This window comes from Lutibacter sp. (assembly GCF_021647475.1).
Taxonomy (GTDB): Bacteria; Bacteroidota; Bacteroidia; order Flavobacteriales; family Flavobacteriaceae; genus Lutibacter.
The window spans coordinates 1-42,514 of record NZ_JAKIUR010000025.1 but is presented as its reverse complement, the minus strand read 5'-3'; the positions used below and the strand labels follow the sequence as shown (position 1 = coordinate 42,514).

Below are 42,514 nucleotides of genomic sequence, written 5' to 3'. Positions count from 1 at the left end.
CTAATAAATCTAGAGGAACGATAAGTTCACTCCATTCTTTTTTTATCAAAGAAATAAAGATTCTTTGTAATTAACAATTATGTAAATTAAATGTAATATTTTAACTTTGCTAATCTAAAGGAGGAGTGAAGCAAAACGAAATGAGGAAGCAATCTCATTTTTATGAAAAGATTACTTCAAATTATGGCACTACATTTATAATTTTCGCAATGACATTTTGATTTTCAGTTATCTAAAGTAAATCCTTAGGTCGAACTCAGGTTACAACATAAAAACAACAATCTAGTTTAGGGATTAATTCCATCAAAATTTAATAATATTTACCTGTATTTTCAATACATATATGATACACCCCTTTATCTAATAGCCGTATATTAAAATATTTTAAAATTGCTTTTTTGTTATTTTTAATTCTAGTTCTTGCACTTAAAAATTTGGTAGAAGAGCACGATAAAAATGCATCTATGATTCTATTTGAGGCTACTGAATTAATAGGCTCTAGTAGAAAATTATAACTTAAATTTTAAATTTTTTATCGTAAGGAATACTTTTTAGCAAATGTTTAATTACCGCAACTCTTGCAAACGTTTTTTGATTTGCTTTAATTATTTTCCAAATTAAATTTCCTTCGCTAGTCTTAGCAAACATAGCATTTTTATAGAAAGTATAATCGTCCCATAATTCTTGAGCATTTTCGTCTACTGCAGTCATTTTCCATTGCTTTAATGGATCATTTTTAATATCATCAAACCGTTTAGCTTGTTCCTTTTTTGAAATAGACATATATATTTTTACCAACCTAATTCCAGATTCAGTAATCATTCGCTCAAAATCATTAACCTGATTCATAAAAGTTTTGTATTCTTCCTCTGAACAAAATCCATTTACTGGTTCAACCACTGCTCTATTATACCAACTTCTATCAAAAAAAACAATTTCTCCTCCTTTAGGAAATTGTTTTATATAGCGCTGAAAATACCATTGAGTTTGCTCCAATTCAGTTGGTTTTGGTAGTGCTACAATTCTGTAATTCCGTGGATTTATACGCTCTGTAATTCTTCTAATTGCTCCTCCTTTTCCAGCAGCATCTCTTCCTTCAAAAATCACAATGATACGTTCATTATTTTCGATTGCCCAAGCTTGCATTCGAATTAGTTCAATCTGTAATTTTTTTAACTCTTTTTCATAATTTACATACCTAACCGCCTTTTCTAAATTATACGGTTCTTTAGATAATAATGCAGTTAAACCCTTATTAGAATTTAAAATTTCAACTGCTTCTGGTGTAAGTTTAAAATCATGCATAGTTAATCTAGTTGAATTACGGAACGATGATACCGCATTATTATATTTGGATCAGGATACAACGTAGTTCGTGCTTTATCCTTATTTTTATAATCAAATTGTGATAATACATATCGAATACACTCTAATCTGGCAATTTTTTTATCATTTGCTTTTACTATAATCCAAGGGCTATAACTAGTATGTGTTTTACTAAACATTTGCTCTTTATATTGGGTGTATTTATCCCATAAAATTTGTCCTTTTTGATCTACAGGACTAAATTTCCACCTTTTTAAAGGTGTTTTAATTCTAGAGGTAAACCTTGATAATTGAATATCTTTGGATATTGAAAACCAAAATTTAATAATTATCACTCCGTCTTCATATAACATATGCTCAAATTCAGGAACTTGGGCCATAAATTTATGATATTGACTTTTATTACAAAAATCCATAACAGGTTCAACAACGGCTCTGTTATACCAACTTCTATCAAAAAAAACAATTTCACCAGGATTTGGCAGTTTTCTAATATAACGCCTAAAATACCATTGACCTCTTTCTACTTCTGTTGGTTTATTTAATGCAACTACACGCATAGAACGTGGATTTAAATGTTCAGTAAAACGTCTAATATTACCTCCCTTACCTGCAGCATCTCTTCCTTCAAAAATTATTGCTACTCTTTTTTTATTCTTTACAACCCATTGTTGAAGTTTAATAAGTTCTATCTGTAAATTACGTAACTCTTCTTCATAAAATAATACTTTTGATACTTTTTCAAATGGTATTTCTTTCTGTTTAATTATTTCTAATAACTCAATATTAGAAGTAGCTTTTTCAAAATCTTCTATCGTTAACTTTGGTTGTACTTCCATGGATTATTACTTTTTATCAATAGTTACACAATTTGCAGGATTGCTGGATAATTGCAATTTAGCATTTGGGGGCGAAATATAAGGGATTCCTAATCCTAATCCTCGCAAAATAAATAATAATCCTATTATAATAACAAAAATTGGTATAATTTTTTGAATTTTATTTCTAATAGAAATACTTATAAAGTTTCCTAAAAGAATGGCTCCGCTCATCATTGGTACTGTTCCCAATCCAAAAACTGCCATATATAATGCTCCTTGATAAGGATTTCCTGTAGAAATTGCTCCAATTAACGCCATATACACTAATCCACACGGTAAAAATCCATTTAAAAACCCAATAGTAAAAATGGCTTTTTTAGATTTTTTTTTCAAATATAATCCTAAATACTGTTTAAATTTACCTATAAGCTTATATAAAGGTTTTGAAAAATTGAACTTATTAAAAATACTTACAGGAATTAAAATAATTACTATCATTAAAACTCCCATTAATATGGATAAACGTTGCTGAAATCCTGCTAAATATAATCCTTTTCCTAAAAAGCCAAATAATATCCCAATTATCGCATAACTTAATAAACGACCAAAATGATATAAAAAAGTTTGAATAATTGTTTTAGGAACAGAAGATTTATCAATTGGCAATATAAATGCTATTGGACCACACATACCAATACAATGAAAACTGCCTGCTAAGCCTAAAATTAACGCAGTCCAAAGCATATTAATATCTTAAATTTTGTTTAAATAAATACTTTTTATCACCAACTTGCCAATCAATTTTAACATTCCAAATTCCATCAACCAACTTATCTTTAACAATCAAAAATTCGTTATTAATCAAGTAAATTGGAATCTGAAAATCAAGTTTATAATTTGAAGGTCTTTGAAATTTTATAGATCCTTTTATTTTTTTTGTATCAAACTCGCTTGGAAATTTTATAATTAACCCTTCATCTACATGGGAAATAAAAACATCTATCTTTAAATTAGCTGCACTATTTAATTTATCAATTTCTTTTTGATAATTTAGTTCATCTTTATAATATTGTTCTGACACTAAATGATGTCCATATTTAGGAACAAAAGTAGCTTTATACACAAATGATAGAATAAATATCATAAATGATGCCAATGCTAAAACAATACCCATTGGCCATGTAAATTTAATTTTCATCATTATTTTATAATTAATGGTCCTGTAAAGTTAGTAGTTGTAGTTTCAATTAATTTTCCATTAGAAAAAATCCCTAATTTCAATTTTTCTTTTGAGGATTTTAAATCTGATTTGTTAATCTCAATAAACAATGTGCCATCTTTTAAACCTTGTTTTTTAATAGATAATTTACCTCCAACCATAATAACATTTCCTTTTATGGATAATAATTTAATATTAATATTATTAATATCTTTTGTGGTTTTATTAATTAATGTAACCGTATAGATATTTTTTATAGTAGTTTCAGTTGATTGAAACGTTTGACCTGGAAGTCGTAAAACTGTTGCTTCAACATCAGTACGCAAAAATAACATGATAACTAAAATACCAAATAAAATTGTTAATACTGCAGAATATGCTATTAAACGTGCATTGAATTTAAATTTTTCTTTTTTCTCAATTTCATCCTCAGAAGCATATCTAATTAATCCTCTATCAAATCCTACTTTATCCATCATATTATCACAAGCATCAATACATGCGGTACAATTTACACATTCTAATTGAGTCCCATTTCTAATATCAATTCCTGTTGGGCAAACTTGTACACATTGTTTACAATCAATACAATCACCATTCCCTATTTCTTCTCTATTTTCGTTTTTACGAAACGTTTTTCTACCATTATCTCCTTCTCCTCTAACAAAATCATACGCTACATTAATTGATTTATTATCTAATAATACGCCTTGTAATCTTCCATAAGGACAAACAATAATACAAACCTGTTCTCTAAACCAAGCAAAAATAAAGTAAAAAACGGCTGTAAATACTAATAAATTTATTAAAATCCCTATGTGGTTTGATGGACCTTCTAATACGTATTTAATAACAACATCTGAGCCAATTAAATAAGAAAGAAAAATATTAGCTATTAAAAAAGATAAGATAAAATACACACTCCATTTTAAAACTCTTTTAGTAATTTTTTCAGTATCCCAAGCTTGTTTAGAAAGTTTTATTTGTTTAGATCGATCACCATCAATTAAGTATTCAATTTTTCTAAAAACCATCTCTAAAAAAATAGTTTGTGGACACATCCATCCACAGAATATTCTTCCAAAAATTACGGTAAAAAGAATTATAAAAACAATGCTTACTAGCATAGAAATTACTAATAAATAAAAATCTTGAGGCCAAAATGGAAATCCAAAAATATTGAATTTTCGATCTATTACATCAAAAAGTAAAAACTGATTTCCTTTAACTTTAATAAACGGAGCTGCAATAAAAAAGGTTAATAAAGCCCAACTAACTAATGTTCTGTAATTATAATAACGCCCTTTTGGTTTTTTCGGATGAATAAAATTTCGTTCACCATCTTCTGTAATTGTTCCAATAGAATCTCTAAATTTTTCTTTATTCGAGTTATTCTCGCTTTGCATGCTATTAAATAATTTTTAGTTAGTTTTTTTAAAAGATTGTAAAAATAATATTATATGTTTTACTGAACGATACATTTGTAACAAAAATGATTATTAAAAAATATATGATAGGCTTTAAAATCAAGAAAATACCGCAAATTTTAAGAATAAATTGCGGTATTTTTTAAAACTATAATTTACCACTTATTATTCTGGCCAAATAATATCGCCTTGTGGTGCCTTTGGATTTGCAGGTTTAGTACCTTGCATTGATATTATATAACTAGCTAATTGTTGGCGTTCTAATTTACTAATAGTAGATTCCCAAGCAATCATACCTTTACCTGGTCTTCCTCCTTTAGAAATAGTGTGAAAAATTGTTTTAACATCTCCACCAAAAATCCAATGATTATCCGTTAAATTTGGTCCAATTCCACCGCCTAAATCAGTAGCATGACAAGCAAAACAAGTTTTTGAAGTAAATAATGCTTTCCCTTTTGCTAAATTATCTGCATCTGTAAAAGCTTTAATGTTAGCGGTACTAAATAATTCAGGATGTTCAGCTTTATACGTTGCAACTTCTTTTTTAGCATCTGCCAATTCATCTTTTAATTCATCATATTGATTGTATTTATTAAATCCAATTACCATAACTGAATAAAATATGGCAATTACAATCGTTATATAAAAACCTGCTTTCCACCAAGGTGGTAATACATTATCCAATTCTCTAATTCCATCATAGTCATGATCAAGCATTACATCTTCTTCCTTTCCAAGTTCGTTAGCTTTAGTCATAGACTTAACAAACTTTTGCCATCCTGATATATTTTCTGATTTTTTATTCATGATTATCTTCTTTATTTATTGTGTCATCATCTTCTAATGGTAAATTACTTACTTCATCTATTCTTTTTTTAGAGATATTCATAACAATAATAAGCATTGTTACAAACACTATAAAAAAAAGTAATAATGAAATTATTGGATAAATTTCAATTCCATTCATCCCATCAAAATTATGTCTAATAAATTTTAACATTTTTAATTATTTTAATGCAGTTTTATTACTATTTACTTTTATATCTGTTCCTAAACGCTGTAAATAAGCAATTAACGCTACAATTTCTTTATTTTGAATATTACTATTCCCATAATTTTTAACAAACTCAGGATCTTGTCTTAAACTTGTTTCAATTTTTTTAGCTTGAGTAATAATACTTTGTTTTGCATTTGCAATTTCTTTATCCGTATAAGGAACTCCTAAAGTAGCTAAGCCATTCATTTTCGCTTCAATATCAGAAGCGTTTAAATCATCTTTAATAATCCAAGTATAACGTGGCATAATTGAACCAGGGGATGTTGATCTTGGATCCATCAAATGATTAAAATGCCAGTTGTCATTATATTTACCTCCAATTCTATGTAAATCTGGTCCTGTTCTTTTTGATCCCCATAAAAATGGATGATCATAAATAAATTCACCTGCTTTTGAATATTCACCATAACGAGCAACTTCTGAACGGAACGGACGAATCATTTGAGAATGACAGTTATTACAGCCTTCTCTCATATAAATATCTCTACCTTCTAATTCTAAAGGTGTGTAAGGTTTAACACTTGCAATAGTTGGTACATTTGATTTTACTAATATTAATGGTACAATTTCAACCAACCCACCAATTAATATAGCAACAGTAGTTAAAATAGAAAATAAAACAGTTCGTCTTTCTAACCAAGCATGCCAATGTTCACCTGCAATCCTTTTTCCACTAATTTTTTTCAATGGAGCAGCTTCAGCTAACTCATCTTCAACAGTAGAACCAGCTTTTGCAGTTTTAATAATATTATAGGCTAGTATTAAATATCCTGTTAAATATAAAGTACCTCCAATGGCACGCATCGCATACATTGGTATTATTTGGGTAACCGTTTCTAAAAAGTTGCCATAAACTAAAGTACCATCAGGATTAAATTCTTTCCACATAAATGCTTGCGTAAAACCTGCAACATATAAAGGAATAGCATAAAATAAAATACCTAAAGTTCCCATCCAAAAATGAATATTTGCTAATTTTTTAGAATATAATTCTGTTTTCCAAAGCTTAGTAGCTAACCAATAAATTATACCTGCAATCATAAATCCATTCCAAGCTAAAGTTCCAATATGAACATGTCCAATAATCCAATCGGTATAATGACCTATAGCATTTACATTTTTAAAAGCTAGCATTGGTCCTTCAAAAGTTGCCATACCATAACCTGTAATTGCAACTACAAAGAATTTTAAAATAGGATCTTCACGAACTTTATCCCAAGCACCTCTTAAGGTTAATAATCCATTAATCATACCTCCCCAAGATGGGAATATTAACATTACTGAAAATACAGTACCTAAATTTTGAGCCCAATCAGGTAAAGCTGTATATAATAGATGGTGAGGCCCTGCCCAGATATATATAAATATTAAAGACCAAAAATGTACTATTGAAAGTCTGTAGGAGTAAATTGGTCTATTAGCAACCTTTGGAACAAAGTAATACATCAATCCTAAAATTGGTGTTGTTAAGAAAAATGCCACCGCATTATGCCCGTACCACCATTGAATCATGGCATCTTGAACTCCCGCGTAAACGGAGTAACTTTTAAAAGCTGTAACTGGTAATTCTAAATTATTAAATATGTATAGAACGGCGATAGTAATTAATGTAGCTATATAAAACCAAATAGCTACATATATATGTCTTTGTCTTCTTTTTAAGATGGTACCAATAAGATTAATACCAAATATTACCCAAATAAAAACTACGGCTAAATCTATTGGCCATTCTAATTCTGCATATTCTTTAGTTGACGTGAAGCCCAATGGTAATGTAATAGCTGCAGCAACAATTATTAATTGCCAACCCCAAAAATGGATTCTACTTAAATTATCATTAAACATTCTAGTTTTAAGCAATCGTTGAGTGGAATAATAGATTCCTGTAAAAATTCCATTTCCTACAAAAGCAAAAATAACGGCGTTGGTGTGTAATGGGCGTAAACGACCAAAACTTAGCCACGAAATTGCATTATCAGAGCCAGCAAATTCTAGCAACCCAGGGAATACAAATAGCAATGCTACAATAAGCCCCACTAACATACCTACAATTCCCCAAAGAATTGTGGCAGATAAAAACATTTTAACGATCTTATTATCGTAATAAAACTGTTCTTTTTCCATACTTAATTAATTGTTTATTTATTATTATTTTGGTTAATTATGTTCTTTATTTTTATCACTAACTAATTCATCATCAAACAACATACGTACTGATGGTGTATAGGTATCTTCGTATTGACCTGATTTTATGGCTTTAATGAAAATTATAAGAAAAAATATTGCAACAATAACGCTAACGCCTATTGTAATGTAAACAACTTCCATTTTAGGTAATAGATTTAATTTTTTTAGTTAATAATTTCGCCAAATATATAGTTTTCAATCTTTTAAAAATATGATAATTATCACTTTTTATATTTTCAATTTTAGATAAAACTACATTTTTTATTTGTTAATACAAATATTTAATTTTTTTTTGATATCCAATTAGTTAATATGGTAACAAATATTACAATTGAAATAGAGCTTGCAGGCATTAATATTGCTGCTACAACAGGTGTTAATTGACCTGTTAATGCAAAATACATACCTATTGTATTGTATAAAAATGAAAATATAAAACTTATTTTAATTATAGTAACTGTTTTTGATGCTAATGTTAAAAACTTTGGAATTTTGTTAAAAAGATTTGCCTCTAATATGCCATCACACGCTGGTGAAAACACATTAATATTTTCAGAAATTGCAATTCCGACATTACTTTGAGCTAATGCTCCTGCATCATTTAATCCATCACCTAACATTAATACATGTGCTCCTTTTTGCTGTAATTTTTTAATAAAATTTAATTTATCTTCTGGTTTCTGATTAAATTTAAATAGAGTTTCTTTTGGCAACATTTTACTTAAAAATTCTTTTTCTCCTTCGTTATCACCTGATAGAATAATTAATTTATATTTTTTTGAAAGTTCATTAAAAACCTTTTGAGTATCTTTTCTATAATTATTTGAAAAGGAAAACTTTCCCTTTAATTCTTTATTAATACTTATATAAATAACTGTTTCATTTATATTTTTCTGAGAAACACCAACAAAACTAGCAGCACCTAATTTAACTTTATTATTTTTATATTTTGCCTTAATTCCTTTTCCTAATATCTCTTCAAAATAGTCTAGTTTTTTAGTTAAACATGGTTCTTCAATAAATTTATATAAAGCTCTACTTAATGGATGATTGGAAGCTCTAATTACTGTTTTTATAAGTTGCAATTCATCAGAAGAAAGCGGTATTCCTTCATATTTTATTTTTGAAGTATTATTAGAAGTTATTGTTCCTGTTTTATCAAAAATTAGGGTATCAACCTTAGCCATATTCTCTATGGTTTCTGTATTTTTTAAATAAAATTTTTGATATCCAAATATGCGTAACATATTTCCAAAAGCAAATGGTGCTGATAATGCCAAAGCACAGGGACAAGCAATAATTAATACGGCTGTTACTATATTAAATGCAATGTTAGGATTTTTAAAATACCAGTAAATACCTGCAATAAAAGCAATAATCAAAATTACAATTGTAAAGTATTTACTTATAGTGTCTGTAATATTTTTTATATTTTTTTCTTTAGTTTTATTAAAAACAGCATTGCTCCAAAGTTGTGTTAAATAACTTTGTTCAATAGTATTAATAACATCTATTTCAATAGCTCCAGCAGTTTGTTTTCCTCCTGCAAATAATTTATCTCCCGATTTTTTAACAACAGGTACAGATTCTCCTGTAACAAAACTATAATCAATAAGAGCTTCTCCATTTATTAAAATACCATCTACAGGAATTAACTCTTCATTTCTAATAAGCAATCTATCTCCTTCACAAACATTTTTTACAGGTATTGCTTCTTCCTTGTTATTACTAATTTTAGTAACAGCAATTGGAAAATAAGATTTATAATCTCGCTCAAAAGATAAAAAATTATAGGTTTTTTGTTGAAAGAACTTTCCTAGCAATAAAAAGAATATTAAACCTGTTAAACTATCAAAAAAACCAGCACCAATATTTAAAAAAACTTCAGTAGAACTTCTAATAAAGAGAACTGAAACACCAAGTGCAACAGGAACATCTATATTTAACATTTTGTGCCGTAACCCTTTATAAGCAGAAATAAAATAATCTTTGGCTGAATAAAAAACAACAGGAATTGACATAAAAAACATAAGCCATCTAAAAACAATTTTGTATTTATTTATCCAAAAACCATCTAATTGAAAATATTCTGGAAAAGATAGCATCATAATATTACCAAAAGCAAAAGCAGCAATAACTAACTGGTAAATTAAGGTTTTACTAACTTTATTCTTTTTAGCATCAGCATCATTTAAACTTATATAAGGTTCATAAGCAATAGAAGTCATTAATTCTACGATTTCCTTTAAATTGGTTGCTTTAATTTTGTAGGTAATACGCACCGTTTTTTTAGGAAAATTTACTAAAGAGGTAATCACTCCATGATTTAATTTACTCAAATTTTCTAAAACCCAGATACACGAACTGCAATGAATACTAGGTACATAAAATTCTACAACTGCAATTTCTCCATCATTAAACTCTAAAAGATTGCTTACAATTTCTTCGTTTTCTAAATATGCATATTTTCCTTTTATTTCTGATGGAATTGTTCCAGGGTTAGCTTCTAAATCATAATAACAGCCTAATTCATTAGCATTCAATATCTCATAAACTGTTTTGCAACCATTACAACAAAAACATTTATCGTTAAATTTAACAGGATTTTTACCACAATCTAACCCACAATGATAGCAATTATTAGAGCTCATTCACTTTATAAATTTAGTCACAAAATTATGGTTTTATTATAATACATGTATGACAAATATCATTAAATTTTGTACCTTTGCCAAAATTATTTATTACAGTAAAGATTTGAGCTAAATATGGGAAATTGTACCCAATGTATTGTAAAAAGATTAAACGCATTAAGAAACTTAACTCACGAAGAGTTAGAAAAATTTTCTGAACATAAAACATCGCTAATTATAAAAAAAGGCGAAAACTTAATGACAGAAGGAAATTCTATAAATGGTTTATATTGTATTAATCAAGGTAAATGTAAGTTAACAAAACTTAACACCAACGGTAAAGAACAAATTATTAAATTCATAAAAGGTGGTGATATTTTAGGTCACAGGTCTATTTTAAGTGATGAACCTGTCGGTTTGAATGTTACAGCTTTAGAAGATATGAGAGTTTGTTTTATACCCAAAGGAGATATTTTAGATATTATAAAAGAAAATTCACAATTTTCATTAAGCATAATGAAAAATATTTCTCACCAATTAAACGAAGCGAATAACTTAATTTCAGAAATGGCTCAAAAACCTGTTAAAGATAGGTTAGCAACTACAATTATGCATTTAAGTGATACTTTTGGTTACGACAGTGAAGGTTTTATAGATGTTATTTTAACAAGAGAAGAAATTGCAAATACAATAGGTACTGCAACCGAATCTGCCATTCGTTTATTATCTAATTTAAAAAAGGATAAGATCATTGATTTAAAAGGGAAAAAAATTAAAATTTTAGATATGAATTCACTTAAAAACATTTCAGAAGGTTATTAAAAACGAATTTTATTTTAATATAAAAAAGCCTTTTAGAATTCTAAAAGGCTTTTTTATACAATTAATTAGGTATATTTTATTTCATCATGCTAGCAGCAATACGTTTATAAATACCTTTCTCTAACTTTTCTCTTATTGCTGAAAAAGCAGTGATTGTTTCTTTAACATCTTCTAAATTATGAGTAGCTGTTGGAATTAATCGTAACAAAATCATTCCTTTTGGCACAACTGGATATACCACAATTGAACAGAAAACACCATAATTTTCACGTAGATCATTTACCATAGCCATTGCCTCTGGAATATCACCTTCTAAAAAAACAGGAGTTACACAAGTATTTGTATTGCCAATATTAAAGCCATTCTCTTTTAAACCATTTTGTAATGCATTTACGTTTTCCCAAAGTTTTTCTTTTAATTCGGGCATGGTTCTTAACATGTCTAAACGTTTTAAAGCTCCTTTAACCATAGGCATTGGCAATGATTTAGCAAATATTTGCGAACGCATATTATATTGTAAGTATTGAATAATATTTTTATCTGCAGCAAAAAATGCTCCAATACCTGCCATAGATTTTGCAAAAGTTGCAAAATATACATCAATATCATCTTGTACACCTTGCTCAAATCCAGTTCCTTTACCATCTTTCCCTAAAGTGCCAAAACCATGAGCATCATCTACCAATAATCTAAAGTTATATTTTTTCTTTAAATCAACAATCTCTTTTAAAACACCTTGTTCCCCACGCATTCCAAAAACACCTTCTGAAATCACTAAAATTCCACCATTATTTTCTTCTGCTAATTTGGTTGCTCGTCTTAAGTTAGTTTCTAAACTTTCAATGTTGTTGTGTTGAAAAGTAAATCGTTTACCTGAATGTAATCTAACACCGTCAATAATACAAGCATGAGCATCCATATCATAAACAATTACATCATGTTTAGTTACCAAAGCATCAATGGCTGAAACCATACCTTGATAACCGAAATTAACTAAATAAGCAGATTCTTTTTCAACAAATGCTGCTAATTCCTCTTCTAATTGTTCGTGAAATTTTGTATGACCAGACATCATTCTTGATCCCATTGGATATGCCATTCCGTATTCAGCTGCAGCTTCTGCATCAGCTTTTCTAACTTCTGGATGATTTGATAAACCTAAGTAATCATTTATGCTCCAGGTGATTACTCTTTTCCCGTTAAATATCATTCTATTTGATATTTCACCTTCTAATTTTGGAAAAACATAATATCCTTCAGCCTGTGCAGCCCATTTTCCTAATGGACCTTTGTCCTTTATAATTCTTTCAAATAAGTCTTTCATTCAGTATCTATTTACATAAAATGTAAATTTAAGGTTACATTTTTAATGTTTACAAAGTAAAGTATTTTTTTTGTGCTAATCAAATGTAAAGGTCATAAAAAAAGAGGTTAAATAAATTTATTTAACCTCTTTTCAATATAATTAAAACTATTTTTTTATAAATATTCTACTTCTTCAAGTGCTTGTTTTTGAGTATCAAAAAATCCTTGTTCTTTCATCCAATCATCACTATAAATTTTTTCCATATAACGAGAACCGTGATCTGGTAAAATTAATACAACGTTAGAATTTTTATCAAACATTCCTTTTTCAGCATATTGTATAGCAGCTTGTACCACTGCTCCACTTGTATAACCTGTAAATAATCCTTCTGTAACGGCTAATTCCCTAGCTCTATGAGCAGCAGCTTCATCGGTAACTTTTTCAAAAACATCAATGACTTCAAAATGAGTTGCTGTTGGAATTAAATTTTTACCTAATCCTTCAATTCTGTATGGATAAATTTCATCTTTATCAAATTCTCCTGTTTCATGAAATTTTTTCAAAATTGAACCATAAGCATCAACACCTAACGATTTTATATTAGGATTTTGTTCTTTTAAATATTTTGAAACTCCCGAAATAGTTCCTCCAGTACCACTGGCAGCAATTAAATGGGTAATTTTACCTTCAGTTTGTTTCCAAATTTCTGGACCTAAAGAAAGATAATAAGCTTCAGAATTTAAATCATTAAAATATTGGTTGATATAAACAGAATTTGCTGTTTCTCTATGTAATCTTTTTGCTACTTCATAATAAGATCTTGGATCATCTGCTTTTACATGTGCGGGACAAACATAAACTTTTGCTCCCATTGCTTTAAGCATGTTAATTTTTCCTACAGAAGCTTTGGAACTAACTGCTAACATGCATTTATAACCTTTTATAATACTAACTAAGGCTAAACTAAAACCAGTATTACCAGAAGTTGTTTCAATAATTGTACTATCCTTATTGAGCAATCCTTTACGTTCCGCAGCTTCAATTATATGTAATGCAATTCTATCTTTCATAGAATGCCCAGGATTGAATGCTTCGTATTTAGCGTAAAAATTTCCAGGAAGATCTTTTGTTATTTTATTTAATCTAATTAAGGGAGTATTACCTATAAGGTCTAAAATAGTATTACTAATACCTGTATTTTTTGTCATTTTTTAGAGTTTTTTTCTAATATAAATTTATATTTTGATACATAAATTAATATTAAACAACATGCAAATTTAATAATTTTTTTTAAATGAAGTGTAACCTTCTAATCCTAAAATAAATCCATAGTCTCTTGCCGTTTCTTTTAAAGCATTAAATCTTCCTGAAGCACCACCATGACCAGCTTCCATATTGGTATGCATTATTAAAATATTTTTATCTGTTTTTAATTCTCTGAGTTTTGCCACCCATTTTGCTGGTTCAAAATATTGCACTTGAGAATCATGCAATCCTGTTGTTACCAACATATTTGGGTAATTTTGAGCCGTAACATTATCAATTGGTGAATATGATTTTATATAATTGTAATATTTTTTATCATTTGGATTTCCCCATTCATCATATTCGCCTGTTGTTAAAGGTATAGAATCATCTAACATGGTAGTTAAAACATCTACAAAAGGAACGTTTGCAACAATTCCATTAAATAAATTGGGTTCCATATTAATTATCGCTCCCATTAATAATCCTCCTGCTGAACCTCCACTTGCATATAAATGTTTTTCTGAAGTATATTTTTTTGAAATTAAATGTTCTCCACAAGCAATAAAATCGGTAAACGTGTTTTTTTTATGTAATAATTTACCTGTTTCATACCAATTTCTTCCTAAATACTCACTTCCTCTAACGTGTGCAATAGCAAACACAAATCCACGATTTAACAAACTTAAACGTGTTGAGCTAAATCCTGCATCAATGGTATATCCATAAGAGCCATAACCGTAAAGTAATAACGGAGTGTTTTCTGATAAGTTTGTATTTTTATGATACACCAACGAAATAGGAATTTTAACTCCGTCTTTCGCAGTAGCCCAAATCCGTTCACTTTTATAATTATTTTTATCAAAGTCTCCACCTAAAACCTGTTGTTCTTTTTTAATAATTTTAGTTTTATCATCTACATTAAAATCGATAACAGAATTTGGTGTAGTCATAGAATTATAACCGTAACGGATTACATTTGTATCGTATTCTGGATTAAAATAAACACCTGCGGAATAGGTTTCCTCTTCAAAAGGCAAATAAAAATCTTCAGATTTATCCCATTTAATTATACGAATTTTATTCAAACCATTGCTACGTTCCTCAACTACTAAAAAATCTTTAAAAATAGAAATGTCTTCTAATAAAACATCTTTTCTATGTTTCATAACTTCTTCCCAATGCTCTTTATTTGTGGTCTTTTCAGAAGTTCTCATTAATTTAAAATTAATAGCATCATCTTTATTAGTTAAAATATAAAAGTGCTCATTAAAGTGTGCAATACTATATTCTAAGTCACGTTTTCTAGCTTGGAAAACTTTAAATTCTCCATTTGGATTATCAGCTTCTAATATTCTATACTCACTAGAAACCGTACTGTATGAACCTATTACTAGATATTTTTCGGATTTTGTTTTATAAACATAAGTATTAAAAGCTTCCTCTTCTTCAAAATAAATTTCAATATCTTCAGAAGGTTTTGTGCCTAAAATATGTTTAAATATTTTTTCGCCACGTAACGTTGTAGAATTTTTTTGGGTGTAAAAAATAGTTTTATTGTCATTTGCCCAAGTAGCCGAACCCGTAGTATTTATAATTTCTTCTTCTAAAATTTCACCTGTTTCTAAATTTTTAAAATGCAAGGTATATTGCCTTCTACTAACCGTATCTACCCCAAACGCAGCCATTTTATTATTAGGACTCACAGAAATTCCTGATAAATTATAATACGCATGTTTTTCAGCCATTTTATTAACATCAAACATTATTTCTTCAACTGCATTTAAGGAATCTTTTTTACGAGTAAAAATTGGATATTGTTGTCCGGTTTTAAATTTAGTAATATATAAATATTGATTTTTTTTATAAGGAACTGATTCATCATCTTCCTTAATTCTAGATTTCATTTCCTTAAATAAATCTTCTTGTAATGGTTTAAAATCTGCTGTTATCTTATCATAATATTCATTTTCGGCATTTAAATATGCTAAAACTTCAGGATTTTCGCTATCATTTAACCAATAATAATTATCTATTCGTTCATCATTATATTTCACTAATTTTTTAGCTATTTTTTTTGCTTTGGGTGATTGTATATTCATAGGATTGATTGGTAAAAATAAATTTAACTTGGCAAAAGTAGTATATTTGTCCGCTACTAAAATTAAAATTACATTAAAATGTTTGGTGATTTAGGTAATATGATGCTAAAGTTGAAAGAAGCTCAACAAAATATTGAAGCTACAAAACAACGATTACACACAATAATTATTGATGAACAAGCGAATAATGGAGCTGTAAAAGTATCTGTGACTGCTAATAATGAAATTAAAAATATTACTATTTCTGAAAATTTAACTAATAAAGAAGAAATTGAAGATTATTTAGTGATTGCTTTAAATAAAGCACTTTCTAAAGCCAATGAAATTAAAGAAACAGAACTTTCTACTGCTGCCAAAAATGGAATGCCAAATATTCCAGGAATGAATAATTTAATTTAATCTTCAAACATTTCATCTTTAAAACCTATTAAGTACACTTTTTCTTGTGCTCGTGTAACCGCTGTGTATAACCAACGAAGATATTCAATATTTTGACCTTCAGGTAAATACGGTTGCTCAATAAAAACAGTTTTCCATTGTCCACCTTGTGATTTATGACAGGTTACTGCGTATGAAAATTTTACTTGTAAGGCGTTAAAATACTTGCTCTTTTTTACACCTAACAATTGCTTGTACTTTGATTTTTCAGCAGTAAAATCTTTTGCTACTTCTTGATACAATCGATTTGAATCTTCATAAGATAATGATGGCGTTTCAGAACTTAACGTATCTAATAGTAAAACAGTTTCAAACGGACGTTGATTGGGATAATCAATCATTCTTATTTTAACTTCAGCAAACCTAAATCCATATAATTCTTTAATTGAAAATATTTCTAAAATTTCACAAATATCACCGTTGGCTATAAATCCGGCATTACTACTTTCCTTTAACCAGAAATAATTATTTTTTACTATCATTATAAAATCCCCAGTAGAAATCTCATTTTCCTGACCTCTAATTTTACTTCTAATTTGCTGATTGTATTGATTTGCCCGTTTATTAGAACGAACAATAAAAGCAGTATCTTCTACTCCAATATTATCATAAGCAGTATTAATAGCATCTTCAATATCATAACCATCTACCAACCTAATTAAATCTGGAAAATTAAGTTGAAACTTAAATTGATTTCCCTGGTTCGCAATTTGCAAACGTAAATCAGTAGCATTTATTAAAATACCAGAATCTTTATGCTGACGCATAACTTCACTTAATTCAAATTCTGTAACTTCTTTATGGTAATTAATACTTAGTTTGTGGGCATCTAAGGCAGGACTTAAAACTAACTTAACAGGTGGTAATTGTGCAGTATCTCCAATTAAAATTAGTTTACAATACACTCCAGAGTACACATAGGAGATTAAATCATCTAATAAAGAACCGTTTTCAAATAATTTTGATCCAGTAGTAGCATCAGAAATCATTGAGGCTTCATCCACAATAAAAATAGTATTAGTATGTTTATTTTGTTGCAATACAAAATTAACACCGCCTGATTTATTTTTCCTAGGATGATATATTTTTTTATGAATGGTAAATGCCGCACGATTTGAATATCCTGAAATAACTTTAGCTGCTCTACCCGTTGGAGCCAATAAAACTGCTTTTTTACCAGCACGCCACAAGTTATTAACCACCGTACTAATAGTAGTAGTTTTACCTGTACCGGCATATCCTTTTAATAAAAAAAGGGATTGTTGATTTTTATCAAATATAAAATCTGATAACTTTTCAAGCAATATTTCTTGCGAATTTGTTGGCTCAAAAGGGAATTTCGTAAGTAAATCCTTAAAAAAATCTGGTGCGGTTTTTGTCATAAGTCAAATAAAATTCAAATATACAAATTGATTTATGCAGAAAAATTTTTCTCATTAAAAAAAATTTGTAGATTTGCTACAAACAAAAAAAACTCAAATGATAACATTTTTTATTATACTAGCAGCAATTATAGTTACTGTTTTATTAGCTTATGCTATTGTAAATTACATTCCTAAAAAATTACATTGGATTATTTCCATAATTCTTATTGCATTAGCAATATTTTTGGTTTATAAAATTAATTTTGAAGTAACTAAGCCAATTAAATTTAACAAAGAGAAAAAAGTTAAATATGCTAAAGTAATTAAAGTACTTAAAATATTACGTGATGCTGAAGTAGCTCATAAAAGAGTAACTGGTAATTACACAAATAATGGAGCAAATTTAATTGCTTTTATTGATACTGCACAATTTGCTGTAACTCAAACTAAAAACGTTCCAAAAACTATTCATCTTGGTGGTGGAATTACAAAAGAAGTTGAAGAAAGAGTTGTAGATACTGTTGGTTATGAACCTGTTAAAGATTTATTTAAAGGTAAAGATTATAAAAACATGTTGCAAATACCTGGCACCAATCAACAATTTAAAATTGAAACAAGTATTATTGAAAAATTTGGTACTATAAAAACTCCAGTATTTGAAATTAAAGTAGATAAAGCATTAATTTTAAAAGGAATGGATTATAATTTAATCAATCAAGAAAAGGATGCTATTGGCGGAGATGACATTAAAGGTGCATTTGTAAAAGTAGGTTCACTTGATGATGTTAGCGAGGATGGTAACTGGCCTCCATTTTATGATAAAGGAGATAAACAAAATACAGACGAATAACGTAGATTATCTAAATTTATTAGATAACCATTTATCCATCCAACTTAGTTTGGATGGATTTTCTTTTTGTGTTTACAATAAAATTCAAAAAAAAATTGGTGTATTTGAAGTATATGAATTTAAAGAAAAAAAAATATCGCCACAAAAACATCTAGAATTAGTAAAAGAAATTTATGCCAATCATAAAATTTTATCTTTAAAATATAATTCAGTTAGTGTTGCTCATTTTAACAATTTAGTTACCCAAGTTCCTAAGGCTTTCTTTGATAAAAATAAATTACCCAGTTATTTGCAATATTCCGTTAAGTTATTGGAAGACGATTTTATAACTTATGATACCGTTTTAAACACAGAAATTATAAATGTTTATGTTCCTTTTGTAAATATCAACAATTTTATGATTGATGTTTACGGTACATTTTTCTATAAACATTCTTCTACTATTTTAATTGAAAATCTACTACAACAATTTAAAAATACAGCCGAAGAAATCTGTTTTGTAAATGTTACTAAAAATCAGTTTGAAATTATAATAATACATCATAATAAATTGATTTTATATAACTGCTTTGATTTTACAACAAAAGAAGATTTTATTTATTACATTTTATTTACAGCCGAACAATTAAAACTTAATCCAGAAAAAATTAAAATTCAATTAATGGGAGATATTAAAAAAGAATCAGAACTGTTTACTATGCTATATCAATATATTAGAAACGTTTCTTTTTACAAACCAACAACTTTTCCTGAAATATTAAAAGATATTTCAAAACATTCTTATTTTGCTTTATTAAATCAGTATAAAAAATGAGAATTATTTCTGGAAAATATAAAAGTAAACATATACAAGCTCCTAAAAAATTACCTGTTAGGCCAACTACAGGTATGGCAAAAGAAGCCTTGTTTAATATACTTAACAATCTATTTTACTTTAATGAAATAAGTGTTTTAGATTTATTTGCAGGAACTGGAAATATTAGTTTTGAATTTGTATCTAGAGGAACAAAAAATATAACTTCTGTAGATTCTTTTTTTGGCTGTATAAAATTTATTAATAAAATAGCTCAAGATTTAAATGAGGATATTCACACCGTTAAAAGTGATGTTTTTAAATTTTTAGGAACTTCAAAAACATCATACGATATTATTTTTGCCGATCCGCCATATCATTTTGAAACTACTTCTTTTGAGAAAATTGCAGATTTAGTTTTTCAAAATAATATAATTAATAAAGATGGACTTTTAATAATTGAACACTCTAAACGCACCAATCTATCTAATCATCCAAAATTTAGTTATAGCAAAAAATATGGAGGAAACATGTTCAGCTTTTTTGAAAACTAAAATAACGATTCTATAATTTGCTTTTCTGAAATTCCTTCTGCTTCTGCTTTGTAATTTTTTATAATTCTATGTTTTAAAATGGCATAGGCAACTGTTTGGACATCTTCAATATCTGGAGAATATTTACCGTGAACAGCAGCATTAGCTTTAGCTCCTAAAATTAAATTTTGTGAAGCTCTAGGTCCTGCTCCCCAATCAATATAATCATTTACTATATCAGGTGCATTTTCAGATTTAGGTCTAGTTTTTGAAACTAATTTAACCGCATATTCAATAACATTATCTGCCACAGGAATTCTACGGATTAAATGTTGAAAAGCAACAATATCATCACCGCTCATTTGAGAATTTAAAGTAACATTGCTATCACTTGTCGTCGCTTTTACAATCGTAATTTCCTCATTATAAGAAGGGTAATTCAAATTTACAGAAAACATAAACCTATCTAATTGTGCTTCTGGTAAAGGATAAGTTCCTTCTTGTTCTATTGGATTTTGAGTGGCTAACACAAAGAATGGTTGTTCTAAAATATGATGATGTCCAGCAACTGTTACTGTTTTTTCTTGCATGGCTTCTAACAATGCAGCTTGGGTTTTTGGCGGAGTTCTATTTATTTCATCAGCTAAAATAATATTACTAAATATAGGACCTTTAATAAATTTAAACTGATTACTTTCATCTAAAATTTCACTTCCTAATATATCTGATGGCATTAAATCTGGCGTAAATTGAATGCGTTTAAAATCTAAGCCTAAACAATTTGAAATTGTTTGTACCATTAAGGTTTTAGCAAGGCCTGGCACACCAATTAATAAAGAATGACCTCCACTTAAAACAGATAATATAATTAAATCTACAGCTTTATTTTGACCAATTATAATTTTGCCAATTTCTTGCTTTAGTAACTTATATTTTTTTACAAGTTTAGATAACTCTTCTACATCTGACATTCTTATTCCTTTTTCCAATTATGTTTAAATTTACACTTTTTAAAATCTTTATTGATTTTTATATAAGTGTCTACAATTTTTTCTTTGGCCCATTTATCAATAGCTTCTTCTTTCTTTTTTTCAAGAGTTAATTGTTGTATTTTTTCGTAATCTTTATTAAAATTAGCTATATGAGCATCATCTTTACTTTTTACCAGTAATATTTTAAACATTTTTGCTCCTCCTCTAACTTCATCATAAAAAGGTGGGGTTATTTCACCTGCTTTCAAATTGCTAATTCTTCCGTACAATGTTGGATCCATACGTGTTAAACTAAAATGGGTATCATTAGTTTGAGGATTTAAAATTAAGCCTTTATTATTTTTAGTTTCTTTATCATCAGAGTATTTTAAAACTGCTTCATCAAAAGTTATTTTTTTATCTAAAATTTGCTGACGAATGTTAGTCAATGTATCTTTTGCTGCTTGTAATTCTTCAGAACTTATTTTTGGTTGAATTAAAATATGACGCACATCTCGCTCTTGTCCTTTAATTTTTTCTACTTTTAAAATATGCCAACCAAAACTTGATTTAAAAGGTTCTGAAACTTCACCTTCATCTAAACTAAAAGCTACATCTTTAAATTCTTTAATAAAATTGCTTTGACGCGTTATGGTATATAATCCGCCAGATCCAGGTCCATTACCTGAAACTGCTGGGTCATCTGAATTTATAATTGCTTTTAAACGAAAACTAAATCCGTTTTCAATATCATCTCTAATTTTATTTAATTTATCAACAACACGTTTGGTTTCTGCCTTTGAAGGTTCAATGGTTCTTACAATTTGTGCCAATTCTATTTCAGCACCAAATTCTGGTAAATTATTACTTTCTTTTAAATTATTATAATAGGTTCTAACTTCTTCTGGAGTAACATCCATTTTATCAGTAATACTTGCTCTTTCTTCACGAATTAGCATTTGCTCTTTTTGAATTTTATATAATTCGCCTCTTAAATCGGCTTCATTATTAAAACCATACAAATCTAAAACTTTATCCATAGAGCCTAACTGCTGGGTGAAATAGGCAATAGTTCGTTCAACTTCTGAATTTACTTCAGTATCTGCAACTTCCATACTATCAACCACAGCGTGATGGGCTAATAGTTTTTGCATCATAATTTCTTCTAAAATTTCGCAATCTGAAATGTCAATTTTTCCTTCGGTACGTTGTTTTAATTCTTTTTTAAACTTATCAATATCTGAATCTAATACAATGTTTTTTCCAACTACTACTGCTACTCCATCTACTTTAACTCTTTTGGTTTTATCCGCTAGTTTTTCTTGAGCATTTATTCCTAAATAGCATAGTAATAGTCCAATAAATATTAGTTTTTTCTTCATTTTAATATATTTCAAATTGTTGTTTTTTTCTTGCATCGTTAACTAAGGTTTCTTCAATATTTTTTATAAGTTTCAACTTTCTACGTTGTAAAATAATTTGTTTAATAGTTGGATTAATATAGCTTTTTGGAGCAACACTACCCACTTTTAAAACATTTGATATTTTCAGCAAATATAAACTTAATGAATCTTCTTTTTGAATAAAATAATCTTTTTTTAGTAATTGCTTTTTATCTATATTTTTAAAGATTGGAACTTTAGAAACTAAATCGGTATATTTTACCCAAATAGTATCATTTAAATTCATTGATTTTAATGATAATTCCTTTGATTTTAAGCTATCTAAATCTTCTTTTTTGTTTGATTTAAATAGTTTTATTAATTCTTTTTTATTTAATACATTTTTACCGAAATTTATATATTTCAATTGAATTAAATCTTCATTTAACCTGAAATTTAGATGATTTTTTTTGTAAAAAGAATCGATATTATTTTCAGTTATTACCGTATCTAAATATTGTTCTACGGCTTTTTCTTTATAGGAATTTATAAATAAATCTTCTTTATATTTTTTAACCAAATCTTCAAATTTATTGGTTTCATCAGCTAAGTTTAGTTTTGCTTTATTTAAAAGAAGTTCATGCTTAATCCACGAATTAATATAATTTTTAACTCGTATAATACTATCTTGTTTTAAATTACTATTGGTCAATATATTTTTTATATCTTTTTTATATAAATAACTGTCATTTACTCTAGCAATTGGCTTTTTACTATCATTTTTAACAGTAAAATAATTACATGATAATATAGTAAAAGCAATAAATAATAATAAAAGTTGTTTCATTATATTATTTAAATATTTGATTTTAAAATTCGTTTTTCTTCCTTCTTATTTATTTCAATTTTATATTTTGAATGTAGTTTTTTTATCAATTGTTTTTCTAAATAATTTTGATAATCTGAAATTATAATTCCTTTATGAGTTTCTAAATTTGTATTTTGATATTTTTTAGTTTTCCAATGGTTATAAAATTTAACTAATCCAATACTATCTTTTGATTTATTCCAAACTTTATTTTCAAGTAAATCAAACAACAACATTCCATCTTTAAATTCACTAAACATTTTTATAAAATCTGAATTTGTGTTTTCAATATAATTTTTATAATAATTGAGTAATTTACTTTGTTTAAACTTATTAAATACTACGGAAATATTTTTACGGTTTTGCCTATTTAAAAACATCCCGAAATCTTTTTGTGAATATTTTTTTTGTCCGATACTTAATAGCTCTTTATCAAAATTTTCAGGATGAGTTTTATAGTTATCTACGCTAAATTGGTTTAATGCAACTGAATCTACAACAACTTTAAACAGCTTATTTAGTTTATTATACAACGTTTTATTTACCACGCTAAATCTTGAATTTCTTTTAACTTGATCTGTTAGTTTTGGTTTTAAATTTTTAAAACTTTCAATAGGATATTTTTTAATTAATTTTATGATGTGCCATCCGTATTTTGTTTTAAATGGCTTAGAAATATCGTTTGCTTTATTTAATGAAAAAGCTACATTAGAAAAACTTTCAATCATTTTACCAGCACCAAATTTTCTTAATCTTCCACCATTTACCGCACTAGCTTTATCATCAGAAACCTTTTTAGCCAAATTGTAAAAACTGACTTTATTGTTTAATAAAATGTCATAAATAGAATCTATTTTCTGTTTAGCATTTAGTGTGTTATTTTTTATCATAATATGAGCAACTTCTACTTCGCCTCTATTATTTCTAATACCATTAACCTTTATAATATGATAGCCAAATTTTGTTCTAAACGGCATAGAAACTTTATTCAGCGGAGTTTTATATGCTTGATTTTCAAACGGATAAACCATTTGAAAAACAGTAAAATATCCTATTTTTCCACCATTTTGCTTTACTGTAGGATCTTGTGAAACTTTTTTTGCAACATCTTCAAACTTTTGACCGCCTAAAATTAATTTTTTTGCTGCCAACAATTTATTATAAGCTATTAAAGTATCTTTTGGTTTTGCACCTTGCTTTAAAAATATTAAAATATGACTTACATTTACTTCTTTAGTTAATCTATTATATGCTTCTTTAACTAATTGTTGGGTTAAACTGTCATTTTTTAAATACGGAATAATTAACTGATTTTTATATTGTTGCACCTCATTTTTAAACTTCTGAATAGTATCTAAACCTAAAGATTTTGCCTCAATAATTTTCAACTTATAATCTATAAACAACTTTAAATAATCTTTAATATTTTCATTGTTAGATTTAGTAACCTGAAGGTTTTTTTTATACGTATTAATAAATTCTTGTGTATAATACGGTTTAGCATTAATTGTAAATAATACATGATTACTTTCTTGAGAAAAGCCTTTTAAAGCGAACAGAAATACAATACAAATTTTAAGAAATTTCATAAATTATTTTTTTATAAAATAAAACGGTGCAATTTATTTTTAATTGTTTAATTAAGCTGTTAAAAGTCTCATAAAGAAATTATCCCTTCAACAACTTCTACATCTTTATATTTTTTTATTACATCGTCTGCATTATTCATTTTAACCAAAATTGAAATGCTAATAAATTTACCTGTTTTAGATGATTTTTTGGTAATTACAGCTCCCAAATAATCAAAAATAGTTTCCACTTTATTTATTTTTTCTTCATCTGACGGAACAATAAATTTATATAAATATTTAGTAGGAAATTTTGTAGTTTCCTCTAAATCGTTTTTTAACTTTTTATAAAACGCTTCTTTTTTATCCATTTCACTCATAAATAGTACTGTTATTTAACCCGTTGTGCATTTTAACTTTTTAAACCTACTGTTACGTCAGTTCAAGCCTGCCTGACGGCAAGGCAGGTAATTTTTAATAAAAAATTGTATCGAGAACGATTATCTCTAACTAAAAAACCTATTCTCGATACTAATTTTAAGCCTAAAAAGGCTAAAATTCACTCGAATTGACGAAATTTTATCTAATGCACAACGGGTTTATTTAATATAATTTCAAATTGTTAATAGTAAGATGACAAAATTACATGAATATTTTTAGTATAATTTAATGAATACCTTATTTTTGCATATGCAAATAAAAGTGGTAATTACTGGAGGACCTGGAACAGGAAAATCAACAGTTATAAATGAATTAATAAAACGTAATTATGATTGTATGCCTGAAATTTCGAGGGAAGTTACCTTAAATGCTCGAAAAAAAGGAATTGAACAGCTCTTTCTAACAAATCCTCTACTATTTAGTGAATTGTTGCTAGAAGGTAGAATTAACCAATATATTGAAGCTGAGAAAAAAAATAATTCTATTGTGTTTTTTGATAGAGGAATACCTGATGTTCACGGATATATGAATTACATTAGCATAGATTACCCAACATCTTATATTCATAAAAGTAATTTATACCGCTATAATTATGTTTTTTTAATGGCTCCGTGGAAAGATATTTATATTTCAGATAATGAACGTTACGAAAATTTTGAGCAATCTTTGGCCATTCATAATCACTTAGAACGAACTTATAAAGATTTGAATTACAATATAATAGAAGTTCCTTTTGGTACAGTAACCTCACGAGCTAATTTTATTTTAGAAACTATAAAATAATGAATACACCTGTTGAGATACTTCAAAAATATTGGAAACATTCCAGTTTTAGAAAACCTCAAGAGGAAATAATTACTGCAACCATACAAAAACAAAATACCATTGTTTTATTACCAACTGGTGGTGGAAAATCACTTTGTTATCAAATTCCTGCTTTATTACAAAAAGGAATTTGTATCGTAATTTCACCCCTAATTGCATTAATGAATGATCAAGTTAATCAACTGAATGAAAAGAATATAAAGGCAATTTCATTAACTTCACAACTTAATTTTGAAGCAACTATTACTGCTTTTGATAATTTACAATTTGGAAATTTTAAATTTTTATACTTATCTCCTGAAAAGTTACAAAACCCATTAATTCAAGAAAAAATTAAACAATTAAATGTTTCGTTAATTGCAATTGATGAGGCACACTGCATTTCTGAATGGGGACACGATTTTAGGCCATCATATTTAAAGTTACAACTATTAAAAGATATTTGCCCTAATGCCAACATAATGGCTTTAACAGCAACTGCAACCCCAAAGGTTTTATTAGATATTAAAGATAAATTAAACCTTCAAGACGCTATCATCTTTAAAAAATCATTCAAACGAAATAATTTAAAATTTAGCGTTATTACTTCAGAAGATATTTACGGACAACTAATACAATCTCTTCAAAAAAATAATGGATCAAGCATTATTTATGCTGGAACACGAAAACAAACTAAAGAAATTAGCAATTTTTTAACTAAAAAAGGATTTAAAAGCAATTACTATCACGGAGGCCTAACTACAACAGCTAAAAGTTTAGCATATAATAATTGGATTTCAAATAAAGTTCCAATTATGGTAGCTACAACCGCTTTTGGAATGGGAATTAATAAATCAGATGTTAGGGCTGTTATCCATATAGCAACACCAAATAGTGTCGAAAATTATTTACAAGAAGCTGGAAGAGCTGGAAGAGATAATAAACCTGCCATTGCAATTATTATAAGTAATAAAAGTAGTATTAACGAAACCATACATCAGTTTAATATTAATACTCCAAAAGCTACTTTTGTTAAAGAAGTTTATCAAAATTTAAATCAATATTTTAAAATTTCCATGGGAGAAATTCCTAAAGAGATTTTTGATTTTTCTATTCAAGAGTTTTGTTTTTATTATAAATTACCTTTATTAAAAACATTTAATGCTTTAAACATTTTAACACGCGAAGAAATTATTTTTATTGATGAAAATTTTAGTAAAAAAACTACCGTAAAATTTTTAATTAGAAGCCAACAAGTTTTTGATTACATTGAAAACAAACCGAACAAAAAGAAATTAATAAACTTATTATTAAGAAGTTATGGTGGAATTTACGATTATAACACCATAATAAATGAATATAGTTTATCAAAAAAAATGAATTGTTCCGTTCATAATTTAATAGAGCAGCTAAAAGAATTACACACCAATAAAATTATTAATTATAAAGCTAATAATAATCAATCAAAGTTAACATTTTTATTACCTAGAGATGACAATTATATTATCAACCAAATTTCAAAACACATCAATCAGCAATTCCAAATAAAACAAAATAAGTTAAAGGCAATAATACAGTATATAACAGATAATAAAACCTGTAGAAACATTCAATTAGCTAACTATTTTGAGGAAAAATTAACTATTCCATGCGGAATTTGTGATGTTTGTGAGCAACATAATAATCCTTCCGTTTCTATTAAATTACTATCTGAACAAATTTTAAATTTAGTACAAAACCAGACATTATCATCAGCAATAATTTGCCAACAAATAGCCATTCCAAAAGAAATTATTTTAAACTGTTTAAAAAATTTACTAAACGAAGATAAAATATACATAAATTCGCAAAACAAATTTAAAGCAACTAAATAATGAGAAAATTACGTATCGTTTTTATGGGAACACCAGATTTTGCTGTTGGAAGTTTAGATGCACTATTAAAAGCTGAATTTAATATTGTGGGCGTTATTACAGCACCTGATAAACCTGCCGGACGAGGAAAAAAATTACATCAATCTGCTGTAAAAAAATATGCATTAGCACATCAATTAAATTTATTACAACCTACAAATCTTAAAAATGAAGCCTTTTTAAATGAACTAGAACAATTGGATGCAAACCTGCAAATTGTGGTAGCTTTTAGAATGTTACCAAAGGTAATATGGCAAATGCCAAAGTTTGGTACGTTTAACTTACATGCTTCATTATTACCTAATTACAGAGGAGCAGCACCAATAAATTGGGCAATTATTAATGGAGAAAGTAAAACGGGTGTAACTACTTTCTTTATAGATGAAAAAATTGATACAGGCTCTATTATTTTACAAGAAGAAGTTAGTATCAATAAAAAAATAACTGTTGGTGAATTACATGATCAACTTATGATTTTAGGAAGTGAATTAGTTGTAGAAACAACAAAATTAATTACTGAAGATAATATCAAAACGATCCCTCAAATAGAAAGTGATATTAAATTTGCACCTAAAATTTATACGGAGACTTGTGAAATTAATTGGAATAAATCTTTAAATGAAATATACAATCTAATAAGAGGTTTAAACCCTTATCCTACAGCTTGGTGTTTACTTTTAAATAATGAAAGTGAAATAAAAGTAAAAATATATGATGTTGAAAAAGAATTAATTTCACACAACTATACTATAGGAAAGATAATTGCCACTAAAAAAGAGATTAAAATTGCAACATCAAATGGATTTCTCAAAATTAACAGTTTACAATTGGCAGGTAAACGAAAAATGGATACAAAAAGTTTGTTAAACGGATATAGTTTTTCATCAAATTCTAAAATGGTGTAAACCCGTTATTTCATAGGGTTAACCCTGTTTTTTTGATTATATTTTCAAGTTTATTAACATTTACTATCATTTATTAACAAATTAGGCACTTTTTACACCAAAAACTTGCATAAACCCTTATTCCGTCTAACTTTGTTAAGCTTTTAAAAGCAAAATATGTTTAACCTAAATTAATTTAACATTTAAATTATGAATAAATCAGATTTAATTGATGCTATGGCAGCAGATGCTGGCATCACAAAAGCAGCTGCAAAATCAGCATTAGAATCATTAACTGACAACGTAACAAAAGCTTTAAAAAAAGGTGAAAAAGTTGCTTTAGTTGGATGGGGAACTTGGTCTGTTTCTAAAAGAGCAGCAAGAACTGGTAGAAATCCTCAAACAGGAGCTACAATACAAATTAAAGCTAAAAACGTAGTTAAATTTAAAGCAGGAGCTGGTTTTAGCAGTGCAGTAAATTAATCTATTTAAGAAATTTATTCTTAAATATTCAAACTCTCTTTTTTAAAGAGAGTTTTTTTATTCACTATTTTTTTTTATATTTAAGAAATGTTTATGATAAATGTCAGTTAAAAATCTTTTAAAAGGTAAATTATTAATCTCAGAACCCTCTATTTTAAATGATAAATCGTTTAATAGATCCGTTATTTATTTAACTGAAGATAATATTGACGGAAGTGTTGGCTTTATTATTAACAAAACTACAGATTTTGTTTTAAAGGATTTAATTCCTAATATAAACTGCGATTTTAAGGTCTATAATGGAGGTCCTGTAGAACAAGAAAACTTATATTTTATTCATAAAATTCCTGAATTAATACCTAATAGTATTGAAATTTCAAATGGTATTTTTTGGGGAGGAGATTTTGAAGTGCTAACTAGCTTATTAAACGAAGGGAAAATTAATCAATCTGATATCCGTTTTTTCTTAGGATATTCTGGCTGGACCGAAAATCAGTTAAAAGAAGAACTGTCTGAATCAAATTGGGTGGTAACTGATAATAAATATCCTGATTTATTAGGTTTAGAAAGTGACAATATTTGGAAAAACCAAATACTTAAATTAGGTGGTGAATATCAAATTTGGGCAAATGCACCTAAAAATCCATCTTTAAACTAATTTATTTAATTCCCTTTCTATCTCTTTGGTAACTTCTACTGAAAATACTTTCTTTTTATATTTTGTAACTGATTGAATTCCTATTATAGCATTAGTAATAAATAGTTCATCAGCTTTTAGTATATCAAAAGGTGAAATTTGAGTTTCTTCTAGGTTGAACTTTTCTACTTTATTTAGAATTTCAATAATTTTTTTTCTGATAATCCCTTTTATGCATCCATCAGTAATAGGTGGCGTTTTTATGATGTTGCCTATAACTATAAAGATATTTCCGTTTATTGCTTCTACAACATTTTTATTTTCATTTAACAAAATACAATTGTCAAAATCATTTTCTGAGGCATAAATACTTGCAAGTATATTGGTTAATTTATTAGTGGTTTTAATAGTTGATAATAATCCTGAGGATATAAAATAATCTTTAAAAATATCAATTTCATAATTCGGTTTTATAGAAATATTTAGTGCATTAACTTCAATCAAATAATTAATAGCATTCGTTTTTGGCAAGTATAATCCGCCATCAGCCCTAAAAACGGTAACTCTAACTCTTGCATTTTGAAGGTTAGTATTTTTAACGGTTTTAATTATTTCCTCCTGAAAAAATTCTAATGAAAAATGTATGGGAATTTCCATTCGTAACATTCTCATAGAAGCCATTAACCTAAAATAATGATCTTCTAAAAAAACAACTTCTAAATCAATAACTTTAATAGTTTCAAACAACCCATCTCCATATTTAAATGCACGATTTAAATTATTAAATACAGGTTTATTATCTATTAAAATTTTACCATTTAAATTCATTTTGTAAAAGTTTAACAAAATTAAAAGCCTCGAAAAATCAAGGCTTTTGGCTTTTAGTTTTGTTTTAAAGGTTAAGCTCCAATAGTATGTTTTAATTCATCAATTTGATTTTCCCAAAACATTTTAGATTCATCAATTTCACCTTCTTCAGCAAAATCTGTTATAATTAGCGAAACATCTTTAGTTATTTCATCTACTTGAATTCTAAATTCGAAGTATATTTTTTCATCCTCTTCTTCAAGCCATGTAAATTTAATTTTTTTATTAGTTTTTTCTTGAAGTACTTTAGCTTTCTCTTCTACTCCATCCCAAATAAAAGTATATAGTTCTCCTCTTAAATTTACATTATCTGCAAACCATTCAGATAAACCAGATGGCGTTGCAAAGTATTGAAACAACATTTGAGGAGAGGCTTGTATTGGAAATTCTAATTCAAATTTTATTTGTGTTGACATATATTCTATTTAAAAGCACAATATATATAAATAATCTTCGTAAAAAAAATTAAGTTTTAAAAAAATTAGCTATTAATTTGTAACAGGAATTAATTTATTTTTATATTTGCACCCTCAATAAATGGCGAGGTAGCTCAGTTGGTTAGAGCGTCGGATTCATAACCCGGAGGTCTCGAGTTCAATTCTCGATCTCGCTACAAATTTAAGATTGTGAAATTAAGCGATTTAGTGTTTCTAAATCGCTTTTTTTATGAGTATAATTTTTGACAAAATAAAAAAAGTACACTATTTGGCAGCTAGAAAAGAGTATATAATTGGCTTTTACACTGGAGGAGTAAAACTTTTGGAATAGAAATTTGTTAGTTTTAAATCCAAATTTGAAATCAATAAAAAAGGTCTGATATATCAGACCTTTTTTATTATAACTTAATTATTTTAATTACATAGCACCTTCATCATAGGCTTTTTCACCATGTAAAGAGGCATCTAGTCCCATACTTTCTTCAGAGTCTGTTACCTTTACTCTAGTAATTCTATTAATTAAAACTAACATAACATAAGTAAATATAAAAGCATAAGCTGCCGCACCAATTACCGCAACAACTTCTTTTATAAAGAAATAGTAATTGCCTTCTAATAAACCTGATTGTCCGTTAATAGTTGAAGATGCAAATACTCCTAAAAGAATAGTACCAAACACACCTCCCATACCGTGTACTCCCCAAACATCAAGGGCATCATCCCATCCCCATTTATTTTTAAACTGAACAGCAATATAACATAGTAAACCTGCTGCAATGCCAATAATTACTGCTGCCCATAATGGAACAAAACCAGCTGCAGGCGTAATAGTTGCTAAACCTGCAACAAAACCAGTTAATAATCCTACAAATTTAGGTTTTCCTTCTCTAAACCACTCAACTATAAGCCAAGTTATACCTGCAAATGAAGCGGCAACATCTGTATTTAAAAATGCAATTGTTGTAATATCATCAACTTTAAGCTCACTGCCTGCATTAAAACCATACCAACCAAACCACAATAAACCTGTACCAATGGCCATTAATGGAATACTGTTTGGTGGTGACTTTGTATCCGTACGTTTACCCACATAAATTACAGATGCCAATGCTGCAAAACCTGCTGTTGCGTGTACTACAATTCCACCAGCAAAATCACGAACTCCCCATTCTTCTAGTAATCCTCCACCCCAAACCATGTGTACAAAAGGATAATACACAAGAATTTGCCAAGCAACTAAGAAAATTAAATATGCTTTAAATGAAACTCTGTTTACAAACGCACCTGTTATTAATGTTGGAGTAATAACTGCAAACATCATTTGGTAAGCTATAAAAATAAATTCTGGATATTCTCCATTTGCACCACTGTACGGCTTATTAAATGGAATACCATGTAAAAAAGCCCAATCAAAATTCCCAATAATGCCTCCTTCACCTCCACTAAAGCATAATGAATAGCCAAAAGCAATCCATAAAATTGTTGTAATACCTAATGAGACAAATGTTTGCATCATTATTCCCAGAATATTTCTTTTTCCAGCTAAACCTCCATAAAAAAAAGCAAGTCCAGGTGTCATTAACATCACCAAACTTGTACTAAGAATCATAAAAGTTGTTGTTCCTGTGTCAAAACCCATAATATTAAAATTTTAGTTATTAATGTATTAAAATGAAAATCCGGCTACCAAAAATATTTTTTGAGTTTGAGGATTTGTAATTAATGATATTGTTAGTGGTAAACTATATATTTTAGTAAATTTTAGCTCTTTTGTAACTGTTACACCTATATTTATAATTCCTATTGAGTTCCCAAAATAACCTGTTTCCCCAACGTTTTCATTTGGGTTTGTTAAATTAGAACCTAAGAAAATATTGATGTTTTTAAAAGCATAATTCAGTTCTGCATAGGTTGAAAATTGTTTTTTACCTATGGTTCCATCACTATTTATTTTTCTGGCATCCGCTCCATAGATATTAGTGGCAATTAAAAGTGATAGCGGTATTTTTTTGGAAATGGTATAATTTACTGAAGCTTCAATTACATGACCTGTTGAGGTATCATTATAATTAAAATATGTATCATTTGAACTATCTTGATTTGGAAAAAAATAATCAGTAATAGTCAGTGAAAACAACTTTGAAAAAGCATAGCTAACATAAATATCTGCTTCTTGCAAAGATTGTGTATTGGTTGTGTATGCTCCCCAAGTTGCAACTGTAAAATTGGAATTTATATAGCTTATACTTGGTTGAATACTTGGTGAGTTTCCAAAATCTGTTCCTCGCCAAACATATCTACTCATTACTGCTACGCTTGCTTTAAAAGGATTCGCTTTTTCGGTTTTGTTTTGTGCGGTTATCGAAAAGTTAGATAAAAAACTAATTGTAATTAAAATTACTGCAAAAAGTCTTATTTTTCTCATTTAAATGCCTATTAATTTTAATACACAAATTTGAAAAAAATAGTAGGTTACATCAATTGTTGAATTACGTATATTTAAGTACGTGTTTTACTTATACTACAGCTCAATAATTTTATTTTTAATTGCAAATTTTACAAGGTCAACGGTATTTTTTAACTCCAATTTTTTTAGAATACTAGCTTTGTGAGTTTCAACAGTTCTAATACTTATGGATAACCTACTGGCTATTGTAGGATTTTTTATACCTTCAACTACATAACGTAATATTTCCTGCTCTCTGTTAGTTAAAACTTTGACAGTATCACTAGAAACATTATTTCCAAATTTTGCACTTTTTACATAGCTTTTTAAGATAGTATCAGCAATTGATTTACTAAAATATCCATTTCCTTTAAATACTTCGTTTATTGCCAAAACAAGTTCATCTCTAGTGGTATTTTTGGGTAAATAACCATGTACACCTGCTTTTAAAGCGTTAAAAACAAAATCTTCTGAAGTGTACATAGATAGCATTAATATTTTAATTTTAGGATAATCGGTTTTAAGTATTTTTGATATTTCTATACCCGACATCATTGGCAGTGATATATCTAATAAAACCACATCTGGTATTTGTTTTTTTAAATCTGCAAAAAACTCATTTGCATTTTGAGCTTCTCCTATTATTTTAATTCCTAAACTATTAGATAACAAAGCTTTTATTCCATCTCTTACAATTTGATGATCGTCAACTAAAACAACTTTAATTTCACTCATATTAATTATTTTTTTAAAGGAAACTCAATAATAATTGTTGTGCCTTTATTTTTTTCAGATTTAAATTTTAATTTGCCTTTAAATAATGTCACTCTATCTTTTATATTACTTATGCCATGCGAATTTAAATGAACAGAATTAGTAATATCAAATCCTTTTCCGTTATCTATAATTTCAAGTTTAATTTTATGAGTTTCAAACGTTAAGTTAACTATTACTTTGTTTGCATTTGCATGTTTTACAATATTGGTAATACCTTCTTGTATAATTCTAAAAATATAGATTTGTAATTTTTGATTGACGTTTTCAGCATTTCCAAAAGTATTAAATTGAATTACAATGTTTGAGGTTTCTGAAAATGTATTACATAAATTTCTAATTGCAGCTGTTAGCCCAAATTCTGATAAAGCTGCTGGCATTAAATTATTTGATATTCTTCTGGTTTCATCAATAGTTAAATTAAAAAGATTCCCTAATTCTTCTGCTTCATTATCGTTTTTAATAATATTATTTTGATTCAATAAGTTTTCAAACTTTAATTTTAGACCTATTAATAATTGTCCCAAACTATCATGCAATTCTCTTGATAATCTTTGGCGTTCTTTTTCTTGCCCGTCAATTAATGAACTTAATCGTTTTCTTTTTTCTTCTTTTAATTCTTCTGTTTGAATTTTTAATTTTTCAGCCATTTTAGTAAACGAGTCTGTAAGTTCACCTATTTCATCATTTAAATTTGAGTTTAAATCGATATCAAAATTACCTTCTCCAATTTTTTGAGCTGCAATATTAAGTTTTTGGATAGGATAGGTTATTTTATTTGATAAAATTATAACAACAATTAAAACTATTAAAAATATAAATATGCTAATAAAAATAATTTCACTTCTAATATTAAAGATTGGTACGGTAGCTTCTTTATAATCAATTTCAGCTAAAATTACCCAATTTAAATTAGGTATATTTAATTTACTAAACGAGCTTAAAACAACTTCGCCTCTATAATCTTTTATTATTTTAAATGCAGTATTGTTTTGCAATGCATTATTAACAGCTTCTGTTTTTACAATAGTATTTAAAACCGAATTTGAATGAAAACGAGATGAGCTTCGCATTAAATAATCATTACCAACCAAATAAGATTCACCTGAATATCCAAATCCATTTGAAGCATTATTTTCAAGCATAATGGCATCAATAACCGTTGGTGTTAATTCAAAAATTACAATTCCAATAACTTTATTTTGATTATTAATTACTTTGGAACTCAAAATAATATTAGAATGTTTTACTTTCGAAATTTTTCTAAAATCTTTAACAAATATTTCAGTATTACTTAATGTTTTATTCCATATTTCAGTAAAATTAATAGGAGATTTATTTTTACTTTCTTTAATGGTATAAATCATCTTATTTTTTCCAATTAAATAAATAGCATCATATTTTTCTTTTCTCAATTCATTTAAAAAAGAATTATTAACCGTTATACCTAATAATTTCGACGATTGATTATTTTTAGAAGGTGTTTTTTTATTTATTTCAGAAATCATACTTATAATATCTGAAGAAGTTTTTGCTAGTTTAATTTCAGCAAAACAATTTGAAAAATAGTTTTTAATTAAGTTCGATTTAATTACCCTTACCGATGTTAATTGATTAAATGTTCTATCTAAAATTGCTTTCTTTGCATTATAAAACGAAAAAGAGGCTACAATTAAAATAGTTCCTATACTTAAACTAATAGATGCTATTACTAATTTATCTGTAATAGAAAATTTTCTCATTTAATGTAGTTAATTAGATTTCGAAATTACCATTTATTCACGTAAAATCTAAATAATAAAATCATCCATTTTAAATATTAAATTAAATTTGCTTGATGACCATAAAATATAGTATTTTAACAATCTAAATAATCAAAAACTGTTTTCATGGATCATAAAGAAGAACATTTAAAAAGCTCTGATTTTATTACGGATGTTGTCATAGGAATGTCAGATGGATTAACCGTTCCTTTCGCATTAGCGGCAGGTTTAAGTGGTGCTGTAGATAGCAATGCTATAATTATAACCGCAGGAATTGCCGAAATTGTAGCAGGAAGTATTGCTATGGGTTTAGGGGGATTTTTAGCGGGGAAAACTGAGCAGGAACATTATGAATCTGAACTAAAAAAGGAATATGCAGAAGTAGAAACTATCCCTGAAAAAGAGAAACAAGAAGTAAAAGATGTTTTTGCAGGATATGGTTTAAATGAGGAAACTCAAACATTAATTGCGGATGAAATGTCAAAAGACAAAGAAAAATGGGTAGATTTTATGATGAAATATGAATTAGGTTTAGAAAAACCACATCCTAAAAGAGCCAGAAATAGTGCTGCAAATATTGGTATATCTTATATAATTGGTGGACTAATTCCACTATCAGCATACTTTTTTACAAGTTCACCATCACAAGGATTATTATTTTCAGCTATTTTAACCTTATTAAGTTTATTTATTTTTGGTTACCTAAAAAGTAAAGTTACTGGTCAACCACCAATTAAAGGTGCTTTAAAAGTCACTTTTATAGGTTTTGTAGCTGCAATTGCTGCTTTTACAGTGGCTAAATTTTTTGGTTCAATATTTTAAATTTACAGCTATGAAATATAATATTCTATTGCTTTTATTAACTTGTTCTGTTATGCAAGCACAAGTAGTTCCTAAAGATTCTATTCAAAATAAATCATATAAAATATTAAATAAAAGTATTTTACCCATATCTTTAATTGGTGTTGGACTTATCATTAACAAGAGTAAATTTGATAAAACTTTTCAGAAAGATATTCGTAATAGCCTTAGAGATAATTATAGTACAAATGTAGAAGATTATTTGACATTTGCTCCTGTGGCTCAAATGTACATTGCAGATTTAGCAGGTATTAAAAGTAAAAATAATTGGTTTAATCAAAGTAAATATTTATTTATCTCTAATTTATTTTCTGTGGGTATCACCCAATTAATAAAAAAATCTAATCAAAAAATGAGACCAGATAGTGGAGCTGATTCCTTTCCGTCTGGCCATGCTACAATTGCTTTTACAAATGCAACCGTGCTGTATCATGAATTTCATAACTCCTCACCTATTTTAGCATATAGTGGTTATGCTTTTGCAACTACTGTTGGTTTTTTTAGAATGGCCAATAATCGGCATTATTTATCTGATGTTTTGGTAGGTGCTGGTATAGGAATTGCCGTTACTAATTTGGTATACTATTTTAAACCTTTAAAAAACTTTAATCCATTTAAAAAGGTTAAAAATGTCTCTATTTATCCATCTTATAAAGATAATTCCTACGGATTGTATGCTAGTTATCAATTTTAAAAATTGCTTAAATGTATATTAAATGGATAATCTGCACTGTTCTAGATAACAAAAAAGAAGAATTTTCTAAAGCTCAAGAAAAATGGAGTAAAACTTCTGAATCAGATGGATTTATTGCACAAACTGGTGGTTGGAATTTAAAAAAACCTAATGAAGTTTGCATTATAGCTTTCTGGAAAAATAAAGAAAGTTTACAAAATTTTATGAATCATTTGCACGATGTTATTTTCTTAGATAACCAACAAATTACCACGTATGCTGACATTCAAATTAAATATTTTAACAGTTTACTAAATATGGATGGCACCTCAAAAAATATAGGTGAAGCAATTCAAAAATCAAATTTTATAAGAATTGCAGATTATTTGGTAAATGAAAATAAAATTCATCATTTTGAAGAAGCTCAAAAATCCATTTGGATACCATCAATGAAAAAGACAAAAGGAATGTTAGGTGGTAAATTTTCTATAAATGAACAAAACAAAAATAATTATTTAGTAAGTACTTTTTGGGATAGTAAAAAAAATCATCAAAACTATATTGAAAATCAATTACCTACAAATCAAAAACTTGCAAATATTAGTAGTGATTTACAAGCTATCGACGGAAAAATTATTGCCCTTGAAAAAAAATGGAATGTATTTAAAACTCCAACTTCATTTTAAATTATTAACTTAATTTTTTAAAACATTTTCGCTAACTTTGAATTAAAATAAAATATATAATGAGCTTTATAGATTATTATAAAATATTAGGAATACCTAAAACTGCCACAGAAAAAGATATTAAAAAAGCCTATAGAAAATTGGCTAGAAAACTTCATCCTGATTTAAATCCGGAAGATAAAGAAGCGGAAAGGAAATTTAAACAAATAAATGAAGCAAACGAAGTTCTAAGTAATCCTGAAAACAGAAAAAAATACGATAAATACGGCAAAAATTGGGAACATGCTGAAGCATATGAAAAAGCAGAACAACAGCAACAGCAATATCAACAAAGTCAATATCAAGGAAATGCCGGTGGATTTAATGACCAAGATTATTCAAGTTTTTTTGAATCTATGTTTGGAGGAGCGTCATCAAGGTCAAGAAGCCAAAGTAACTCATTAAAATTTCGCGGGCAGGATTATAGTGCTGAGTTACAATTTACCTTAGAAGATGTTTACAAAACTCATAAACGAACTATTACGGTTAATGGAAAAAAGATAAGACTTACCATTCCTGCTGGAGTTAAAAACGGACAAATTATCAAAATTAAAGGTCACGGTGGTAAAGGTATAAATGGTGGTCCAAATGGAGATTTGCACATTAAATTTACCATTTTAAATCATTCTATATTTAAACGAGATAATAACAATTTATATACTTCAATTCCTTTAGATTTATATACCGCACTGTTAGGTGGTGAAATTACTATCCCTGTATTTAATGGTAAAGTAAAGCTTAAAATTAAACCAGAAACCCAAAACGGAACCAAAATAAAATTAAAAGGAAAAGGATTTCCTGTATATAAAAAAGAAGGTCAGTTTGGCGATTTATATATAACTTATCAAATAAAAATTCCAACCAATTTAACAAGTGAAGAGAAAGCATTATTTAATAAACTTGCAAAACTAAGAAACTCATGAAAGGAACTGAATTTATATCAATAAGCGACCTTTGTGCTAATTATCATTTAGAGATTTCTTTTTTTAATCAATTACATGAGGTAGGTTTAATAGAAATAATTACTTATAAAAAAACACCTTGTATTTCAATTGAAACCATTAATAACGTTGAAAAAATGATTAGAATGCATCACGATTTAAACGTAAATATTCAAGGAATTGATGTTGCTTTTAATTTATTACAAAAGGTTGAAAAATTACAAAACGAATTAAATTCGTTAAAAAATAAATTAAGATTATACGAAGATGATTTCTAAAATATTAGTTGCCATAGACGGTAGTGAATCTGCTTTAAACGCAGCAAATTGTGCTATAAAATTAGCGAAACAAGTAAATGCCACTTTAGAAATAATTTACGTGGTCAGATATTCAATTGGTAATATTGCCGCAGGAATTATGCCTTTTGAAATTGAAGAAGATGAAAAAGAAAAAGCCATTGAACTTATTGATAAAATAAAAAAGAATAACCCAAAAATTAAAATTAGTGATTTTGAAACTATTGGATTGCCCTTACATAAAATAATAAAAATGACTGAGGATTGGGATGCTGAATTATTAATAATTGGACATCATACTCATAGCTTTTTTGAAAAATTATTTATCTCAAGTGTTGAATATAATTTATTAGATAATCTTCACATTCCAATTATGATTGTTCCAAAAAAATACAATTGTCAGTAAAAAATCTCATTAATTTCGAGTAATTTTGCAATCTAAAATATAGCTACAAAACAGCTTATTAAACTGTAAAATGATATTAATTGATAAACCTTACGTTTCAAAATTTTTAATTGAGACGATTGCAACTTATAATTTGCCAATTGTTGCCACTTCTGTAGCACAAGATTTAGTTAAAAATCAAAAACTTAATTGGATATCAGAAAGTAAAGCCATTGAATTGGTTAAAAACAATCCTACAATTCCCATATACTCAAATTCTGAAAATGCCATAAGTTGGGTGGAAAAGAATTTACAATTTTCAAATCGACCAAAAGAAATTCATCTTTTTAAAAATAAATTAAAATTCAGAGAAACCATAAAAGAATTATTTCCGAATTATTTTTTTAAAGGATTGAAATTTAGTGAATTAGACTCCATTTCAGTTGATAATTTCAAATTTCCATTTATTATAAAACCAACGGTTGGTTTTTTTAGTTTAGGAGTTCATAAAGTTGCAAATCCAAATGAATGGAAAAAAGTAGTCTCAAAAATAAAGTCTGAAATTATTGATGTTAAAAAATATTACCCAAATGAAGTAGTAAATACTAATCATTTTATTGCTGAAGAATGCATAAAAGGGGAAGAATTTGCCATTGATTGCTATTTTAATAGTTCTAAAAACCCTGTTATTTTAAATATTAGTCATCATCTATTCTCCTCTGGAGAAGATTTAAGTGATCGAGTTTATTCCACTTCTCAAACTATTATTAAACAGCATTTAAACAATGTTCAACAATTTTTAAACAAACTTGCAGATAAAGTAAATCTTACTAATTTCCCAATTCACATAGAAGTTAGAATAAATGCTGAAGGTAAAATTATTCCTATTGAAGTAAATGCCTTACGTTTTGGAGGTTGGTGTACCACCGCAGATTTAGCACATTATGCGTACGGATTTAATCCGTATTATTATTTTATAACAGGAAAAGAACCTGACTGGAAAAGTATTTTTTCAACTTGTGAAAATAAACTTTTCAGCATTGTAATTTTAAATAACAACTCTGGTATTCTAAATAATCAGGTCAAATCTTTTGATTATAATTTATTATTAAAAGATTTTGAATACCCACTAGAATTGAGAAAAACTGATATTGTTAAATCTGCAATTTTTGGAATATTATTTACTAAAACTTCCTTAGAAAATAAAGAAGAATTAGCAACTATTTTAACTTCCGATTTAAAAAAATATATAACTTTTTAATTTATCGTCTAAATTTTTTCCTCGTCAATTCTAAAACTCCATTTATAAAAGTAAGCGGATGTATTGGGTTTCCAGGAACATATAAATCTATTGGATATTTTTCTAGAAAATCCCGTTTAACAGCAACACTTTCAGCAAATATTCCACCACTAATTGCATCTGTACCTGCCAAAATTAAAATTTTAGGTTCAGGAATTGCTAAGTAAGCAATTTCTAAGGCTTCAGCCATATTTTTAGTTATTGGACCTGTAAGTACTATGCCATCTGAATGACGTGGCGAAGCTGTAAATTCAATGCCGTAACGTCCCATATCAAAATTTACATTTCCACAAGCTCCAAGTTCCAATTCATTACTATTATCTCCACCCGCACAAACTTGACGCAATTTTAAAGACCTTTTAAATATATTTCGAATTTCTTTTCTTATGGCTGAAACATCTAATTTTATTCCTGTTTTATCACCTTGTTCAATTATTAAATCTGCTCTTTTATTAGTAGCCATTTTATAATGATTAGTGAATTTTATTTTAGAAGAAAATTGATGTTGGCAATCTCCACAAAAAGAACACTTTCCTAAATCAATTGAAAGTTTATTATTTCTAAAATCAATAGCATCAACCGGACAAAAATCAATAATTTCTTTTACAGCTACTTCTTCATTAGATATTATTGGAATTCCTCTAAAAGTATCTGGCAAAACTACTTCTGTCAAATCTTTTATAAATTGTTTTCCTTGATGCTTTACTATATTTAATTCTTCTAAAAACATATTTCTGCTATAAATCGTGACCACTATACGATAAATCGTAACTTTTATTATTAATAGGAAAATCTGAAATTTCTAAATTTCTAAGAGATAATTCCAATGCTTTCCAATTATGCATACAGGGCAAACTCACACTTTTATTTTCAATATCCTTAATAAATAGTCTTCATCCCAAGCCGCTTTGAGTCTTTTGCTTTTAACCGACAGTTTTTTAGTTTGTTCATTTTTCAGGAGGTTCAAGGCTA

Annotated in this window: 43 protein-coding genes and 1 tRNA gene; 18 read left to right on the top strand and 26 right to left on the bottom strand. The window is 27.6% G+C overall.

Annotated features, from left to right (window positions below; genetic code table 11):
• Positions 1 to 516 precede the first annotated feature (516 nt).
• From ppk2 (L3J60_RS07665) to L3J60_RS07620, 10 genes are all read right to left on the bottom strand, one after another.
• On the bottom strand, positions 517 to 1,305 hold the full coding sequence (ppk2, locus tag L3J60_RS07665) for a polyphosphate kinase 2 (RefSeq protein ID WP_291974908.1): 789 nt from the start codon (positions 1,303 to 1,305) through the stop codon (positions 517 to 519).
• A gap of 2 nt (positions 1,306 to 1,307) precedes the next feature.
• The gene (ppk2, locus tag L3J60_RS07660; protein ID WP_291974907.1) at positions 1,308 to 2,165 is read right to left on the bottom strand and encodes a polyphosphate kinase 2; all 858 of its coding nucleotides are present in this window, start codon (positions 2,163 to 2,165) and stop codon (positions 1,308 to 1,310) included.
• Positions 2,166 to 2,171: 6 nt separating this feature from the next.
• Positions 2,172 to 2,891, bottom strand: coding sequence for a sulfite exporter TauE/SafE family protein (locus tag L3J60_RS07655; RefSeq protein ID WP_291974906.1), 720 nt, complete (start codon positions 2,889 to 2,891; stop codon positions 2,172 to 2,174).
• Between the two features lies 1 nt (position 2,892).
• A complete protein-coding gene (locus L3J60_RS07650) occupies positions 2,893 to 3,348 on the bottom strand; it encodes a FixH family protein (protein WP_291974905.1) in 456 nt (151 codons plus the stop codon).
• On the bottom strand, positions 3,348 to 4,772 hold the full coding sequence (gene ccoG / locus L3J60_RS07645) for a cytochrome c oxidase accessory protein CcoG (RefSeq protein ID WP_291974904.1): 1,425 nt from the start codon (positions 4,770 to 4,772) through the stop codon (positions 3,348 to 3,350). Before ccoG ends, L3J60_RS07650 begins: the two co-directional genes overlap by 1 nt.
• Before the next feature lie 186 nt (positions 4,773 to 4,958).
• On the bottom strand, positions 4,959 to 5,600 hold the full coding sequence (locus tag L3J60_RS07640; protein ID WP_291974903.1) for a cbb3-type cytochrome c oxidase N-terminal domain-containing protein: 642 nt from the start codon (positions 5,598 to 5,600) through the stop codon (positions 4,959 to 4,961).
• The gene (locus tag L3J60_RS07635; RefSeq protein WP_291974902.1) at positions 5,593 to 5,793 is read right to left on the bottom strand and encodes a CcoQ/FixQ family Cbb3-type cytochrome c oxidase assembly chaperone; all 201 of its coding nucleotides are present in this window, start codon (positions 5,791 to 5,793) and stop codon (positions 5,593 to 5,595) included. Before L3J60_RS07635 ends, L3J60_RS07640 begins: the two co-directional genes overlap by 8 nt.
• A gap of 6 nt (positions 5,794 to 5,799) precedes the next feature.
• Positions 5,800 to 7,974 (bottom strand): cytochrome-c oxidase, cbb3-type subunit I, encoded by a 2,175-nt coding sequence (ccoN, locus tag L3J60_RS07630; RefSeq protein ID WP_291974901.1) that lies wholly within the window; start codon positions 7,972 to 7,974, stop codon positions 5,800 to 5,802.
• A gap of 33 nt (positions 7,975 to 8,007) precedes the next feature.
• Positions 8,008 to 8,178, bottom strand: a complete 171-nt coding sequence (gene ccoS, locus L3J60_RS07625; protein ID WP_291974900.1) for a cbb3-type cytochrome oxidase assembly protein CcoS — start codon at positions 8,176 to 8,178, stop codon at positions 8,008 to 8,010.
• Between the two features lie 140 nt (positions 8,179 to 8,318).
• The gene (locus tag L3J60_RS07620) at positions 8,319 to 10,688 is read right to left on the bottom strand and encodes a heavy metal translocating P-type ATPase metal-binding domain-containing protein (protein ID WP_291974899.1); all 2,370 of its coding nucleotides are present in this window, start codon (positions 10,686 to 10,688) and stop codon (positions 8,319 to 8,321) included.
• Positions 10,689 to 10,805: 117 nt separating this feature from the next.
• Between L3J60_RS07620 and L3J60_RS07615 the strand changes: the two genes are divergently transcribed.
• The gene (locus L3J60_RS07615; RefSeq protein WP_291974898.1) at positions 10,806 to 11,492 is read left to right on the top strand and encodes a Crp/Fnr family transcriptional regulator; all 687 of its coding nucleotides are present in this window, start codon (positions 10,806 to 10,808) and stop codon (positions 11,490 to 11,492) included.
• A 76-nt stretch (positions 11,493 to 11,568) separates the two neighbouring features.
• Here L3J60_RS07615 and L3J60_RS07610 read toward each other — a convergent pair whose 3' ends face one another.
• From L3J60_RS07610 to L3J60_RS07600, 3 genes are all read right to left on the bottom strand, one after another.
• Complete coding sequence (locus tag L3J60_RS07610) at positions 11,569 to 12,816, bottom strand: aminotransferase class I/II-fold pyridoxal phosphate-dependent enzyme (RefSeq protein ID WP_291974897.1); 1,248 nt, start codon at positions 12,814 to 12,816, stop codon at positions 11,569 to 11,571.
• Positions 12,817 to 12,971: 155 nt separating this feature from the next.
• Positions 12,972 to 14,006, bottom strand: coding sequence for a cysteine synthase family protein (locus L3J60_RS07605; RefSeq protein WP_291974896.1), 1,035 nt, complete (start codon positions 14,004 to 14,006; stop codon positions 12,972 to 12,974).
• A 69-nt stretch (positions 14,007 to 14,075) separates the two neighbouring features.
• Positions 14,076 to 16,145 carry a S9 family peptidase gene (locus L3J60_RS07600; protein ID WP_291974895.1) on the bottom strand — a complete coding sequence of 690 codons (2,070 nt, stop codon included), beginning with the start codon at positions 16,143 to 16,145 and terminating at the stop codon, positions 14,076 to 14,078.
• Positions 16,146 to 16,223: 78 nt separating this feature from the next.
• On the opposite strand from L3J60_RS07600, the gene L3J60_RS07595 reads away from it, so the two are divergent.
• Positions 16,224 to 16,544: a YbaB/EbfC family nucleoid-associated protein gene (locus L3J60_RS07595; protein ID WP_291974894.1), complete on the top strand. Its 321-nt coding sequence runs from the start codon at positions 16,224 to 16,226 to the stop codon at positions 16,542 to 16,544.
• On the opposite strand, the gene L3J60_RS07590 is transcribed toward L3J60_RS07595, so the two are convergent.
• On the bottom strand, positions 16,541 to 17,965 hold the full coding sequence (locus L3J60_RS07590) for an AAA family ATPase (protein WP_291974893.1): 1,425 nt from the start codon (positions 17,963 to 17,965) through the stop codon (positions 16,541 to 16,543). The genes L3J60_RS07595 and L3J60_RS07590 overlap by 4 nt on opposite strands.
• A 97-nt stretch (positions 17,966 to 18,062) precedes the next feature.
• Here L3J60_RS07590 and L3J60_RS07585 point away from each other — a divergent pair, with 97 nt between their 5' ends.
• Genes L3J60_RS07585 through L3J60_RS07575 form a run of 3 tightly spaced genes read left to right on the top strand, consistent with a single transcriptional unit; the run spans position 18,063 to position 20,144 of the window.
• Complete coding sequence (locus L3J60_RS07585) at positions 18,063 to 18,797, top strand: hypothetical protein (protein WP_291974892.1); 735 nt, start codon at positions 18,063 to 18,065, stop codon at positions 18,795 to 18,797.
• Positions 18,763 to 19,611, top strand: a complete 849-nt coding sequence (locus tag L3J60_RS07580) for a DUF3822 family protein (RefSeq protein WP_291974891.1) — start codon at positions 18,763 to 18,765, stop codon at positions 19,609 to 19,611. The genes L3J60_RS07585 and L3J60_RS07580 overlap by 35 nt, the downstream gene beginning before the upstream one ends.
• A complete protein-coding gene (locus tag L3J60_RS07575) occupies positions 19,608 to 20,144 on the top strand; it encodes an RsmD family RNA methyltransferase (protein ID WP_291974890.1) in 537 nt (178 codons plus the stop codon). The genes L3J60_RS07580 and L3J60_RS07575 overlap by 4 nt, the downstream gene beginning before the upstream one ends.
• On the opposite strand, the gene L3J60_RS07570 is transcribed toward L3J60_RS07575, so the two are convergent.
• The 5 genes from L3J60_RS07570 to L3J60_RS07550 all read right to left on the bottom strand — a co-directional run bounded on the left by L3J60_RS07570 (position 20,141) and on the right by L3J60_RS07550 (position 25,292).
• Entirely contained in the window at positions 20,141 to 21,094 is a 954-nt protein-coding gene (locus tag L3J60_RS07570; RefSeq protein ID WP_291974909.1) for an AAA family ATPase, read from the bottom strand. The two genes, L3J60_RS07575 and L3J60_RS07570, sit on opposite strands and share 4 nt — an antisense overlap.
• A 2-nt stretch (positions 21,095 to 21,096) precedes the next feature.
• Entirely contained in the window at positions 21,097 to 22,476 is a 1,380-nt protein-coding gene (locus tag L3J60_RS07565; protein ID WP_291974889.1) for a peptidylprolyl isomerase, read from the bottom strand.
• Between the two features lies 1 nt (position 22,477).
• On the bottom strand, positions 22,478 to 23,323 hold the full coding sequence (locus L3J60_RS07560; protein WP_291974888.1) for a hypothetical protein: 846 nt from the start codon (positions 23,321 to 23,323) through the stop codon (positions 22,478 to 22,480).
• An 8-nt stretch (positions 23,324 to 23,331) separates the two neighbouring features.
• On the bottom strand, positions 23,332 to 24,933 hold the full coding sequence (locus L3J60_RS07555; protein ID WP_291974887.1) for a peptidylprolyl isomerase: 1,602 nt from the start codon (positions 24,931 to 24,933) through the stop codon (positions 23,332 to 23,334).
• A gap of 68 nt (positions 24,934 to 25,001) precedes the next feature.
• The gene (locus L3J60_RS07550) at positions 25,002 to 25,292 is read right to left on the bottom strand and encodes a DUF493 family protein (protein ID WP_291974886.1); all 291 of its coding nucleotides are present in this window, start codon (positions 25,290 to 25,292) and stop codon (positions 25,002 to 25,004) included.
• 289 nt (positions 25,293 to 25,581) lie between these two features.
• Between L3J60_RS07550 and L3J60_RS07545 the strand changes: the two genes are divergently transcribed.
• From L3J60_RS07545 to L3J60_RS07525, 5 genes are all read left to right on the top strand, one after another.
• Positions 25,582 to 26,136, top strand: a complete 555-nt coding sequence (locus L3J60_RS07545) for an ATP-binding protein (protein ID WP_291974885.1) — start codon at positions 25,582 to 25,584, stop codon at positions 26,134 to 26,136.
• Positions 26,136 to 28,031 (top strand): ATP-dependent DNA helicase RecQ, encoded by a 1,896-nt coding sequence (locus tag L3J60_RS07540; protein ID WP_291974884.1) that lies wholly within the window; start codon positions 26,136 to 26,138, stop codon positions 28,029 to 28,031. The genes L3J60_RS07545 and L3J60_RS07540 overlap by 1 nt, the downstream gene beginning before the upstream one ends.
• Positions 28,031 to 28,975, top strand: coding sequence for a methionyl-tRNA formyltransferase (fmt, locus tag L3J60_RS07535; protein WP_291974883.1), 945 nt, complete (start codon positions 28,031 to 28,033; stop codon positions 28,973 to 28,975). The genes L3J60_RS07540 and fmt overlap by 1 nt, the downstream gene beginning before the upstream one ends.
• A gap of 189 nt (positions 28,976 to 29,164) precedes the next feature.
• On the top strand, positions 29,165 to 29,437 hold the full coding sequence (locus tag L3J60_RS07530; RefSeq protein WP_291974882.1) for an HU family DNA-binding protein: 273 nt from the start codon (positions 29,165 to 29,167) through the stop codon (positions 29,435 to 29,437).
• 100 nt (positions 29,438 to 29,537) lie between these two features.
• On the top strand, positions 29,538 to 30,095 hold the full coding sequence (locus L3J60_RS07525) for a YqgE/AlgH family protein (protein WP_291974881.1): 558 nt from the start codon (positions 29,538 to 29,540) through the stop codon (positions 30,093 to 30,095).
• On the opposite strand, the gene L3J60_RS07520 is transcribed toward L3J60_RS07525, so the two are convergent.
• Positions 30,087 to 30,902, bottom strand: coding sequence for an aminotransferase class IV (locus tag L3J60_RS07520; RefSeq protein WP_291974880.1), 816 nt, complete (start codon positions 30,900 to 30,902; stop codon positions 30,087 to 30,089). The two genes, L3J60_RS07525 and L3J60_RS07520, sit on opposite strands and share 9 nt — an antisense overlap.
• 71 nt (positions 30,903 to 30,973) lie before the next feature.
• Positions 30,974 to 31,357, bottom strand: a complete 384-nt coding sequence (locus L3J60_RS07515; RefSeq protein WP_291974879.1) for an START-like domain-containing protein — start codon at positions 31,355 to 31,357, stop codon at positions 30,974 to 30,976.
• A gap of 123 nt (positions 31,358 to 31,480) precedes the next feature.
• Between L3J60_RS07515 and L3J60_RS07510 the strand changes: the two genes are divergently transcribed.
• A tRNA-Met gene (locus tag L3J60_RS07510) sits at positions 31,481 to 31,554 on the top strand.
• Positions 31,555 to 31,796: 242 nt separating this feature from the next.
• On the opposite strand, the gene L3J60_RS07505 is transcribed toward L3J60_RS07510, so the two are convergent.
• The 4 genes from L3J60_RS07505 to L3J60_RS07490 form a co-directional block, all read right to left on the bottom strand.
• On the bottom strand, positions 31,797 to 33,017 hold the full coding sequence (locus L3J60_RS07505) for an ammonium transporter (protein ID WP_291974878.1): 1,221 nt from the start codon (positions 33,015 to 33,017) through the stop codon (positions 31,797 to 31,799).
• A gap of 27 nt (positions 33,018 to 33,044) precedes the next feature.
• Positions 33,045 to 33,803, bottom strand: a complete 759-nt coding sequence (locus L3J60_RS07500) for a TorF family putative porin (protein WP_291974877.1) — start codon at positions 33,801 to 33,803, stop codon at positions 33,045 to 33,047.
• 96 nt (positions 33,804 to 33,899) lie between these two features.
• The gene (locus tag L3J60_RS07495; protein ID WP_291974876.1) at positions 33,900 to 34,559 is read right to left on the bottom strand and encodes a response regulator transcription factor; all 660 of its coding nucleotides are present in this window, start codon (positions 34,557 to 34,559) and stop codon (positions 33,900 to 33,902) included.
• Between the two features lie 5 nt (positions 34,560 to 34,564).
• Complete coding sequence (locus L3J60_RS07490) at positions 34,565 to 36,340, bottom strand: HAMP domain-containing protein (protein ID WP_291974875.1); 1,776 nt, start codon at positions 36,338 to 36,340, stop codon at positions 34,565 to 34,567.
• A 147-nt stretch (positions 36,341 to 36,487) separates the two neighbouring features.
• Between L3J60_RS07490 and L3J60_RS07485 the strand changes: the two genes are divergently transcribed.
• From L3J60_RS07485 to L3J60_RS07455, 7 genes are all read left to right on the top strand, one after another.
• Complete coding sequence (locus tag L3J60_RS07485; RefSeq protein WP_291974874.1) at positions 36,488 to 37,183, top strand: VIT1/CCC1 transporter family protein; 696 nt, start codon at positions 36,488 to 36,490, stop codon at positions 37,181 to 37,183.
• Between the two features lie 10 nt (positions 37,184 to 37,193).
• The gene (locus L3J60_RS07480; protein WP_291974873.1) at positions 37,194 to 37,916 is read left to right on the top strand and encodes a phosphatase PAP2 family protein; all 723 of its coding nucleotides are present in this window, start codon (positions 37,194 to 37,196) and stop codon (positions 37,914 to 37,916) included.
• An 11-nt stretch (positions 37,917 to 37,927) separates the two neighbouring features.
• Positions 37,928 to 38,581, top strand: a complete 654-nt coding sequence (locus tag L3J60_RS07475; RefSeq protein ID WP_291974872.1) for a YdbC family protein — start codon at positions 37,928 to 37,930, stop codon at positions 38,579 to 38,581.
• Between the two features lie 59 nt (positions 38,582 to 38,640).
• A complete protein-coding gene (locus L3J60_RS07470; protein ID WP_291974871.1) occupies positions 38,641 to 39,543 on the top strand; it encodes a J domain-containing protein in 903 nt (300 codons plus the stop codon).
• Positions 39,540 to 39,839, top strand: a complete 300-nt coding sequence (locus tag L3J60_RS07465; RefSeq protein ID WP_291974870.1) for a chaperone modulator CbpM — start codon at positions 39,540 to 39,542, stop codon at positions 39,837 to 39,839. The genes L3J60_RS07470 and L3J60_RS07465 overlap by 4 nt, the downstream gene beginning before the upstream one ends.
• Positions 39,829 to 40,263, top strand: a complete 435-nt coding sequence (locus L3J60_RS07460; RefSeq protein WP_291974869.1) for a universal stress protein — start codon at positions 39,829 to 39,831, stop codon at positions 40,261 to 40,263. The genes L3J60_RS07465 and L3J60_RS07460 overlap by 11 nt, the downstream gene beginning before the upstream one ends.
• A gap of 70 nt (positions 40,264 to 40,333) precedes the next feature.
• Entirely contained in the window at positions 40,334 to 41,503 is a 1,170-nt protein-coding gene (locus L3J60_RS07455) for an ATP-grasp domain-containing protein (protein ID WP_291974868.1), read from the top strand.
• Position 41,504: 1 nt separating this feature from the next.
• Here L3J60_RS07455 and L3J60_RS07450 read toward each other — a convergent pair whose 3' ends face one another.
• Positions 41,505 to 42,272 (bottom strand): hypothetical protein, encoded by a 768-nt coding sequence (locus L3J60_RS07450; protein WP_291974867.1) that lies wholly within the window; start codon positions 42,270 to 42,272, stop codon positions 41,505 to 41,507.
• Positions 42,273 to 42,514: the final 242 nt, after the last annotated feature.

Excerpts from the sequence above, each read along its gene's own strand:
- L3J60_RS07450 (WP_291974867.1), bottom strand. The coding sequence starts at position 42,272 with ATGTTTTTAGAAGAATTAAATATAGTAAAGCATCAAGGAAAACAATTT.
- ccoS (WP_291974900.1), bottom strand. The coding sequence starts at position 8,178 with ATGGAAGTTGTTTACATTACAATAGGCGTTAGCGTTATTGTTGCAATA.
- L3J60_RS07515 (WP_291974879.1), bottom strand. The coding sequence starts at position 31,357 with ATGTCAACACAAATAAAATTTGAATTAGAATTTCCAATACAAGCCTCT.
- fmt (WP_291974883.1), top strand. The coding sequence starts at position 28,031 with ATGAGAAAATTACGTATCGTTTTTATGGGAACACCAGATTTTGCTGTT.
- L3J60_RS07540 (WP_291974884.1), top strand. The coding sequence starts at position 26,136 with ATGAATACACCTGTTGAGATACTTCAAAAATATTGGAAACATTCCAGT.
- L3J60_RS07470 (WP_291974871.1), top strand. The coding sequence starts at position 38,641 with ATGAGCTTTATAGATTATTATAAAATATTAGGAATACCTAAAACTGCC.
- L3J60_RS07650 (WP_291974905.1), bottom strand. The coding sequence starts at position 3,348 with ATGATGAAAATTAAATTTACATGGCCAATGGGTATTGTTTTAGCATTG.
- L3J60_RS07525 (WP_291974881.1), top strand. The coding sequence starts at position 29,538 with ATGTCAGTTAAAAATCTTTTAAAAGGTAAATTATTAATCTCAGAACCC.
- L3J60_RS07460 (WP_291974869.1), top strand. The coding sequence starts at position 39,829 with ATGATTTCTAAAATATTAGTTGCCATAGACGGTAGTGAATCTGCTTTA.
- L3J60_RS07545 (WP_291974885.1), top strand. The coding sequence starts at position 25,582 with ATGAATACCTTATTTTTGCATATGCAAATAAAAGTGGTAATTACTGGA.
- L3J60_RS07590 (WP_291974893.1), bottom strand. The coding sequence starts at position 17,965 with ATGACAAAAACCGCACCAGATTTTTTTAAGGATTTACTTACGAAATTC.
- L3J60_RS07520 (WP_291974880.1), bottom strand. The coding sequence starts at position 30,902 with ATGAATTTAAATGGTAAAATTTTAATAGATAATAAACCTGTATTTAAT.
- ppk2 (WP_291974907.1), bottom strand. The coding sequence starts at position 2,165 with ATGGAAGTACAACCAAAGTTAACGATAGAAGATTTTGAAAAAGCTACT.
- L3J60_RS07490 (WP_291974875.1), bottom strand. The coding sequence starts at position 36,340 with ATGAGAAAATTTTCTATTACAGATAAATTAGTAATAGCATCTATTAGT.
- L3J60_RS07575 (WP_291974890.1), top strand. The coding sequence starts at position 19,608 with ATGAGAATTATTTCTGGAAAATATAAAAGTAAACATATACAAGCTCCT.
- L3J60_RS07505 (WP_291974878.1), bottom strand. The coding sequence starts at position 33,017 with ATGGGTTTTGACACAGGAACAACAACTTTTATGATTCTTAGTACAAGT.
- L3J60_RS07565 (WP_291974889.1), bottom strand. The coding sequence starts at position 22,476 with ATGAAGAAAAAACTAATATTTATTGGACTATTACTATGCTATTTAGGA.
- L3J60_RS07530 (WP_291974882.1), top strand. The coding sequence starts at position 29,165 with ATGAATAAATCAGATTTAATTGATGCTATGGCAGCAGATGCTGGCATC.
- L3J60_RS07560 (WP_291974888.1), bottom strand. The coding sequence starts at position 23,323 with ATGAAACAACTTTTATTATTATTTATTGCTTTTACTATATTATCATGT.
- L3J60_RS07585 (WP_291974892.1), top strand. The coding sequence starts at position 18,063 with ATGATAACATTTTTTATTATACTAGCAGCAATTATAGTTACTGTTTTA.
- L3J60_RS07600 (WP_291974895.1), bottom strand. The coding sequence starts at position 16,145 with ATGAATATACAATCACCCAAAGCAAAAAAAATAGCTAAAAAATTAGTG.
- L3J60_RS07500 (WP_291974877.1), bottom strand. The coding sequence starts at position 33,803 with ATGAGAAAAATAAGACTTTTTGCAGTAATTTTAATTACAATTAGTTTT.
- L3J60_RS07635 (WP_291974902.1), bottom strand. The coding sequence starts at position 5,793 with ATGTTAAAATTTATTAGACATAATTTTGATGGGATGAATGGAATTGAA.
- L3J60_RS07610 (WP_291974897.1), bottom strand. The coding sequence starts at position 12,816 with ATGAAAGACTTATTTGAAAGAATTATAAAGGACAAAGGTCCATTAGGA.
- ccoN (WP_291974901.1), bottom strand. The coding sequence starts at position 7,974 with ATGGAAAAAGAACAGTTTTATTACGATAATAAGATCGTTAAAATGTTT.
- ppk2 (WP_291974908.1), bottom strand. The coding sequence starts at position 1,305 with ATGCATGATTTTAAACTTACACCAGAAGCAGTTGAAATTTTAAATTCT.
- L3J60_RS07595 (WP_291974894.1), top strand. The coding sequence starts at position 16,224 with ATGTTTGGTGATTTAGGTAATATGATGCTAAAGTTGAAAGAAGCTCAA.
- L3J60_RS07655 (WP_291974906.1), bottom strand. The coding sequence starts at position 2,891 with ATGCTTTGGACTGCGTTAATTTTAGGCTTAGCAGGCAGTTTTCATTGT.
- L3J60_RS07495 (WP_291974876.1), bottom strand. The coding sequence starts at position 34,559 with ATGAGTGAAATTAAAGTTGTTTTAGTTGACGATCATCAAATTGTAAGA.
- L3J60_RS07485 (WP_291974874.1), top strand. The coding sequence starts at position 36,488 with ATGGATCATAAAGAAGAACATTTAAAAAGCTCTGATTTTATTACGGAT.
- L3J60_RS07480 (WP_291974873.1), top strand. The coding sequence starts at position 37,194 with ATGAAATATAATATTCTATTGCTTTTATTAACTTGTTCTGTTATGCAA.
- L3J60_RS07550 (WP_291974886.1), bottom strand. The coding sequence starts at position 25,292 with ATGAGTGAAATGGATAAAAAAGAAGCGTTTTATAAAAAGTTAAAAAAC.
- L3J60_RS07475 (WP_291974872.1), top strand. The coding sequence starts at position 37,928 with ATGTATATTAAATGGATAATCTGCACTGTTCTAGATAACAAAAAAGAA.
- L3J60_RS07570 (WP_291974909.1), bottom strand. The coding sequence starts at position 21,094 with ATGTCAGATGTAGAAGAGTTATCTAAACTTGTAAAAAAATATAAGTTA.
- L3J60_RS07615 (WP_291974898.1), top strand. The coding sequence starts at position 10,806 with ATGGGAAATTGTACCCAATGTATTGTAAAAAGATTAAACGCATTAAGA.
- L3J60_RS07465 (WP_291974870.1), top strand. The coding sequence starts at position 39,540 with ATGAAAGGAACTGAATTTATATCAATAAGCGACCTTTGTGCTAATTAT.
- L3J60_RS07620 (WP_291974899.1), bottom strand. The coding sequence starts at position 10,688 with ATGAGCTCTAATAATTGCTATCATTGTGGGTTAGATTGTGGTAAAAAT.
- ccoG (WP_291974904.1), bottom strand. The coding sequence starts at position 4,772 with ATGCAAAGCGAGAATAACTCGAATAAAGAAAAATTTAGAGATTCTATT.
- L3J60_RS07455 (WP_291974868.1), top strand. The coding sequence starts at position 40,334 with ATGATATTAATTGATAAACCTTACGTTTCAAAATTTTTAATTGAGACG.
- L3J60_RS07555 (WP_291974887.1), bottom strand. The coding sequence starts at position 24,933 with ATGAAATTTCTTAAAATTTGTATTGTATTTCTGTTCGCTTTAAAAGGC.
- L3J60_RS07640 (WP_291974903.1), bottom strand. The coding sequence starts at position 5,600 with ATGAATAAAAAATCAGAAAATATATCAGGATGGCAAAAGTTTGTTAAG.
- L3J60_RS07580 (WP_291974891.1), top strand. The coding sequence starts at position 18,763 with ATGATAAAGGAGATAAACAAAATACAGACGAATAACGTAGATTATCTA.
- L3J60_RS07605 (WP_291974896.1), bottom strand. The coding sequence starts at position 14,006 with ATGACAAAAAATACAGGTATTAGTAATACTATTTTAGACCTTATAGGT.